Origin of the sequence: Pseudomonas sp. I8001 (genome assembly GCF_013385345.1) — a bacterium.
Taxonomy (GTDB): domain Bacteria; phylum Pseudomonadota; class Gammaproteobacteria; order Pseudomonadales; family Pseudomonadaceae; genus Aquipseudomonas.
On sequence record NZ_JACAQC010000033.1, the window covers coordinates 1 to 57,316 of the forward strand.

At 61.7% G+C, this 57,316-nt stretch carries 47 protein-coding genes and 1 other RNA gene; 25 read left to right on the top strand and 23 right to left on the bottom strand.

Going from position 1 to position 57,316, the window contains the following annotated elements; translation table 11 throughout:
* Positions 1 to 157: 157 nt before the first annotated feature.
* Both HX839_RS21815 and HX839_RS21820 read right to left on the bottom strand, forming a co-directional pair.
* Positions 158 to 733: an ANTAR domain-containing response regulator gene (locus HX839_RS21815; protein WP_003219125.1), complete on the bottom strand. Its 576-nt coding sequence runs from the start codon at positions 731 to 733 to the stop codon at positions 158 to 160.
* Between the two features lie 12 nt (positions 734 to 745).
* Entirely contained in the window at positions 746 to 1,945 is a 1,200-nt protein-coding gene (locus HX839_RS21820; protein WP_003219123.1) for a CmpA/NrtA family ABC transporter substrate-binding protein, read from the bottom strand.
* Between the two features lie 236 nt (positions 1,946 to 2,181).
* On the opposite strand from HX839_RS21820, the gene sctC reads away from it, so the two are divergent.
* The 4 genes from sctC (at position 2,182) to HX839_RS21840 (ending at position 5,768) form a co-directional block, all read left to right on the top strand.
* A complete protein-coding gene (gene sctC, locus HX839_RS21825) occupies positions 2,182 to 3,645 on the top strand; it encodes a type III secretion system outer membrane ring subunit SctC (RefSeq protein WP_177067677.1) in 1,464 nt (487 codons plus the stop codon).
* A 169-nt stretch (positions 3,646 to 3,814) separates the two neighbouring features.
* A complete protein-coding gene (locus HX839_RS21830; protein WP_023659087.1) occupies positions 3,815 to 4,192 on the top strand; it encodes a winged helix-turn-helix domain-containing protein in 378 nt (125 codons plus the stop codon).
* The gene (locus HX839_RS21835) at positions 4,189 to 4,656 is read left to right on the top strand and encodes a transglycosylase SLT domain-containing protein (protein ID WP_003219119.1); all 468 of its coding nucleotides are present in this window, start codon (positions 4,189 to 4,191) and stop codon (positions 4,654 to 4,656) included. Before HX839_RS21830 ends, HX839_RS21835 begins: the two co-directional genes overlap by 4 nt.
* Before the next feature lie 86 nt (positions 4,657 to 4,742).
* Positions 4,743 to 5,768: a quinone-dependent dihydroorotate dehydrogenase gene (locus tag HX839_RS21840; protein WP_003219118.1), complete on the top strand. Its 1,026-nt coding sequence runs from the start codon at positions 4,743 to 4,745 to the stop codon at positions 5,766 to 5,768.
* 120 nt (positions 5,769 to 5,888) lie between these two features.
* Here the strand turns inward: HX839_RS21840 and rmf are convergent, their stop codons facing one another.
* On the bottom strand, positions 5,889 to 6,104 hold the full coding sequence (gene rmf, locus HX839_RS21845) for a ribosome modulation factor (RefSeq protein ID WP_002553055.1): 216 nt from the start codon (positions 6,102 to 6,104) through the stop codon (positions 5,889 to 5,891).
* Between the two features lie 531 nt (positions 6,105 to 6,635).
* Here rmf and rlmKL point away from each other — a divergent pair.
* Together rlmKL and HX839_RS21855 are read left to right on the top strand one after the other, a co-directional pair.
* Positions 6,636 to 8,900 (top strand): bifunctional 23S rRNA (guanine(2069)-N(7))-methyltransferase RlmK/23S rRNA (guanine(2445)-N(2))-methyltransferase RlmL, encoded by a 2,265-nt coding sequence (rlmKL, locus tag HX839_RS21850; protein WP_003219107.1) that lies wholly within the window; start codon positions 6,636 to 6,638, stop codon positions 8,898 to 8,900.
* Between the two features lie 141 nt (positions 8,901 to 9,041).
* Positions 9,042 to 11,441 carry a diguanylate cyclase gene (locus HX839_RS21855; protein ID WP_177067678.1) on the top strand — a complete coding sequence of 800 codons (2,400 nt, stop codon included), beginning with the start codon at positions 9,042 to 9,044 and terminating at the stop codon, positions 11,439 to 11,441.
* Between the two features lie 136 nt (positions 11,442 to 11,577).
* Here HX839_RS21855 and dacB read toward each other — a convergent pair whose 3' ends face one another.
* Positions 11,578 to 13,038, bottom strand: coding sequence for a D-alanyl-D-alanine carboxypeptidase/D-alanyl-D-alanine-endopeptidase (gene dacB / locus HX839_RS21860; RefSeq protein ID WP_003219103.1), 1,461 nt, complete (start codon positions 13,036 to 13,038; stop codon positions 11,578 to 11,580).
* A gap of 236 nt (positions 13,039 to 13,274) precedes the next feature.
* Between dacB and HX839_RS21865 the strand changes: the two genes are divergently transcribed.
* Entirely contained in the window at positions 13,275 to 13,619 is a 345-nt protein-coding gene (locus tag HX839_RS21865; RefSeq protein WP_003219101.1) for a YggL family protein, read from the top strand.
* A gap of 54 nt (positions 13,620 to 13,673) precedes the next feature.
* On the opposite strand, the gene HX839_RS21870 is transcribed toward HX839_RS21865, so the two are convergent.
* Positions 13,674 to 14,864: a benzoate/H(+) symporter BenE family transporter gene (locus HX839_RS21870; protein ID WP_008437554.1), complete on the bottom strand. Its 1,191-nt coding sequence runs from the start codon at positions 14,862 to 14,864 to the stop codon at positions 13,674 to 13,676.
* Positions 14,865 to 15,195: 331 nt separating this feature from the next.
* On the opposite strand from HX839_RS21870, the gene HX839_RS21875 reads away from it, so the two are divergent.
* Positions 15,196 to 15,960 (top strand): GntR family transcriptional regulator, encoded by a 765-nt coding sequence (locus HX839_RS21875; RefSeq protein WP_003219095.1) that lies wholly within the window; start codon positions 15,196 to 15,198, stop codon positions 15,958 to 15,960.
* Between the two features lie 138 nt (positions 15,961 to 16,098).
* Here the strand turns inward: HX839_RS21875 and guaD are convergent, their stop codons facing one another.
* The 4 genes from guaD to xdhA all read right to left on the bottom strand — a co-directional run bounded on the left by guaD (position 16,099) and on the right by xdhA (position 22,217).
* Entirely contained in the window at positions 16,099 to 17,403 is a 1,305-nt protein-coding gene (gene guaD, locus HX839_RS21880) for a guanine deaminase (RefSeq protein ID WP_003219093.1), read from the bottom strand.
* Between the two features lie 7 nt (positions 17,404 to 17,410).
* On the bottom strand, positions 17,411 to 18,253 hold the full coding sequence (gene xdhC, locus HX839_RS21885; RefSeq protein WP_102368368.1) for a xanthine dehydrogenase accessory protein XdhC: 843 nt from the start codon (positions 18,251 to 18,253) through the stop codon (positions 17,411 to 17,413).
* Between the two features lie 123 nt (positions 18,254 to 18,376).
* Entirely contained in the window at positions 18,377 to 20,776 is a 2,400-nt protein-coding gene (xdhB, locus tag HX839_RS21890) for a xanthine dehydrogenase molybdopterin binding subunit (protein WP_003219089.1), read from the bottom strand.
* Positions 20,769 to 22,217, bottom strand: a complete 1,449-nt coding sequence (gene xdhA, locus HX839_RS21895; protein WP_177067679.1) for a xanthine dehydrogenase small subunit — start codon at positions 22,215 to 22,217, stop codon at positions 20,769 to 20,771. The genes xdhB and xdhA overlap by 8 nt, the downstream gene beginning before the upstream one ends.
* Before the next feature lie 280 nt (positions 22,218 to 22,497).
* On the opposite strand from xdhA, the gene HX839_RS21900 reads away from it, so the two are divergent.
* The 8 genes from HX839_RS21900 (at position 22,498) to HX839_RS21935 (ending at position 33,869) form a co-directional block, all read left to right on the top strand.
* Positions 22,498 to 23,157 carry a GntR family transcriptional regulator gene (locus HX839_RS21900; RefSeq protein ID WP_003219085.1) on the top strand — a complete coding sequence of 220 codons (660 nt, stop codon included), beginning with the start codon at positions 22,498 to 22,500 and terminating at the stop codon, positions 23,155 to 23,157.
* A 2-nt stretch (positions 23,158 to 23,159) separates the two neighbouring features.
* Positions 23,160 to 26,648 (top strand): chromosome segregation protein SMC, encoded by a 3,489-nt coding sequence (gene smc / locus HX839_RS21905; RefSeq protein WP_177067680.1) that lies wholly within the window; start codon positions 23,160 to 23,162, stop codon positions 26,646 to 26,648.
* Positions 26,649 to 26,907: 259 nt separating this feature from the next.
* Positions 26,908 to 27,759, top strand: coding sequence for a cell division protein ZipA (gene zipA / locus HX839_RS21910; RefSeq protein WP_003219080.1), 852 nt, complete (start codon positions 26,908 to 26,910; stop codon positions 27,757 to 27,759).
* 87 nt (positions 27,760 to 27,846) lie between these two features.
* The gene (gene ligA / locus HX839_RS21915) at positions 27,847 to 30,204 is read left to right on the top strand and encodes an NAD-dependent DNA ligase LigA (protein WP_008437559.1); all 2,358 of its coding nucleotides are present in this window, start codon (positions 27,847 to 27,849) and stop codon (positions 30,202 to 30,204) included.
* A gap of 300 nt (positions 30,205 to 30,504) precedes the next feature.
* Entirely contained in the window at positions 30,505 to 31,668 is a 1,164-nt protein-coding gene (locus tag HX839_RS21920; RefSeq protein ID WP_177067681.1) for a putative zinc-binding metallopeptidase, read from the top strand.
* Between the two features lie 132 nt (positions 31,669 to 31,800).
* Positions 31,801 to 31,897, top strand: an RNA gene (ffs, locus tag HX839_RS21925) — signal recognition particle sRNA small type.
* Between the two features lie 309 nt (positions 31,898 to 32,206).
* Positions 32,207 to 33,253, top strand: a complete 1,047-nt coding sequence (locus HX839_RS21930) for an N-acetylmuramidase family protein (protein ID WP_087694832.1) — start codon at positions 32,207 to 32,209, stop codon at positions 33,251 to 33,253.
* Position 33,254: 1 nt separating this feature from the next.
* The gene (locus tag HX839_RS21935) at positions 33,255 to 33,869 is read left to right on the top strand and encodes a hypothetical protein (protein WP_177067682.1); all 615 of its coding nucleotides are present in this window, start codon (positions 33,255 to 33,257) and stop codon (positions 33,867 to 33,869) included.
* Between the two features lie 39 nt (positions 33,870 to 33,908).
* Here the strand turns inward: HX839_RS21935 and HX839_RS21940 are convergent, their stop codons facing one another.
* Positions 33,909 to 34,772 (bottom strand): LysR family transcriptional regulator, encoded by an 864-nt coding sequence (locus HX839_RS21940; RefSeq protein WP_003219067.1) that lies wholly within the window; start codon positions 34,770 to 34,772, stop codon positions 33,909 to 33,911.
* 97 nt (positions 34,773 to 34,869) lie between these two features.
* Between HX839_RS21940 and HX839_RS21945 the strand changes: the two genes are divergently transcribed.
* On the top strand, positions 34,870 to 35,838 hold the full coding sequence (locus tag HX839_RS21945) for a DMT family transporter (protein ID WP_177049220.1): 969 nt from the start codon (positions 34,870 to 34,872) through the stop codon (positions 35,836 to 35,838).
* Here HX839_RS21945 and HX839_RS21950 read toward each other — a convergent pair.
* Both HX839_RS21950 and HX839_RS21955 read right to left on the bottom strand, forming a co-directional pair.
* Complete coding sequence (locus tag HX839_RS21950) at positions 35,752 to 36,123, bottom strand: VOC family protein (protein WP_177008132.1); 372 nt, start codon at positions 36,121 to 36,123, stop codon at positions 35,752 to 35,754. The two genes, HX839_RS21945 and HX839_RS21950, sit on opposite strands and share 87 nt — an antisense overlap.
* A gap of 151 nt (positions 36,124 to 36,274) precedes the next feature.
* Positions 36,275 to 36,589, bottom strand: coding sequence for a helix-turn-helix domain-containing protein (locus HX839_RS21955; RefSeq protein ID WP_003219061.1), 315 nt, complete (start codon positions 36,587 to 36,589; stop codon positions 36,275 to 36,277).
* A gap of 460 nt (positions 36,590 to 37,049) precedes the next feature.
* Between HX839_RS21955 and HX839_RS21960 the strand changes: the two genes are divergently transcribed.
* Positions 37,050 to 38,615 (top strand): PAS domain-containing methyl-accepting chemotaxis protein, encoded by a 1,566-nt coding sequence (locus tag HX839_RS21960; RefSeq protein WP_003219059.1) that lies wholly within the window; start codon positions 37,050 to 37,052, stop codon positions 38,613 to 38,615.
* A gap of 18 nt (positions 38,616 to 38,633) precedes the next feature.
* Positions 38,634 to 40,325, top strand: a complete 1,692-nt coding sequence (locus HX839_RS21965; RefSeq protein ID WP_087694836.1) for a bifunctional diguanylate cyclase/phosphodiesterase — start codon at positions 38,634 to 38,636, stop codon at positions 40,323 to 40,325.
* A 137-nt stretch (positions 40,326 to 40,462) separates the two neighbouring features.
* On the opposite strand, the gene HX839_RS21970 is transcribed toward HX839_RS21965, so the two are convergent.
* On the bottom strand, positions 40,463 to 41,212 hold the full coding sequence (locus HX839_RS21970; protein ID WP_087694838.1) for an ABC transporter substrate-binding protein: 750 nt from the start codon (positions 41,210 to 41,212) through the stop codon (positions 40,463 to 40,465).
* Positions 41,213 to 41,345: 133 nt separating this feature from the next.
* On the opposite strand from HX839_RS21970, the gene dnaX reads away from it, so the two are divergent.
* The 5 genes from dnaX (at position 41,346) to HX839_RS21995 (ending at position 47,130) form a co-directional block, all read left to right on the top strand.
* The gene (gene dnaX, locus HX839_RS21975; RefSeq protein ID WP_177067683.1) at positions 41,346 to 43,427 is read left to right on the top strand and encodes a DNA polymerase III subunit gamma/tau; all 2,082 of its coding nucleotides are present in this window, start codon (positions 41,346 to 41,348) and stop codon (positions 43,425 to 43,427) included.
* A 43-nt stretch (positions 43,428 to 43,470) separates the two neighbouring features.
* Entirely contained in the window at positions 43,471 to 43,809 is a 339-nt protein-coding gene (locus HX839_RS21980; protein WP_003193199.1) for a YbaB/EbfC family nucleoid-associated protein, read from the top strand.
* 269 nt (positions 43,810 to 44,078) lie between these two features.
* Complete coding sequence (locus HX839_RS21985) at positions 44,079 to 45,113, top strand: NADP-dependent oxidoreductase (RefSeq protein WP_003219050.1); 1,035 nt, start codon at positions 44,079 to 44,081, stop codon at positions 45,111 to 45,113.
* Between the two features lie 65 nt (positions 45,114 to 45,178).
* Positions 45,179 to 45,781, top strand: a complete 603-nt coding sequence (recR, locus tag HX839_RS21990) for a recombination mediator RecR (RefSeq protein ID WP_003219049.1) — start codon at positions 45,179 to 45,181, stop codon at positions 45,779 to 45,781.
* Between the two features lie 200 nt (positions 45,782 to 45,981).
* On the top strand, positions 45,982 to 47,130 hold the full coding sequence (locus HX839_RS21995) for an acyl-CoA dehydrogenase family protein (protein WP_003219047.1): 1,149 nt from the start codon (positions 45,982 to 45,984) through the stop codon (positions 47,128 to 47,130).
* 94 nt (positions 47,131 to 47,224) lie between these two features.
* Here HX839_RS21995 and HX839_RS22000 read toward each other — a convergent pair whose 3' ends face one another.
* A complete protein-coding gene (locus tag HX839_RS22000; RefSeq protein ID WP_003219046.1) occupies positions 47,225 to 47,773 on the bottom strand; it encodes an adenine phosphoribosyltransferase in 549 nt (182 codons plus the stop codon).
* 80 nt (positions 47,774 to 47,853) lie between these two features.
* Entirely contained in the window at positions 47,854 to 48,588 is a 735-nt protein-coding gene (gene fnr / locus HX839_RS22005; RefSeq protein ID WP_003219044.1) for a fumarate/nitrate reduction transcriptional regulator Fnr, read from the bottom strand.
* Between the two features lie 154 nt (positions 48,589 to 48,742).
* Between fnr and HX839_RS22010 the strand changes: the two genes are divergently transcribed.
* Positions 48,743 to 49,219, top strand: a complete 477-nt coding sequence (locus HX839_RS22010) for a hypothetical protein (RefSeq protein WP_102368378.1) — start codon at positions 48,743 to 48,745, stop codon at positions 49,217 to 49,219.
* 7 nt (positions 49,220 to 49,226) lie between these two features.
* Here the strand turns inward: HX839_RS22010 and hemN are convergent, their stop codons facing one another.
* From hemN to HX839_RS22050, 8 genes are all read right to left on the bottom strand, one after another.
* Positions 49,227 to 50,609 (bottom strand): oxygen-independent coproporphyrinogen III oxidase, encoded by a 1,383-nt coding sequence (hemN, locus tag HX839_RS22015; RefSeq protein ID WP_177067684.1) that lies wholly within the window; start codon positions 50,607 to 50,609, stop codon positions 49,227 to 49,229.
* A 103-nt stretch (positions 50,610 to 50,712) separates the two neighbouring features.
* Complete coding sequence (locus HX839_RS22020; RefSeq protein WP_003219035.1) at positions 50,713 to 51,396, bottom strand: sulfite exporter TauE/SafE family protein; 684 nt, start codon at positions 51,394 to 51,396, stop codon at positions 50,713 to 50,715.
* The gene (ccoS, locus tag HX839_RS22025) at positions 51,389 to 51,607 is read right to left on the bottom strand and encodes a cbb3-type cytochrome oxidase assembly protein CcoS (RefSeq protein ID WP_003219033.1); all 219 of its coding nucleotides are present in this window, start codon (positions 51,605 to 51,607) and stop codon (positions 51,389 to 51,391) included. The genes HX839_RS22020 and ccoS overlap by 8 nt, the downstream gene beginning before the upstream one ends.
* A 22-nt stretch (positions 51,608 to 51,629) precedes the next feature.
* Positions 51,630 to 54,080: a heavy metal translocating P-type ATPase gene (locus HX839_RS22030; protein WP_177067685.1), complete on the bottom strand. Its 2,451-nt coding sequence runs from the start codon at positions 54,078 to 54,080 to the stop codon at positions 51,630 to 51,632.
* A gap of 135 nt (positions 54,081 to 54,215) precedes the next feature.
* A complete protein-coding gene (locus HX839_RS22035; protein ID WP_008437568.1) occupies positions 54,216 to 54,755 on the bottom strand; it encodes a FixH family protein in 540 nt (179 codons plus the stop codon).
* A gap of 14 nt (positions 54,756 to 54,769) precedes the next feature.
* Positions 54,770 to 56,185: a cytochrome c oxidase accessory protein CcoG gene (ccoG, locus tag HX839_RS22040; protein WP_003219028.1), complete on the bottom strand. Its 1,416-nt coding sequence runs from the start codon at positions 56,183 to 56,185 to the stop codon at positions 54,770 to 54,772.
* A 207-nt stretch (positions 56,186 to 56,392) separates the two neighbouring features.
* Entirely contained in the window at positions 56,393 to 56,803 is a 411-nt protein-coding gene (locus HX839_RS22045; protein WP_087694843.1) for a type II toxin-antitoxin system VapC family toxin, read from the bottom strand.
* On the bottom strand, positions 56,803 to 57,057 hold the full coding sequence (locus HX839_RS22050; RefSeq protein ID WP_003219024.1) for a type II toxin-antitoxin system Phd/YefM family antitoxin: 255 nt from the start codon (positions 57,055 to 57,057) through the stop codon (positions 56,803 to 56,805). The genes HX839_RS22045 and HX839_RS22050 overlap by 1 nt, the downstream gene beginning before the upstream one ends.
* Positions 57,058 to 57,316: the final 259 nt, after the last annotated feature.

The window sequence follows — 57,316 nt, forward strand, 5'->3', positions numbered from 1 at the left end:
CAAAGCCGGAGTGAGGGCACACCGAGCCTAGGCGAGGTGCCGAGTGGTGGGGCAAGAGCGTTTTGCTTACTTTTGCGCTGTTCAAAAGTGAGCCGCTGTAAGAGCGGAACCAATAGCGGCCGTTACCTAAATAACGGATATACACCCCGCCCCCCTCTCACCCCAACAACTCACTCATCGCAATAATCTGCTCCGCCACCTGAATCAGCTTCTGCTGCCGACTCATCGCCTGGCGCCGCATCAGCGTGTAGGCCTCTTCCTCATTACACCCCTTCATTTTCATCAACAACCCCTTGGCCGTTTCGATCCGCTTGCGTTCGGCCAACTGCTGATCCCGCGCCTGCAACTGCGCGCGCAGCGCCTGGTCACTCTCGAACCGCGCCATCGCCACATCCAGAATCGGCTGCAACCGCTGCGCCTGAATCCCCTCGACAATGTAGGCACTCACCCCGGACTTGATCGCCTGACGCATCACCCCCGGATCATGCTCATCGGTAAACATCACAATCGGCCGTGGCTGGTCGCGACTCACCAGCACCACCTGCTCCATCACATCGCGTCCCGGCGACTCGGTATCGATCAAAATCACGTCCGGGCGCACCGCTTCGACCCGCGCCGGCAAGTCGATCGTCAACCCCGACTCATCGATCACCTCAAACCCGGCCTCGGTCAACGCAGCCTTGAGCCGCCCGACCTTGCGCGGTGTGTCATTGATCAACAGGATTCGTAGCATGGGTTCCTCCTGTCAGCGCAAGGCCTGGCGGCTGGCAACATCTGCCATGGCATGCAGGCGAAAGCTGCGGGCATACCCGGCCGGGTCCGAACCGTCCCAGATTTTTCCGTCGATCAACTGGCTGCTGCGCATGGCCTCGCCACCGGCAGGCACGCCCACGGCGCTGGCCGCCTGGCGATAGATGTCCAGTTGTTGCACACGCCGGGCAACGCCGAGGTAGTCCGGGTCCTCCCGCAGCAGGCCCCAGCGGCGGAACTGGGTCATGAACCACATGCCATCAGACAGGTAGGGCAGGTTCACCTCGCCGTCGCCATAAAAACGCAGCGCGTGGGGATCCTGCCAGTGGTTGCCGAGGCCGTCATCGTAGTCGCCGAGCAGGCGCGGTTCGATGCAATCGAGCGGGGCGTCGAGGTACTGCGGGGCGCTCAGCAACTGTGCAGTGGAGCGGCGGTTTTCCGTGCTCTGTTCGATAAAACGGCTGGCCTGCAGGATCGCCATCACCAGTACCCGGGCGGTATTGGGGTATTGCTCGACAAATGCCTGGGTGCAGCCGAGGACTTTTTCCGGATGGTCCGGCCACAGTGCCTGGGTGGTGGCCAGGGTAAAACCCTGGTTCTGCTTCACCGCACTGGCGCACCAGGGCTCGCCCACACAAAAGCCGTCGATGCGCCCGGCTTGCAGGTGCGCAACCATCTGCGGCGGCGGCACCACCACACTGTCCACATCCTGCAGGGGATGAATGCCCTGGCTGGCCAGCCAGTAATACAACCACATGGCGTGGGTACCTGTGGGAAAGGTCTGGGCGAAGGTGAGTTTTGTTCGGCTTTGGTGCACGTGGCGGTCCAGTGCCTCAGGACTGGTCACCCCCAGCTGTTGCAGGCCACGGGACAGGTTGATGCTCTGGCCGTTCTGGTTCAGGCCCATCAGCACCGCCATATCGGTGGGTGCCACGCCGCCGATGCCCAGGTGCACGGCGTAGATCAGGCCGTACAGGCTGTGGGCGGCGTCCAGTTCGCCGCTGACCAGGTTGTCCCGCAGGCTGGCCCATGATGACTGGCGCCTGAGATTCAAGGTCAGGCCATAGGGCTGGGCGAAGCCCTGGGTGGCGGCGACCACCACCGAGGCGCAATCGCTCAGGGCCATGAAACCCAGGTTGAGGCTGCTCTTTTCCGGGGCATCGCTGCCGTTGACCCAAGCCAGGGGATCACTCATCAATACGTACCTTTCATAAAAAAACGCCGTTCCGTCGGGTACTCAGAAGAAGAGCCCGGGGTAACGACGTCTGTGTCCTTGAGCCCGTTCCGCCGTTGGCGCGAGCTGCGATAGACAAGGCAAAGCAAGGCACATGCCACGATGCGCACAGGATGGGTTGGGCGTCAGCTTTCCATCAGGATTGAAATCGGCCTGCCTCGCAGTATGGCCGCTCTTTCAGCCCGGGCCATGCAGGCATGTTCAGCCACCTTCACCGTTTCTCGACGCTGCTTTTCGGCCTGCTGCTGCTGGGCAGCCCCGGCGCGTTCGGGGGCTCCTACCAGGCCCGTGATGAAAGCCTGCACACTTTTTTTACCGCGTTGTCCCTGCCGCTGGGGCAGCCGATCGTTGTCAGTCAGGCGGCAGCTCGCAAGCGCATCAGCGGGGCGTTCGATTTCGGCTCGCCCCAACCGCTGCTGGAGTCGGTCGCCCAGCAGCAAGGCCTGATCTGGTACACCGATGGGCAGGTGCTTTACCTCTATGACGCCGACGAGGCGAAAAGCTCGGTAGTGACCCTGCGGCATATCTCGGTCGACCTCCTGCGCGGGTTCATGCGCCGTTCGGGGCTCGAAGAGGCGCGCTACCCGCTGCGTGCGAGTGGGGCGCGGGTGTTCTACGTGTCCGGGCCGCCGAACTATGTCGACCATGTGCTGCGCCTGGCCCAACTGATGGACCGCCAGCGTGCGGAACTGCGCCTGGGGCCGCAGCGGATCGGGGTGGTGCAGGTGCTCAACACCCACGTTGCAGACCGCGAGTACAACATGGGCGACAGAACCGTCACGGTGCCGGGCATGGCATCCATGATCGAAAAACTGCTGGCCGTCGAGCAGGAGAGTGCGTCCCCGCGGCAACCCGGATTACTGGCCGACAAGAATATCTCGGTGCTGGCGTACCCGGACACCAACAGCCTGCTGATCAAGGGCAAGCCCGCGCAGGTGAGCTTTATCGAAGGTCTGGTGGCAGAACTGGACGTACCAAAGCGCGCGGTGGAGGTTTCGATGTGGCTGGTGGATGTGGACCGCGGTGAGCTCAAGAAGATCGGCGCGACCATGCACAAGGGGGCGGACAAGCCTTCAGCTACCCGGGTCATGGCACCCATCGAGGACGAAGCATTCATGAAGCGGATCACCGCCTTGGAGTTGCGCAGGCGAGCGAGGGTCACGACGTTGCCGGTGATTCTCACCCAGGAGAATGTGCCCGCGGTTTTCAACGACAACCAGACGTTCTATCTGCCCCGGCCGGGTGAAGACCACGACGAATGGCAACCGGTGGTCTTTGGTACGCAGGTCAGTGTTCTGCCGCGCTTCGCCGAGGCGAATGAAATCGAGATGCTGCTCACCGTCGAGGATGGCCGCCAGATGGGCAAGGCTGCCAGTCGCGACAAACCCTCGGCGGGGGTGGAGCGGATGGGGATCAACACGGTGGTGCGTGTGGCTCCGGGCAGGCGATTGCTGGTGGGGAATTTTCAGCGCGATACCGGCACAGCCTTGCTCGGACGCTACAACGGGCCCATGGCCAACAGTGTGCGATTGTTTGTGATTCAGGCGACGGCGGTCGCAAATGTGCTGCATACCGCTGCCGAGCCGGGGCAGGCGCCGCCGTTGACGCGCTCCCAGCATGAGCAGGTGAAGCGGGCATTTAACCGGGTGACCGAAGGATAAGAACGTTGGTGGCGCCCCTGGGCGGGCATCGCCGAAAGGTCCTACGTGCCCAGTCTGAAAAAATCAGTGCCTATGGGGTTTTTTCCTCTCCTATACAGCGAGTGGGCTTTTTATAGTCGCGACCTTCAGGAAACCAGTGTTGGAAGGTGAGTTGGGTGCGGAGGTACGAATGGCCGTGGTGAACGATGGGGTACTGGCTACCCCCATGGTCTTTGAGCGCTGGACGTTGCACGGTGACGGTAGATTGACCAGTGAAGACTCGGATATTCAACTCCCGCCCAAGGAGTGGCAGGTGTTGCGCCTGTTGCTGTCCTCGGCCGGAGTGCTGGTGACCAAGGACCATTTGCTGGAACAGGCATGGCCCCATAACGAGGCCACGGAAGAGTCCCTGACCCGTTGCATCTGTTCGCTGCGCAAATATTTGAAGGGCGGCAAGGGTCTGATCAAGACGGTATACGGCAAAGGGTACCGGGTGACCTGTGCGGTCAGGATGACCAGCCTGACGGTGGGCGCTGTCTGTTCCACCTGCGGTCGGGGGCAGGCATGAGCAGCGCCCGGTGCAAGGGGGCGCTGCTGCTGATGCTCACGCTCGGCTTCGGCAATGAAGCCCGGGCGTATTGCTGGGCCGAGGCTGCCAGCCGATACGGCATGGAGCCGGAATTGTTGCAGGCCATCGCCGCAGTGGAGTCGGGCTACCGCGCCAAGGCCATGAATTACGCCAACAACAACGGCACCCGTGATATCGGGCTGATGCAGATCAACAGCATTCACCTGCCGCGCCTGCTCAAGGAGGGCATTACCGAGCAGCGCTTGCTGGATGAGCCTTGCCTGTCGGTGGAGGTGGGGGCGTCGATCCTTGCCGACTTCGTCAAACAGTTCGGCTACAACTGGACAGCGATCGGTTCCTACAATGTGGGCGGCGGGCCCGGGCCTCAGCGTGAGGCCCTGCGTCTTCGCTATGCGCAAAAAATCTGGGCCCGCTATGAGGAACTGATGACGCACCGTAACTGACGATTGGACGGCACGCCTCGCATGCAGCCCGTCACCCCGGCTATAATCGCCGCCACCTTTCGCCGCCATCCGAGTCAAGCCCGCCCATGTATACCCTGGCCCGCCAGCTGTTGTTCAAACTCTCTCCGGAAACTTCCCACGATCTGTCCCTGGACTTGATCGGTGCCGGTGGCCGCCTGGGGCTCAATGGCCTGGTGTGCAAGGCCCCGGCGAAAATGCCGGTGTCGGTGATGGGGCTCGATTTCCCCAACCCGGTAGGCCTGGCTGCGGGTTTGGACAAAAACGGCGCGGCCATCGACGGTTTTGCGCAGCTGGGTTTTGGCTTTGTCGAAATCGGCACCGTGACCCCACGGCCGCAGCCGGGCAACCCGAAGCCGCGGATCTTCCGCCTGCCGGAAGCCGAGGCGATCATCAATCGCATGGGCTTCAACAACCTGGGTGTGGATAACCTGCTGTCACGGGTTCAGGCGGCGAAGTACACCGGTATCCTCGGGATCAATATCGGCAAGAACTTCGACACGCCGGTGGAGCGTGCGGTGGATGACTATCTGATTTGCCTGGACAAGGTCTACGCCCACGCCAGCTACGTCACGGTCAACGTCAGCTCGCCTAACACCCCGGGCCTGCGCAGCCTGCAGTTTGGCGACTCCCTCAAGCAACTGCTCGAAGCCTTGCGCCAGCGCCAGGAAGATTTGGCTGTGCGCCACGGCAAGCGTGTGCCCCTGGCAATCAAGATTGCCCCGGACATGAACGACGAAGAGACCGTACTGGTGGCCCAGGCCCTGGTGGATTCGGGCATGGATGCGGTGATCGCCACCAACACCACCCTGAGCCGCGTCGGTGTCGAAGGCCTGGCGTATGGTGACGAAGCGGGCGGCCTGTCCGGTGCGCCGGTACGCGACCAGAGTACCCACATCGTCAAGGTGCTGGCGGCCGAGTTGGCAGGGCGCTTGCCGATCATTGCCGTGGGCGGCATCACCGAGGGCAAGCACGCGGCCGAGAAAATCGCCGCCGGCGCGAGCCTGGTGCAGTTGTACTCCGGCTTTATCTACAAGGGCCCGGCGTTGATTCGCCAGGCGGTGGATGCGATTGCGGCATTGCCGCGCGGCTGACAACAGGCAATAAAAAGGGCTCCTTGAAGGAGCCCCTGGGCCGAAGCCCGCCGCCCGGATGGGGCGTGCGTGGTTAAGTGGTTGCGTATTCGTGCTGGTGTCGGAATTAAATGCCCTTGATTAGCCGACGGCGTGAAGTTCGTTGAGTCTGTGGATTCCCGCAGTGCCAGTCATACCGTCCCAGTTGTCGCCGCGTCCTTCTCGCCAGCCGTTGATCCAGGCTTGGCGTACCGACGGTAGAGTAAATGGGCAAAGCTCACGGGATTTGCCATGAACGCCATATTGATATCCGCGTAAAAATGCTCTTTCCAACGGATCACGCTTAAGTCTTCTCATAGGGTGTTTCCCTCACTTGTTGACTGTCTTGATATCCTTCGGCCTCGTCCGAGGCCGGGCAGAGTTTTTCTGCCGTTGGTGCGCTCGCTGCCGGCGTGGCGAGCTATGTGTCGGCGTCGTTACGGCGCCAACCTGTGTTGAGTTCTAACCAATAGGTCACATGGATTCAATGATCGTTTTGTCATAAGCACGTAACGATAACGATGCTATAGCCATAAGCTGGGATGGCTTTTCGCCCCTTTTATTGGGCAAACCCAGCTATGATGTGCCCTTCAAAGAGGATGGGTTTAATCCTTTAGTGAGAATGTCCGCCTGTTGCAGTCGGTTATTATTCGACGAAGGGTCGGAATGTTTCTTCTTGTTGCTCCAAATACTTGAACTGCCCCGTCGATAAAGGCCCGAAAGGCCGGTAGCCGGGGTGGAACGGCACATTCGTGCCACACGAGCGTTCTTCAAGAAAAGCGCTTGATTGAAAACCGAACGCGCGATGCGTCGCCCGTTCACTTATTGCTGAAAAGCCTGGAATGCCCCATGTCGGACCGTTTTGAACTCTTCCTCACTTGCCCCAAGGGCCTCGAAGGCCTGCTGATCGAGGAAGCCGTCGGGCTTGGCCTTGAGGAAGCCCGCGAGCACACCTCGGCCGTGCGCGGCATGGCCGACATGGAGACCGCCTACCGCCTGTGCCTCTGGTCGCGCCTGGCCAACCGCGTGTTGCTGGTGCTCAAGCGCTTCCCGATGAAGGACGCTGAAGACCTCTACCACGGGGTGCTGGACATCGAGTGGGAAGACCACATGCTCGCCGACGGCACCCTGGCCGTTGAATTCAGCGGCCATGGCTCGGGCATCGACAACACCCACTTCGGCGCGCTGAAGGTCAAGGATGCGATTGTCGACAAGCTGCGCACCCCGACCGGCGAACGTCCATCCATCGACAAGATCAACCCGGACCTGCGCATCCACCTGCGCCTGGACCGTGGCGAAGCGATCCTCTCTCTCGACCTGTCCGGCCACAGCCTGCACCAGCGCGGCTACCGCCTGCAGCAGGGCGCGGCACCGTTGAAAGAGAACCTGGCGGCGGCGATCCTGATTCGCTCCGGCTGGCCGCGCATCGCTGCCGAAGGCGGCGCGCTGACGGACCCGATGTGCGGCGTCGGTACCTTCCTGGTGGAAGGCGCGATGATCGCCGCCGACATGGCGCCCAACCTGAACCGTGAGCTGTGGGGTTTCACCGCCTGGCTTGGCCACGTTCCGGCGCTGTGGAAAAAACTTCACACAGAGGCCAGCGAACGTGCCGCCATCGGCATGGCCAAGCCACCGCTGTGGATTCGTGGTTACGAGGCGGATCCTCGGCTGATCCAACCCGCCCGCAATAACATCGAACGTGCAGGCCTCAGCCACTGGATCAAGATCTACCAGGGCGAAGTCGGTACCTTCGAGCCGCGTCCGGACCAGAACCAGAAAGGCCTGGTGATCTGCAACCCGCCGTATGGCGAGCGTCTGGGTGATGAAGCCAGCCTGTTGTACCTCTATCAGAACCTCGGCGAGCGTCTGCGCCAGGCGTGCCTGGGCTGGGAAGCGGCGGTGTTCACCGGTGCTCCGGACCTGGGCAAGCGCATGGGCATCCGCAGCCACAAACAGTATTCGTTCTGGAACGGCGCCTTGCCGTGCAAATTGCTGCTGATCAAGGTCACCCCGGACCAGTTCGTCACCGGCGAGCGTCGCACCCCGGAACAACGCCAGGCCGAGCGCGAGCAAGCGGCCTACGACCAGGCGCCGACCGAGCCGCAAGAGCGCCAGTACAACAAGAACGGGAACCCGATCAAACCCGCCCCGGCCCCAGTGGTCGAGCAGGCGCGCTTGAGCGAAGGCGGGCAGATGTTTGCCAACCGCCTGCAAAAGAACCTGAAACTGCTGGGCAAGTGGGCCAAGCGCGAAGGCGTCGATTGCTACCGTGTGTACGATGCCGACATGCCGGAATACTCCATGGCCATCGACCTGTACCACGACTGGGTCCACGTCCAGGAATACGTGGCGCCGAAGTCGATTGACCCGGAAAAAGCTTCGGCACGCATGTTCGATGCCCTGGCGGCCATTCCCCAGGCGCTGGGCATCGACAAGAACCGTGTGGTGGTCAAGCGTCGCGAACGCCAGAGCGGCACCAAGCAGTACGAGCGCCAGAGCGCCCAAGGCAAGTTCACCGAGGTCAGCGAAGGCGGCGTCAAGTTGCTGGTCAACCTGACCGATTACCTGGACACCGGCCTGTTCCTCGACCACCGCCCAATGCGCATGCGCATCCAGAAAGAGGCGGCCGGCAAGCGCTTCCTCAACCTGTATTGCTACACCGCCACCGCCAGTGTGCACGCCGCCAAGGGTGGCGCGCGCAGCACCACCAGCGTCGACCTGTCGAAGACCTACCTGGACTGGGCGCGCCGCAACTTCTCCCTCAACGGTTTCTCCGACAAGAACCGCCTGGAGCAGGGCGACGTGATGGCCTGGCTGGAAGCCAGCCGCGATGAGTTCGACATGATCTTCATCGACCCGCCGACCTTCTCCAACTCCAAGCGCATGGAAGGCATCTTCGACGTGCAACGCGACCACGTGCAGTTGCTGGACCTGGCCATGGCGCGCCTGGCACCGGGCGGCGTGTTGTACTTCTCGAACAACTTCCGCAAGTTCCAGCTGGAAGACAACCTCGTCGAGCGGTATGCCGTCGAAGAGATCAGCGACAAGACCATCGACCCGGATTTTGCGCGTAACGCCAAGATCCATCGGGCGTGGAAAATCACCGCGCGCTGATCACTGCGTTCTGAAGCCGCAGGCCCGGATCATTCCGGCCTTGCGGCTTTTTTTTGCGCTGGTCAAACGCAAGTCCTGTGGCTATAACTTAGGGCCTGGCCAAAGTGACGCACCCGCACGCTGGCGTTCTGAGTCTTGTCTATGCCGCTGCATGCCGTCCGCCCGAAAATCCTAGGCTTTATCAGTGAGCAGGTGTCGGCGTGGCTGGTGGCGGTGGTGGTGTTGCTGGGCGGTATCGCGCTGACGATTGTCGTCGCCTGGGCCGCGTCCGAGCTTTACCAGCAGCAGATGCGCCAGCGCTTTCAGCTGCTGGTCAACGAGCGTTACAGCCGCCTCCAGGAGCGTTTCGAGGACCAGGAACAACGCCTGGGCAGCCTGCGGCGGTTCTTCGTCAATTCAAATACAGTCTCGCGCAAAGAGTTCGAAGGGTTCGCGCAGCCCTTGCTGTTGCGTACCCGCGCCTATGCCTGGGCACCCCGGGTTTTGCGTGACCAGCGCGGTGCGTTCGAGCAGGCAATCACGGCGGAGCGCGGTGCGAATTTCTCCATTCGTGAATTGAATGCGGCGGGCGAACTGACCCCGGCGACTGATCGCGATGAGTATGTGCCGGTGCTGTACAGCCAGACCCAGAGCATTCTCGGCTCGCCGCTGGGTTTTGACCTGTTGGCCCAGCCACTGCGGCGCTCGACGGTGGAGCGTGCGCAACAGTCAGGGAAGATGGCGGTGTCCCAGCCCATGCAACTGGTGGGTGTGGAGCCGGCCTATGCCATGGGTGTATTGCTGGTGGCACCGGTTAGCCGGGCACCGACGACACAAGTGCCCAACAGTGAACCTTACGGCTACGTCATGGCGGTGATCAGCATGCGCCAGCTGGTGGCCGATGGCTTGCCCAAGGCCGCACGGGACAACCTGGTGATGCAGATTGTCGACACCTCCGATGCAGAGCAACGGGTGTTGTACGAATCCAGCAACCCCGTGGCAGACAGTGACCTGGTGGCAGCACGCCGGCTGACGCTCGGCGACCACGTCTACGCCTTGAGCCTGCGCCCCAGCCAAGTGTTCCAGCAGGGCAATCACTCGTCGCTGGTCAGTATCCTGGTCATGGGCAGCCTGCTGAGTGTGCTGCTCAGTGCGTTGCTCTACGTGGTGGTCAGCCAGCGCCAGCGCGCATTGAAGCTGGTGGAGCAGCGCACCGCCCAATTGCGTCAGCGGGAACAGGAACTGCGAGGCACCCACGGCCAACTGCGCAGCGTGCTTAATGCGGCCACCCAGGTGGCGATCATCGCGACGGACTTGCGCGGTGTGATCACCACCTTCAACGCCGGCGCCGAGCAGATGCTGGGCTTTGAAGCACAAGAGGTACTGGGCCACCTGACCCTCGAAAGCCTGCACCTGGCCCCCGAGCTGGAAGCCCGTGCCGCACAACTGAGCGCAATCCTCGGCAAGCGCATCGCGCCAGCCCAGGCGATGCTGGTGGACAGCGCCGATGCAGTGCATGAGGCCCGCGAGTGGACACTGGTGCGCAAGGACGGCAGCCAACTGACGGTGAACATGCTCGCCACTGTTCTGCTGGACGAGCATGGCCTGTGGGTCGGGCACCTGGCGATCTGCCTGGATGTCACCGAGCAGAAGCGCGCCTATGAGGCACTGGCCGCGCGGGACCGCCTGCTGAAGAAACTCAGCGCCCATGTGCCCGGCGGTATTTTCCAGTTCGTCCTGGAACCGAACAATGTCTCGCGGTTCATTTATGCCAGCGATGGCATCCGCGACATCTACGAAATCGAGCCTGGGGTGTTGCAGCAGGATGCGCGAAAGGTCTTCGAGCGGATTCATCCGCTGGATGTCGAGCGGGTACGGGAGTCCATTCGCCTGTCCACCCTGCAACTGAGCCATTGGCGTGAAGAATACCGGGTGCAGTTGCCCCATCGGGGGCTGCGCTGGGTTCGCGGTGAGGCGACGCCGGAAGAGCTGGCCGGTGGCGGTACGTTATGGCATGGCTATGTGTCGGATATTTCCGATCTCAAGCGGGTCGAGGAAGAGCTGCGGGCGCTGTCGATTACCGATTCCCTGACCGGCATTCATAACCGACGCTACTTCCAGGACCGGCTGAAGGCCGAGATGATCCGGGTCAAGCGTGCCTCGGGGGCGTTGTCGGTGATCATGTTCGACATCGATCACTTCAAGCGTATCAACGACCAGCATGGTCACGCGGTGGGTGATGAAGTGCTCAAGGAGTTATGCCGGCGCATCAGCCACCGGTTACGACGCACGGATGTGTTTTGCCGGCTGGGCGGCGAGGAGTTTGTGGTGCTGTGCGCCAATACCGACGGCAGCCAGGCGTTCAATGTTGCCCTGGAGTTGTGGCAGGCGTTGCGCGGTGAGCCGATGGAAGGTGTCGGCACGGTGACGGCGAGCTTCGGGGTCGCCAGTTGGCGGGTCGAGGAGGGCGTCGACAGCTTGTTGCTGCGGGCGGATTCGGGTGTCTATGCCGCCAAGCAGGCGGGCAGGGACAGGGTTGAGGCGGAGCGGGTGCTTGCCTGAAGTGCACGGCCATTCAAGCTATTAGAGATCAATGTGGGAGCTGGCTTGCCTGCGATAGCATCACCTCGGTATTCCTGATAGACCGAGGCGTCTGCATCGCAGGCAAGCCAGCTCCCACATTTGATATTTGCTGCTGTTAGAGGACCGGGGCCGCCGCCGCCAGTTTCGGCTGGCGATACAGGTCCAGCAGCACCTGGTCCAGTACCGAGGACGCGCCCCACGGTTTCGGATCGTTGAGAATCGCCACCACAGCCCAGGTATTGCCATTGTTGTCGCGGCTGAACCCGGCAATCGCCCGCACGGTGTTCAGGGTGCCGGTCTTGACGTGGGCTTCGCCGCGCATGGCCGTGGTCTTCAGGCGTTTACGCATGGTGCCGTCGGTGCCGGCAATCGGCAGCGAACTGATGTACTCCGCCGCGTACGGGCTTCTCCACGCCGCTTGCAGCATGGTCGCCATTTCGCGGGCGCTGACCCGTTCAGCACGGGACAGGCCGGAGCCGTTCTCCATCACCAGGTGCGGCGCGGTGATGCCTTTTTTCGCCAGCCACTGGCGCACCACGCGCTGGGCGGCCTTGGCGTCGTCGCCGTCGGCATCGGTGCGGTACTGCGCACCCAGGCTCAGGAACAACTGCTGGGCCATGGTGTTGTTACTGTATTTGTTGATGTCGCGGATGATCTCCGCCAGGTCCGGCGAGAACGCACGAGCCAGCACTTTGGCGTTCTTCGGTACCGGCGCCTGGATGTCGCGGCCCTGGATGCTGCCGCCCAGTTCCTTCCAGATCGCCCGAACGGCGCCGGCGGTGTAGGTGGCGTGGTCCAGCAACGACAGATACGTCTGCGAGCTGCAGCCGTCCGCCAACTGGCCGCTGACGGTCACGGTGACGCTGCCGTCGGCGGCGGTCATCGGGCTGTAGCGCACATCGCCGGTGCATTGCTTGGCGTTGGAGACCTTGACCTGGTTGTCGATGCGGATGCTCGCAATCGGCGGCTCGACCGACACCAGCACCTTGCCCGAATCATTGCGGGTGACGAAGCGCAGCGCCTTGAGGTTGACCATCAAGGCATCGGGCTTGACCAGGAACGGCTTGTTCTCGTCGTTGCCGTCGTCATTGAACTCCGGCAGTTGCGGCGGGATGAAGAAGCCACGGTCCAGCACCAGGTCGCCGGTCACTTGCTGCACGCCATTGGCCCGCAGGTCGCGCATCAGCAGCCAGAGTTTTTCCATGTTCAGCTTGGGGTCGCCGCCGCCCTTGAGGTACAGGTTGCCGTTCAGGATCCCGCCGCTCAGGGTGCCGTCGGTGTAGAACTCGGTTTTCCACTGATGGTTGGGACCGAGCATTTCCAGGGCCGCGTAGGTGGTGACCAGCTTCATGGTCGAGGCCGGGTTGACCGACACGTCGGCGTTGAACACGGTAGGTGTGCCCGGGCCATTGAGGGGAATCATCACCAGGGACAGGGCATTGTTTTGCAGCTTGGCTTTCTGGAGGGCTTCCTGGACCTTGGGCGGCAGGGAAGTGTTGATCGGGGCGGCGGTAACGGAAAAGGCCAGGGGCAGAAGAAAACTGGCGAGTAACAGTGGACGCAAAGATTTGATCATAAGAATTAAAACCCTACTGCTGAGGGGGTAAAAAGGTGAGGGGTATGTACGAAAAATCCCTCAATGGTCATGAAAGTGTCGGCATTATGCCCCAAGGCTGTCGCACTTGTGGCTGAACGATAGCTGCAATTGGCGGTTTTTTTTACTGGCACTCTGCCGCCTGTCCCAGAGAATCGGGCAAAGGCCTGCTTAAACTGCTAAAGTGCCGCCCGTTATTACTTAAGAGGATTGTTCCAATGGCGACTAACCGTTCCCGGCGTCTGCGCAAAAAACTGTGCGTTGATGAATTTCAAGAGCTGGGTTTCGAACTGAACCTGGACTTCAAAGAAGGTTTGGACGATGAAGCGGTTGACGCTTTCCTCGAAGCATTCCTGACTGAAGCGATGGACGGCAACGGCCTGGACTACGTCGGCGGTGATGACTTCGGTCTGGTTTGCAAAGCCACCCGTGGTTCGGTCAACGAAGAACAGCGCGCCGCTGTTGAAGCGTGGCTGAAGGCTCGTCCAGAGCTGACCCGCGTTGAAGTCAGCGCCCTGCTGGACGCTTGGCACCCAGAAAAGCCGATTAATCCGGCAGTCTGATGTCATGAAAAAGCGACCCGCCCGGGTCGCTTTTTCGTTACTGGGTCTAAAGAATCAGGCCTTGCGCCAGTTCAGAATCACCAGCGTCAACACCCCCGCGACAATTCCCCAGAACGCCGAACCGATGGAAAACAACGTCAACCCCGACGCTGTGACCATGAAGGTGATCAACGCAGCTTCCCGTTCCCTGGGTTCATTCATGGCGATGCTCAGGCCATTGATGATCGAGCCAAACAACGCCAGTGCCGCAATCGACAGCACCAGTTCCTTGGGCAGGGCGGCGAATAACGCGGCCAATGTCGCGCCAAACACCCCGGCGATCCCGTAGAAAATCCCGCACCAGACCGCGGCGGTGTAGCGCTTGTTGCGATCCTCATGGGCATGAGGGCCGGTGCAGATCGCCGCGCTGATGGCTGCCAGGTTGATGCCATGGGAGCCAAACGGCGCCAGCACCAGCGAGGCCAGGCCGGTGGTAGTGATCAATGGCGACGCCGGTACGTTATAGCCGTCGGCCCGCAGCACCGCGACACCCGGCATGTTCTGGGAGGTCATGGCCACCACGAACAGCGGGATGCCGATGCTGATGGTCGCGGCCAGGGAGAAGTGCGGCGTGGTCCACACCGGCGTTGCCACTTCCAGGTGAAAGCCACTGAAATCCAGCAGCCCCATCAGCCCGGACAGTGCCGTGCCGATCAGCAGTGCCGCGAGCACGGCATAACGCGGCGACAGGCGCTTGATGACCAGGTAAGTGAAGAACATCCCCAGTACCAGCCCGGTACGGTGCTGCGCGGCGACGAAAATCTCGCTGCCGATCTTGAACAGAATCCCCGCCAGCAAGGCCGCCGCCAGGGACGCCGGGATGCGCTTGACGAGTTTTTCGAAGCTGCCGGTGAGCCCGCAGATGGTCACCAGCACCGCGCAGGTGATGTAGGCGCCGATGGCCTCGCCGTAGCTGACGCCGCCCAGGCTGGTGATCAACAGCGCCGCGCCCGGTGTGGACCAGGCAATGGTGATCGGCGTGCGGTAGCGCAAGGACAGGCCAATGCTGCACACCGCCATGCCGATGGAGATCGCCCAGATCCACGAGGAAATTTGCGCGGTGGTCAGGCCGGCAGCCTGGCCAGCCTGGAACATCAGCACCAGGGAGCTGGTGTAGCCGGTCATCATGGCAATGAAACCGGCGACGATGGCCGAAGGCGAAGTGTCGGCCAGTGGGCGTAATCGCGCTTGGGGGACGTCGGACATGGGGCGGTGTTCCTTTTACCGGGTTGTTTTTGTAGGCGCGAGCTTGCTCGCGAAGGTCGCTAACGATGACGCTGGCACCCTGAATGAATGCGCTGCCTGGACGTTTTTCACGAGCAAGCTCGCTCCTGCAAAGGAGAAAACGTGGAATCAAGCCTAAACTCAAACGTAACGATTCATTGCAATACAGCCGGCGCCCCAAACAGCCGTACAGTGTGTTGGCGCACTGGGTTGTGTACAATGTGCGCTGATTTTACGCGATACTTGCCAGCGACCCTCTGTGCCGTATTACAGTCAACGTCAATTCGCCGCCGTTCTCCCGACCCGAGTGCCCATGAACGAACAGTTGCAGCCCCTCAAGAAACAACCGCGAGCCGGTAAGGCCGGTCGCAGTGGAACCCAGGACGATATCGTCTACGCGCATATCTTCGAGGCGATCCTCGAACAACGCCTGGCGCCCGGTACCAAATTGAGTGAAGAAGCGCTGGGCGAAATCTTCGGCGTCAGCCGCACCATCATTCGCCGCGCGCTGTCGCGCCTGGCCCATGAAGGCGTGGTACTGCTGCGGCCCAATCGTGGTGCGGTAGTGGCCAGCCCGAGCGTCGAGGAAGCCCGCCAGGTATTCCTCGCCCGGCGCCTGGTGGAGCGTGCGATCACTGAATTAGCGGTGCAGCATGCCACGGCCGAGCAACTGGCCGAGCTGCGGCAGATGGTCAACGACGAGCGCGACAGCTTCTCCCGGGGCGATCGCGGCGCGGGCATCCGGCTTTCCGGCGAGTTCCACCTGAAGCTGGCCGAGGCGGCGAAGAATGCGCCGCTGATCAGTTTCCAGCGCAGTCTGGTGTCCCAGACCTCGTTGATCATCGCCCAGTACGAAAGCGGCAACCGCTCGCACTGTTCCTACGATGAGCACACGCAGTTGATCGACGCGATCGAAGCGCGGGATGCGGATTTGGCGGTGAACCTGATGATGCATCACATGGATCACATCGACAGCAAGCTCAACCTCGATGAGGAAAGCGCTTCTGACGATCTGCATGCAGTGTTCTCGCATCTGTTGCAGACAAAGAAGCCGGGGCGCTCGTCTGTAAAACTGTAATTTTCCAGGCTCGCCACTAACTAAATGTGGGAGCGGGCTTGCTCGCGAAGGCGGTGGATCAGTCAGCACATCCAGCGACTGACACACCGCCTTCGCGAGCAAGCCCGCTCCCACATTTGTTTTGTTGTACCTGTTAAATCAGCGTTGGTGCACCAATTGCCCCGCCGCATACGTCTGCAACACCGCCCGGTCATCCCCCAGCGTCATCAACACGAACAACGTCTCGGCGATGTTATTGGCCTGCTTCAGGCGATAGCTGAGCAGCGGGGTGGCGTTGTAATCCAGTACCAGGAAGTCCGCGTCAGTGCCGGGTTGCAGCGTGCCGATCTTGTCTTCCAGACGCAGCGCCCGAGCACCACCCAGGGTCGCCAGGTACAACGACTTGAACGGACTCAAGCGCGCCCCTTGCAGTTGCATCACCTTGTACGCTTCGTTCAGGGTTTGCAGCAGCGAGAAGCTGGTGCCACCGCCGACGTCCGTACCCAGGCCGACATTCAGCTTGTGCTTCTCGGCCATCGGCAGGTTGAACAAACCGCTGCCCAGGAAGAAGTTCGATGTCGGGCAGAACGCGACTGCCGAACCGGCTTCTGCCAACCGCGCGCATTCGTCGTCGCACAGGTGCACACCGTGGGCGAACACCGAGCGTTCACCCAGCAGTTTGTAATGGTCGTACACGTCCAGGTAGCCCTTGCGCTCCGGGAACAGTTCTTTCACCCATTCCACTTCCTGCAGGTTTTCACTGATGTGAGTCTGCATGTAGAGGTCCGGGTATTCCCCCAGCAGCTGCCCGGCGAGGGTCAGTTGTTCAGGTGTACTGGTCGGTGCGAAACGTGGCGTCACCGCGTAGTGCAAACGGCCCTTGCCGTGCCAGCGCTCGATCAGCGCCTTGCTCTCCGCGTAGCCGGATTCGGCGGTGTCGGTCAAATAGTCCGGCGCGTTGCGGTCCATCATTACTTTGCCGGCGATCATCCGCAGGTCGAGCTTCTCGGCCGCTTCAAAAAACGAGTTCACTGACTGCGGGTGCACGCTGCCAAATACCAGCGCGGTGGTGGTGCCGTTGCGCAGCAGTTCCTTGATGAAAATATCCGCGACTTCTTCGGCGTGGGCCTTGTCGGCGAACTGGCTTTCACACGGGAAGGTGTAGGTGTTGAGCCAGTCCAGCAACTGCTCGCCATAGGCACCGACCATGCCGGTCTGCGGCAGGTGGATGTGGGTGTCGATCAGGCCGGGGGTGATCAGCGCGTCCTGGTAATGGGTGACTTCGATGTCGGCGGGCAGGCTGGCGAGCAAGTCGCTGGCGTGGCCAAGGGCACTGATCTGGCCGTTGTCGATCACCAGCAGGCCGTCCTCGAAATATTCGTAGGAGGCTTCGATCCCCACTTCGGCAGGGTCGGCGATGCTGTGCAAAATGGCGGCACGGTAGGCTTTGCGTGTCAAAGGCATGGTCGTCTCAGTTAGTCGCTTGGCTGCGGCGGGATACCGGCAGCAGTTTGGCAATGGGTTCGGCGCTCGCAGTGTGCTGGCCGAAGTTGGCGTTATAGGTGGCGATGATTTCGCCGGCGATGGAGATGGCGATTTCCACAGGCAGTTTGCCTTTGACCTCGGTCAGCCCCATCGGGCAATGCATGCGTTGCAGTTGCGCGGTGTCGAAACCGCGATCCCGCAGGCGGTGTTCAAACTTGACGCGTTTGGTCTTCGAGCCGATCAGGCCGAAGTAGGTGAAGTCATTGCGCTTGAGCAGGGCGGCGGTGAGTTCCAGGTCCAGCGCGTGGTTGTGGGTCATGACGATGCAGTAACTGCCCACAGGCAAGTGGTCGATTTCATCCACCGGCTCTTCGCTGACGATTTTACGCACGCCTTGGGGGATGTGTTCCGGGAATTCCTGTTCCCGCGAATCAATCCAGCGTACCCGGCATGGCAGGCTGGCCAGCAACGGCACCAGCGCGCGGCCCACGTGGCCGGCGCCGAACACCGCGATCTGCGCCTGCACCTGGCCCATGGGTTCGAACAACAGCACCGTCACGCCGCCGCAGCACTGGCCCAGGCTGGCGCCGAGGCTGAAGCGCTCCAGGTGGGTGTTTTGCTGGCCGCGCACAAGCATGTCCCGGGCGATCTGCATCGCCTTGTATTCCAGGTGCCCGCCACCGATGGTGTCGAAGGTGTGGGCGGCGCTGATCACCATCTTCGAACCGGCGTTGCGCGGCGTGGAGCCGAGCTCTTCGATGATGGTCACCAGCACGCAGGGTTCACCCTGGTTCTGCAGGTCGGCGAGGGCGCTGATCCAGTTGTTCATGTTTACCTCAACATCTCTGTTGTCAGTTCGACCGCTATCGCAGGCAAGCCAGCTCCCACATTTGATTGGGTTCACACATCAAAATGTGGGAGCCGGGCTTGCCCGCGATGGCAGCGCCTCGGTCTAAAGCGAAGCCAGCTCGGTTTCCGTTTCCACAGCTTTTGCAGCGGTCAGTTGGCGCATCTGCTCACAACCCCACAACACCCGCTCCGGCGTCGCCGGTGCATCGATCTTCGGCTGATGGCGATAGTCACCCAGGCTCGCCACGGCATCCTTGATCGCACACCACGAGGCAATACCGAGCATGAACGGCGGCTCACCCACGGCCTTGGAATGGAACACCGTGTCTTCCGGGTTCTTGCGGTTCTCCACCAGCTTCACCCGCAGGTCCAGCGGCATGTCGGCCACCGCCGGGATCTTGTAGCTGGCCGGGCCGTTGGTCATCAGCTTGCCCTTGTTATTCCACACCAGCTCTTCCATGGTCAGCCAACCCATGCCCTGGATGAAGCCGCCTTCGACCTGGCCGATGTCGATGGCCGGGTTCAGCGAGGCGCCCACGTCATGCAGGATGTCGGTGCGCAGCATCTTGTACTCGCCGGTCAGCGTGTCGACGATCACCTCGCAACAGGCCGCGCCGAACGCGAAGTAGTAGAACGGCCGCCCACGTGCCTGGCTGCGGTCGTAGAAGATTTTCGGGGTCTTGTAGAAGCCCGTGCTGGAGAGCGACACCTGGGCGAAATACGCCTGCTGGATCAGCGCTTCAAAGGTCAGGATGTGATCGCGGACCCGCACATGCCCGTTGTGGAATTCAACGTCGGCCTCGCTGACTTCATATTTGCGCGCGGCAAACTCCACCAGGCGCTGCTTGATGGTTTCGGCGGCATTCTGTGCGGCTTTGCCGTTCAGGTCGGCGCCGCTGGAAGCCGCCGTCGGCGAGGTGTTGGGCACCTTGTCGGTGTTGGTGGCGGTGATCTGCACGCGGTCGATTTCCACCTGGAAAATCTCGGCCACCACCTGCGCGACCTTGATGTTCAACCCCTGGCCCATCTCGGTGCCGCCGTGGTTCAGGTGGATGCTGCCGTCGGTGTAGATGTGGATCAGCGCACCGGCCTGGTTGAGGAAACTGGCGGTGAAGGAAATGCCGAATTTTACCGGTGTGAGTGCCAGGCCTTTTTTCAGGATCGGGCTGTTGGCGTTGTAGCGACGGATCGCTTCGCGGCGCTCGAAATACTGGCTGCTTTGTTCGAGTTCGGCGGTCATCTCTTCGAGCATGTTGTGCTCGACGGTCTGGTAGTAGTGGGTGACGTTGCGCTCGGTCTTGCCGTAGTAGTTGGCCTTGCGCACGGCCAGCGGGTCGAGGGCCAGGTGCCGGGCAATCGCGTCCATCACTTCCTCGATGGCGACCATGCCTTGGGGGCCGCCGAAGCCGCGGTAAGCGGTGTTGGAGGCGGTGTTGGTCTTGCAGCGGTGGCCGTTGACGGTGGCGTCGCCCAGGTAATACGAGTTGTCGGAGTGGAACATTGCGCGGTCGACAATCGAGTTCGACAGGTCCGGTGAGCAACCGCAGTTGCCCGCCAGGTCCAGGTTGATGCCGTGCAGCCGGCCACTGTCGTCGAAGCCTACGTCGTACTCGATATAGAACGGGTGGCGCTTTCCGGTCATCAGCATGTCTTCGACACGCGGCAGGCGCATTTTGGTCGGCTGGCCGGTGAGGCGTGCGACCACCGCACACAGGCATGCCGGGCTGGCGGCCTGGGTTTCCTTGCCGCCAAAACCACCGCCCATGCGGCGCATGTCGACCACGATTTTGTTCATCGATACGTCGAGTACTTCGGCCACCAGCTTCTGTACTTCGGTGGGGTTTTGCGTGGAGCAGTAGACGATCATGCCGCCGTCTTCGGTGGGCATCACCGAGGAGATCTGGGTTTCCAGGTAGAAGTGTTCCTGGCCGCCGATGTGCAGGGTGCCCTGGATACGGTTCTTCGCGGTCGCCAGTGCGCCCGCCGAATCACCGCGCTGGTGGGTGTGGCTGTCGAGCACGAAATGTTTTTTGCGAAACGCCTCGACCACGTCCAGCACCGGCTCCAGGTCTTCGTATTCGATCACAGCGGCCATCGCCGCCTTGCGTGCGGTTTCCAGGTCGCGGGCGGCAACGGCCAGCACCACCTGGCCGACGAACTGCACGGTGTCGATGGCCAGCAACGGATCGCCGGGCATCAACGGGCCGATGTCTTTCAGGCCCGGCACGTCTTCGTGGGTGATGACGATGCGCACGCCTTCAAAGGCGTAGCAGGGCGCGGTGTCGATGCTGAGGATCTTCGCGTGGGCGCGGTCCGACATGCGTGCGTAGAGGTGCAACTGGTTGGGAAATTCCAGGCGGTCATCGATGTACTGCGCTTCGCCCGAGACATGCTTGGCGGCGCTGTCGTGCTTGACGCTGCGACCGACGCCGCTGGTCAGGTCCTTGGCAAACAGTTCGGCGAGTTCGGCCTGGGATTTTTCCACGGCGTGATGGTTAGACATAAGCGGTCACCCGAGTCTCGATGTGCGGCGTTTGCAGTTCGATGAAGTATTTGCGCAGCAGGTTCTGTGCGCTGAGCAGGCGGTATTCCTTGCTGGCGCGGAAGTCCGACAGCGGGGTGAAATCCTCGGCCAGGGCCGCGCAGGCTTTTTCCACGGTGGCGGAATTCCAGGTGGCGCCGTTCAGTACGGCTTCGCAGTTCTTCGCGCGTTTCGGGGTGGCGGCCATGCCGCCGAACGCCACGCGGGCATCGTCGATCACACCGTTAGTGATCCTCAGGTTGAAGGCCGCGCAGACGGCAGAGATGTCATCGTCCAGGCGCTTGGAAACCTTGTAGGCACGGAACAGCGGCACGCCTTTGGGCACGATGATTTTCTCGATGAATTCGCTGTCCTGGCGGGCAGTGACGCGGTAGTCGATGAAATAGTCTTCCAGCGCCAGGGTACGGCGGGTGTTGCCCTTGCACAGCACGATCTGCGCGCCGAGGGCGATCAGCAGTGGCGGCGAATCACCGATGGGCGAGGCGTTGCCGATATTGCCGCCCAGGGTGCCCTGGTTGCGGATCTGCAACGAGGCGAAACGGTGGAGCAATTCGCCGAAATCCGGGTATTCGTGGTTGAGCGCGCTGTAGCAATCGGACAGGGGAGTGGCGGCGCCGATTTCCAGGCGGTCGTCGAAGCTTTCGATGCGCTTCATCTCTTCGATATTGCCGACGTAGATCATCACCGGCAGCGTGCGGTGGAACTGGGTGACTTCCAGCGCCAGGTCGGTGCCGCCGGCCAGCAGCCGGGCTTGTGGGTAAGCGTCGTAAAGGTCCGCCAGGTCGGCGACGGTCAGCGGCACCAGGCAGCGTTTGTCGCCGCTGTTCAACTCGCCGGTTTGCGTCGGGGCGATGGCTTTCAGGCGGGCGATGGTGTCGGCCTGGCGACTGTCGAACTGGTCCTGGGGCTTGTTGCAGCAGGCCTGTTCGGCGGCGGCAAGAATCGGGCGATAGCCGGTGCAGCGGCAGAGGTTGCCGGCCAGGGCTTCGTGGGCCTTTTGGCTGTCGGGTGCATCACTGTTCTTTTGCAGGGCGAACAGCGACATCACAAAGCCCGGGGTGCAGAAGCCGCATTGCGAACCGTGGCACTCCACCATGGCCTGTTGCACGCTGTGGAGTTGGCCCTGGTGCTTGAGGTCTTCGACGCTGATCAGTTGTTTGCCGTGCAGGGACGAGACAAACGTCAGGCACGAATTGAGGCTGCGATAGCGAATCTGCTCGGCGCCCTGATCGTCGGTGTGCAACTCGCCGACTACCACGGTGCAGGCGCCACAGTCGCCGCTGGCGCAGCCTTCCTTGGTGCCGGATTTGCCCAGGTGCTCACGCAAATAGTTGAGCACGGTCAGGTTCGGGTCCAGGGCGTGCTCGCTACGGAGCTCCTGGTTTAGTAAAAACTGGATCACGGAAGGCCTCGCAGACTCATTATTGTTGTTAACCGCTTTGCGCCGAATCTAGTCATGTCTGACTTTTCGGTCAACGATTTTCTGACCGAAAGGTCAAGAAAATGCGATATCAACATCCTTAATTATGGTCCAGTTCTCTGGAACCGCCGTTTTTGGGGGCTTCTGGACTTTAATGGCTGCTTATTTCATGCCAAATTCCGCTCTGTGGGCCGTACGCCATCAACCGGCAAGTGCGCTACACTGCCGCGCTTGTACCGATAGAAGATTTTGAAGGGAAAACATGACGTTCAAGGCGCCGGATAGTCTTGCCGAGCAAATCGCTCACCACCTCGCCGAACGTATCATTCGCGGCGATCTCAAGCCTGGGGAGCGGATCCAGGAGCAGAAGGTCACACTGGCGCTGAATGTCAGTCGTGGTTCCGTGCGCGAAGCCTTGCTGATCCTCGAGCGCCGGCACCTGATTGCGATCCTGCCGCGCCGTGGCGCCCACGTCACCGAGCTGACGGCCCACAAGGTGCAAAGCCTGTGCACGCTGATGGGCGAGCTGTACATCCTGCTGGGCAATGCGGTCGCCGCCGGCTGGCAGACCCAGGCCGACATGGCGCCGTTCGTGCAAATCCAGCAGCGCCTGATCGCCAGCTTCGAACGCCAGGACATCCGCGCCTTCGTCGAAGAGAGCTTCAACGTGATGCGTGCCGCCTATCCGTTCGCCAACAACCCGTACCTGCAGGAAACCGTCGAGAACCTGCAGCCGGCGATGAACCGCGCCTATTACCTGGCGCTGGATCAGCGCAAGGCGTCCATGAGCGAGTACCTGGTGCTGTTCGAGCAATTGCTCGCCGCCGTGCTGGCCCGTGACCTGCCGCAGATTCGCCTGGTGCTCTCGGCCTACGGCGAGCGCAGTTGCTCGCTGGTCATTGCTGCGTTGGCGGAAGCCTAAGCGTGCGGCTCAAGTGCATCAAACTGGCGGGGTTCAAATCCTTCGTCGACCCGACCACGGTGAACTTCCCCAGTAACATGGCGGCAGTGGTCGGGCCCAATGGCTGCGGCAAGTCGAACATCATCGACGCCGTACGCTGGGTGATGGGCGAGAGCTCCGCAAAAAACCTGCGTGGCGAGTCGATGACCGACGTCATCTTCAACGGCTCCACCAGCCGCAAGCCGGTGAGCCAGGCCAGCATCGAACTGGTGTTCGACAATTCCGACGGCACCCTGGTGGGCGAGTACGCGGCCTATGCGGAAATCTCCATTCGCCGCAAAGTGACCCGCGACAGCCAGAACAGCTACTTCCTCAACGGCACCAAGTGTCGCCGCCGGGACATCACCGACATCTTCCTCGGTACCGGCCTGGGCCCGCGCAGCTATTCGATCATCGAACAGGGGATGATCTCCAAGCTGATCGAAGCCAAGCCCGAAGACCTGCGTAACTTTATCGAGGAAGCGGCCGGCATCTCCAAGTACAAGGAGCGCCGGCGCGAGACCGAAAACCGTATCCGCCGTACCCATGAAAACCTTGCCCGCCTGACTGATCTGCGTGAAGAGCTGGAGCGCCAGCTGGAGCGCCTGCACCGCCAGGCCCAGGCCGCCGAGAAGTATCAGGAATACAAGGGCGAGGAGCGTCAGCTCAAGGCGCAACTGTCGGCCCTGCGCTGGCAGGCGTTGAATGACCAGGTGGGCCAGCGCGAAGCAATCATCGGCATCCAGGAAATCAGCTTCGAAGCCCTGGTGGCCGAGCAGCGCAATGCCGACGCCAGCATCGAACGCCTGCGGGACGGTCACCATGACCTGTCCGAGCGCTTCAATCTGGTGCAGGGGCGCTTCTATTCGGTGGGCGGCGATATCGCCCGGGTCGAGCAGAGCATCCAGCACGGCCAGCAGCGTTTGCGCCAGTTGCAGGACGACTTGAAAGAAGCCGAGCGTGCGCGCCTGGAAACCGAATCGCACCTGGGCCACGACCGCACCTTGCTGCTGACCCTTGGGGAGGAGCTGGACATGCTCACTCCCGAGCAGGAAGTCACCAGCGCCGCTGCCGAGGAAGCCGCTGCGGCCCTGGAAGAATCCGAAACCACCATGCACGCCTGGCAGGAGCAGTGGGACACGTTCAACCTGCAATCTGCCGAGCCGCGCCGCCAGGCTGAGGTGCAGCAGTCACGCATCCAGCAACTGGAAACCAGCATGGAGCGCCTGGCCGAGCGTCAGCGGCGCCTGGTGGAAGAGCGCGTGCTGCTCGCTGCCGACCCGGAAGATGCAGCGATCCTCGAACTGAGCGAGAAACTCGCCGAAAGCGAAATGACGCTGGAAGAGCTGGAAGCCAGCGAAGAACAACAAGTGGAGCGCCTCGAGCAATTGCGTCAGCAACTGCAGCAGGCGACCCAGGCACAGCAGCAGGCCCAGGGCGATTTGCAGCGGCTCAACGGCCGGTTGGCTTCCCTGGAAGCCTTGCAGCAAGCGGCGCTTGACCCGGGCACCGGCACGGCTGAATGGCTGCGTGACCAACACCTGGCCGAGCGCCCGCGTCTGGCCGAAGGTCTGAAGGTTGAAGCCGGTTGGGAGCTGGCGGTGGAAACCGTGCTCGGCGCTGACCTGCAAGCGGTGCTGGTGGATGATTTTGGCGGGTTTGACCTGGCGGGTTTTGCCCAGGGCGATCTGCGTTTGCTCAGCCCGGCGGCGGACGGCACTCGCGTGCCGGGCAGCCTGCTGGATAAAGTGGAGGCGGCGATTGACCTGTCGCCCTGGCTCGGCCAGGTCAAGCCGGTCGACAGCCTTGAGCAGGCCCTGGCCCAGCGCGGCCAGTTGGCCGCCGGGCAAAGCCTGATCAGCCGTGACGGCTTTTGGGTCGGCCGGCACTTTTTGCGGGTACGGCGCGCCAGCGAAGCGGAAAGCGGCGTATTGGCCCGTGGCCAGGAAATCGTCAACCTGACCGCCGAGCGCGAAGAGCGCGAAGCCACACTCGAGTCCCTGGAAAACCAGCTGCAAACCCTGCGCGCCACCCAGCGCCAGCAAGAGACCGGCCGCGAACACCTGCGCCGGCTGTTGCAGGACGAAGCGCGCCAGCAGGGCGAATTGAAAGCCCAGCTCTCGGCGAGCAAGGCCAAGGTCGAGCAACTGACCCTGCGCCGCACCCGGCTCGACGAAGAAGTGGCGGAGATGGGCGAGCAACGCGCCCTCGAACACGAACAAGTCGGCGAAGCACGCCTGCAACTGCAGGAAGCCCTCGACAGCATGGCCCTGGACACCGAGCAACGCGAGCTGCTGCTGGCCCAGCGCGACAGCTTGCGCGAGCGCCTCGATCGGGTGCGCCAGGAAGCTCGCCAGCACAAGGATCACGCCCATCAATTGGCCGTGCGCCTCGGCTCCCTGCGGGCGCAGCACGACTCCACGCGCCAGGCCCTTGAGCGCCTGGAAATGCAGTCCGAACGCCTGACCGAAAAACGCGAGCAACTGAGCCTCAACCTGGAGGAGGGCGAGGCCCCGTTGGAAGAGCTGCGCCTGAAGCTTGAAGAGTTGCTCGACAAGCGCATGACCGTCGACGAAGAGCTCAAGACCGCCCAGATCGCCCTGGAAGACGCCGACCGCGAACTGCGCGACGCAGAAAAACGCCGGACCCAGGCCGAGCAACAGTCGCAACTGATCCGAGGCCAGCTCGAACAGCAGCGCATGGAATGGCAGGCCCTGACGGTGCGCCGCAAAACCCTGCAAGACCAGTTGCTGGAAGACGGCTACGACCTGCACGGCGTGCTCAATACCCTGACCGCCGAGGCCAACGAGAAAGAAGCCGAAGAAGAACTTGAGCGGATTGCCGCGCGCATTCAACGACTCGGCGCGATCAACCTCGCGGCCATCGACGAGTACCAGCAGCAGTCCGAGCGCAAGCGTTATCTGGACGCGCAGAACGCCGATCTTGTCGAAGCGCTGGACACCCTTGAAAACGTGATCCGCAAGATCGACAAGGAAACCCGTAATCGCTTCAAAGATACCTTTGATCAGATTAATGGCGGTTTACAGGCGTTATTCCCGAAAGTTTTCGGTGGTGGCAGCGCTTACTTGGAACTGACGGGCGAAGATCTACTCGATACAGGGGTAACGATCATGGCGCGGCCTCCGGGCAAGAAGAACAGCACCATCCATTTGTTGTCTGGTGGCGAGAAGGCACTGACCGCATTGGCCCTGGTATTTGCGATCTTCAAGTTGAACCCGGCGCCGTTTTGCATGCTCGACGAAGTTGACGCCCCGCTGGATGACGCTAACGTTGGACGGTACGCCCGACTGGTTAAAGAGATGTCCCAGACGGTGCAGTTCATCTATATCACCCACAACAAGATCGCCATGGAAATGGCCGATCAATTGATGGGCGTGACGATGCACGAGCCGGGCTGTTCGCGATTGGTGGCGGTGGATGTCGAAGAGGCGATGGCGCTGGTGGAATCCTGAGCCGCAGGTCGAAGGAGGATTTTCAGCAGGACGTAAGGTGATTTACCGGTCTGGGAAAAGTGGCAAATGGACATATTTGTTCAAGGCATTTTGACAGACGGTGTAAAGTTATCTTTGGTCGTGCTAGTTTAATGTCAAATTTTCGTATGCGTGGGCAAAACGTCATTCAGAACATAGAGTTGGCGCCACGTTTTAAAGCGGTTTGCACGGTGCTAAACCCCTTATTTTTCAGCATTTTTTATTAGAGGCACGGGATTACATGGAAATCGGTCTGCGCGAGTGGCTGATCGTCATCGGCATTATTGTCATTGCCGGTATTCTTTTTGATGGCTGGCGCCGGATGCGTGGCGGCAAGGGCAAGTTGAAATTTCGCCTGGACCGCAACCTGTCCAATTTGCCGGACGACGACGGCAGCGCCGAGCTGCTGGGGCCACCGCGTGTCCTGGACAACCATAAAGAACCGCACCTGGACGAACACGACCTGCCGTCGATGAGCGCACCGGTGCGTGAAGCCCGTGAACCCAAGCGCGGCAAGCGCAGCGCGGCCAGCGAGCCATCCCAGGGCGACCTGAACCTGGACCTGGAAGAAGGCCCGAGCTTCAGCAGCCGTGATGACGACTTCCCGGATGAGTCCCCGGCCAAGAGCGCCCATAAAGAATCCGTCAAGGACCAGCCGGCTGCCGAAGAGGTGCTGGTGATCAGCGTGATCTGCCGTGACGCCGCCGGCTTCAAGGGCCCGGCCCTGCTGCAGAATATTCTGGAAAGTGGTCTGCGCTTTGGCGAGATGGACATTTTCCATCGCCACGAAAGCATGGCCGGCAACGGCGAAGTCCTGTTCTCCATGGCCAATGCGGTCAAGCCGGGCATCTTCGATCTGGACGACATCGACCATTTCAGCACTCCGGCGGTGAGTTTCTTCCTCGGCTTGCCGGGCCCGCGTCACCCGAAACAAGCGTTCGACGTGATGGTGGCGGCAGCTCGCAAGCTGTCCCAGGAACTCAACGGCGAACTCAAGGACGATCAACGCAGTGTCCTGACCGCCCAGACCATCGAGCATTACCGTCAGCGCATCGTCGAGTTCGAGCGTCGTGCCCTGACACAGAAGCGCTAAGGTCCAAGCTTAAGCGTTGCCTGTAGAATCCATGCACTAACATATTGAGCAGCTTCGGCTGCTCTTTTGCTTTATGAGAGAACACCCATGACCGCCGCCCACACCCGCATCCTCGAACTGCGCGCTGAACTGGATCAGCACAACTACCGTTACCACGTCCTCGACGAGCCGAGCATTCCGGACGCCGAGTACGACCGTTTGTTCCACGAGCTCAAGGCGCTTGAAGCCGAGCACCCGGAGCTGGTAACCCGTGATTCACCGACGCAGCGGGTCGGCAGTGCGGCATTGTCTGCGTTCACTCAGGTACGCCACGAAATCCCGATGCTCAGCCTCGGCAACGCCTTTGATGAAAGCACCATGCTGGAATTCGATCGCCGGGTCACTGAAGGCCTGGACCTGCCCGTGGGCGACCTGTTTGGCGGTGGCGCAGCGGTGGAGTACAGCTGCGAGCCGAAGCTCGATGGCCTGGCGGTCAGCCTGCTGTATCAGGACGGTGAGCTGGTGCGTGGCGCCACCCGTGGCGATGGCACCACTGGCGAAGACATCAGCGTCAACGTGCGTACCGTGCGCAACATTCCTTTGAAACTGCACGGCACCGGCTGGCCGGCGACCCTCGAAGTGCGCGGCGAAGTATTCATGTCCAAGGCCGGTTTCGAGCGGCTGAACGCCACCCAGCTGGAAGTTGGCGGCAAGACTTTCGCCAACCCGCGCAACGCGGCGGCGGGTAGCCTGCGTCAGCTGGACTCGAAGATCACCGCCAGCCGTCCGCTGGAATTCTGCTGCTATGGCGTGACCACGGATATCAGCGACACCCACATCGGCAACCTGCAACAGCTGAAGAAGTGGGGCATGCCCATCAGCCATGAGCTGAAGCTGGCAAAAGGGATTCAGGATTGCCTCGACTACTACCGCGATATCGGTGAGCGCCGCAACGCCTTGCCCTATGAAATCGACGGCGTGGTGTTCAAGGTCAACAGCATTGCCTACCAGCGGGAGCTGGGCTTCCGTGCCCGCGAGCCGCGCTGGGCAATTGCCCATAAATTCCCGGCCATGGAAGAGCTGACCGAGCTGCTTGACGTTGAATTCCAGGTCGGCCGCACCGGCGCTGTGACACCCGTGGCACGCTTGAAACCGGTCAAGGTCGCGGGTGTGACCGTGTCCAACGCCACACTGCACAACATGGACGAGGTGGCACGCCTGGGCCTGATGATCGGCGACACGGTGATCATCCGCCGTGCCGGTGATGTGATTCCCCAAGTGGTATCGGTGGTGACCGAGCGCCGCCCGGAAAACGCCCGTGCGGTGCAGATCCCCGAGAGCTGCCCGGTGTGCGGCTCCCACGTTGAGCGTACGCAACTGGTCAAGCGCAGCAAGGGCAAGGAAACCGTCAGTGAAGGCGCGGTGTACCGCTGCGTCGGGCGCCTGGCCTGTGGTGCGCAGCTCAAGCAGGCGATCATCCATTTCGTTTCGCGCCGGGCCATGGACATCGATGGCCTGGGCGACAAGACCATCGAGCAACTGGTGGACGAAAAACTCATCGGCTCGCCGGCGGATCTCTACAAGCTCAAGTACGAACAGATCATCGACCTGGAAGGTTTTGCCGACGTTTCCAGCAAGAAGCTGATTGCCTCTATTGAAAACAGCAAGACGCCAACCCTCGCACGGTTTATCTACGCTCTGGGCATTCCCGATGTGGGCGAGGAGACGGCCAAGGTGCTGGCGCGCTCGCTGGCATCCCTGGAGCGCGTGCAGCAGGCCTTGCCGGAAGTGCTGACGTACTTGCCGGACGTTGGCCTGGAAGTGGCCCACGAGATTCACAGCTTCTTTGAAGACAGCCATAACCAGGATGTGATTGGCGCCCTGATCTCGAAGGACGAGTGCGGCCTGGAGTTGCAGGAGCAGGGCGACCTGAGCGCCGAGTTTGCGGCCAGCACCACGTTGGGCGGCTTGCTCGACAAGCTGCACGTACCGTCCGTAGGGCCGGGCGCCGCGCAGAAGCTGGCGGACAAGTTTGGCTCCCTCGAAGGCGTGATCAAGGCCGACTGGCTCGACATGCGCCAGGCGTTGCCGGAGAAGCAGGCCAAGGCCGTCCGGGACTTTTTTGATATTGAAGAAAACGCCCGGCGTGCGCTGGCCATCGAGCAACAGCTCAAGGACTTCGGCATGCACTGGCAGAGTGAGAAGAAAGTCGTCGAAGGCTTGCCCGAGGCCGGTCACACATGGGTGCTCACCGGCTCCCTGGAACTGATGAGCCGCGATGTTGCCAAGGAAAAACTCGAAAGCCTGGGCGCCAAGGTGGCGGGCTCGGTGTCGGCGAAAACCCATTGCGTGGTCGCCGGGCCGGGCGCGGGTTCGAAGCTCGCCAAGGCCACTGAGCTGGGCTTGAAAGTGCTGGATGAAGAGGCGTTCGTGGCGTTTTTGGCCAAGCACAACATCACGGTCTGATGATCGTTCCCACGCTCTGCGTGGGAACGGCGCCCTGGACGCTCTGCGTCCGCTCTAAAGTTGCGACGCGGAGCGTCAATGGATGCATTCCCACGCGGAGCGTGGGAACGATCTCTCCCGGGCAATGCTCTAGTCTGATGATCGTTCCCACGCTCTGCGTGGGAACGCCGCCCTGGACGCTCTGCGTCCGCTCTGAAAGGTGCGACGCGGAGCGTCACTGGATGCATTCCCACGCAGAGCGTGGGAACGATCTCTCTCGGGCAATGCTCTAGTATTGGCAAGCCTCCCGGAGAGATCGCCATGTACCGCTTCTTCGAACAACTCAGTTCGCGCATCGCCGCACCGTTCATGGCCGAGACCTCGCGCAACAGCAAGGTCTGGCAGTGCCGCTGTGGGCAATCGCTGTTCTTTCGCAACAGCCAGTGCCTGGCCTGCTCGGCGCTGCTGGGCTATCAGCCGGAGCAGAGTCGCCTGTCCTCCCTGCAGCCCGGCCCGTATGCCGATACCTGGCTGCTGGACGCCGACCCTGAAGCCGGTGCCTTTCGCCGCTGCGCCAACCTCGACACGCCGGCCGCCTGCAACTGGCTGCTGCCCGCCGACAACGGCCAGGTCTTGTGCGTGGCCTGCAGCCTGAACCGCACCATTCCCGACCTGTCGATCCCCGAAAACCCCGAACGCTGGCGCAAGGTCGAAACCGCCAAGCGTCGTCTGGTGGCCCAACTCATCAGCCTGGGCTTGCAGGTGATTCCCAAGGCGGTGGATGAAGACACCGGCCTGGCCTTCGATTTTGTCGGCATCGACCTGGAAGGCAACGCGCCCACCACCGGCCACGCCAATGGCCTGATCACCCTCGACATCAAGGAAGCCGACGACGCCCACCGTGAGAAAATTCGCGTACAGATGCGCGAGCCTTACCGCACCTTGCTCGGTCACTTCCGTCACGAGGTCGGCCATTACTACTGGGACCGCCTGATCGCCAACAGCCATTGGCTGGAGCCGTTCCGCACGCTGTTCGGTGACGAGCGCGCCAGCTACGCCGACGCCCTGGAGCAGCACTACCAGAACGGCCCGCGCCCGGACTGGCAGCAAACCTGCGTCAGCGCCTACGCCACCATGCACCCGTGGGAAGACTGGGCGGAAACCTGGGCGCATTACCTGCACATGATGGACGCCGTCGACACCGCGCTGGGCTTCGGCATGAGCGCCCGGGAGATGGACCTGGATTACCAGCCGTTCCCCCTCAGCACCCTCTACGACCCCGGGCATCCCGGCGGCACGGCGTTCCTGTCATTCGTCAATGCGTGGATCGAACTGGCCGGCATGCTCAACGAACTGTCCCGCAGCATGGGCCAGCCGGATTTCTATCCGTTCGTCCTGCCGCCGGCGGTGATTGCCAAGCTGCACTTCATTCACCTGGTGATCCAGCAAGAGGGCGGTCGGGCGGATGAGGTCGTGCTTTTGTAGGAGCAAGCTTGCTCCTGCAGCCAAGTACTTGAACCATCAGATATTTTTAATCCCGCGCCAACGGTTGTAACTTCCGATGAGATCGGTACAATGGCGCGGCTTGCCGAGAGGCGAGCGTCGTTATGGTGACCCCATCGGTCCCCCCGCAACGATTACCCGTGAACCTGGTCAGAGCCGGAAGGCAGCAGCCACAGCGGGAACATTGTGTGCCGGGGTGTGGCTGGTGGGGTTGCCTCCATAACGCCACCCCTCCTTGATTCAAAAAAATACGCGTATGAAACCCTTCGCTGACAATCGTCAACTGCGAAGCGATTTCTGCTGTTCGTCTTTCGGAAAATCCTTCACGCCCGACAGCAATCGCGCTGCCAAACGACCGTGAGGACTCTTTCACAACTTCAAGCATCCCTTCTGGACAGCGTCTACAGGCCTTGCTAGTTTGCGTCAGTCACATATTTCAAGATATGTCGTCAATGCATGGATGATATTAAAGTGATGGCGCTTTATTGCTCATTCACCCCAACTAACAAGGATGTCGGTAATGAAAAGCCTGCAAGGGTTGCCCACTCTCATCAGCGCTTCCGTCGGTGCGCCGGGCAAAGCCCGCAACTTGCCCGCCGATGTTCAATGCATCCAGTATTTATTCAACTTGATCATTCCCAAGTTGGGTTTCCCTCTGGCGGAAAATGGCAAATGCGACGGCCAGTTGGTGCAGTGCATCAGCCAGTATCAGTTCCGCCACCTCAAATACGCGCATCCCGATGGTGTCATCGACCCTACCGGGCGCACCTTCAATAGCCTGATCGAAGAAGCGGTGAAGGTGCCGGTCAAGCCGAACCCGACCCTGCGTATTCCGACGTTCCTCAATGTGTTCGGCAACACCGGCGCGGACATGGTCCAGGCCACGGTCGACCACTATCTGGACCGCATGCGGGCAATGATCGAGGCCGAGCGGCGCAACCGGCAGATGATGCTCCAGGCCACGTGCGACGGCGGTACGACGCTGACGGATACGGACTTCCAGAACGCTGCCACGCAGTTGGGTAACGGCATTTCCGTCAATATCATCAAGGCCTTTGCCACGGTGGAGTCGGGCGGGCGCTCCGGGTTCGGCCCGGCCAAGTTGCCGGTGATCGCCTTTGAAGGGCACCATTTTCGCAAGTACACCAAGAGTAAATACGACCAGACCCACCCGCTGTTGTCTTACCCCTACGTGAAGAAGGCCGGGCCCCAGTGGAAGGCCAATAACAAGGACCAGACCAAGGCCTGGGAAACCATGGCCACCGCCTTTGCGCTGGATCAGGAAGCGGCCTTGAAGTCGGCCTCCTGGGGCATGTTTCAGATAATGGGCTCCAACTTCACGGCATGCGGTTATAAAACGGTGTTTGAATTTGTGGTGGCCATGAAGATTAATGCCGGGCATCAACTAAAGGCCTTCCTCGGTTTTTGCAGCCAGAGCCCGGCCCTGGTCAAGGCCATGAAGAACAAGGATTACGCCGCCATGGCGCTGAACTATAACGGCAAGGATTATGGCGACTATGACCAACGCATCAAAAAAGCCTACGAAGCACTTGAAGGGAAAAAATAGAATGCCGTTCAAACGTTGCGTGTCCCGATTGCTGGTTGCCTCTTTCGTGTGTGTTGCTGCAGGTGCGCCGGCGTTTGCCGCTACGCTGCACTCGGGCAAGTACGAAGGGCTGATGCTGGCCGTGACGCCCGAGCATCAGGTGGAGGGGTTTTATGCCGAGGAAATGGGCGAGGGCGTGACCCGCTCGTGCACGTTCTTCCTGCAGGGCAAGGTCGACGGTGCGAAGGCATCGGTGTCGACATGGCTGGATGAGGCCTATCCGGGTACCGTCGCGGCTTCCTCGGACGGTGTGACGCTGACCGTGGAGAAGGGCCGCGAACATCCCGGCTGCATCAACGTGTTGATGCCGGAAGTTGCCACCGGCCTGGACCTGACCCAGACCGCTGCCAAGAAGTGGATTGGCCTGGTGACCGTTTCGTCCGACAAGGCCTTCCTGCAGAAGGCCCCGGACGCCAAGGCCAGCCATCGTGCCTACGTGGTCAAGGACGATGTGGTCGCGGTACTGGCGTTCAAGGATGGCTGGGCCCAGGTCGAGTTCATCAATGGCGAAGGCCGCTCTTCCAAGGGCTGGATCAGCCAGGACCAGTACGCCAGGCTGGTCCCCGCAAAAGGCTGAAGATGCTGCTGCGCCCGCGCGTAGCGGGGCGAGAACCGGTTAGCCGAAAGTCTCCCGCAACAGCCCCGCAAAGGCATCCCGCGCCAGGTGGCGTTGGGTGTCCTTGTGCCAGAACAGCAGGTTATCCACCGCCGCCAATTCGTCGAAGCGGTAGGACGTCAATTGGTTGGCCTGCTCGTAGCGCGCCAGGATGCCTTCCGGCGCCAGTGCCACGCCAATCCCCGCGCTGACGCAGCCAATGATCGTGCCCCAACTGGCATAACTTGCGATGGCAGGCTTGATGTCGTGGGGCTTGAGCCAGTTCTCCAGGGCTGCGCGATACGGGCAGCCTGGCGGCCACACCAGCAGCGTGCGGCCGGCCAGGTCCCGGGCGTCCTCGATGGGTGCGCTGGAGGCGCTGGTAATCAGCACCAGGCGCTCGCTGTAGACCACGCTTTGTTCGAGCTTCGGGCGTTTGCCGCCGGCGGCCACCAGCGCGGCGTCGATGCGGTGATGTTGCAGGTCATCGAGTAACTGCGCCCAGGCACCGGTCACCAGTTCCAGCTCCACTTGTGGATAACGTCGATGGTATTCGGCCAGCAGCGGCGGCAGGCGGCCACTGGCGCTGGATTCCACTGCGCCGATGCGCAGCTTGCCGCGGGGAATCGCGTTGCTGTCGACGGCACGCTTGGACTCTTCCACCAGCGCGAGGATGCGCTCGCAGTAGTCGAGAAACACTTCCCCTGCGGCACTGATCGCCAACCCGCGCCCGGCGCGAATGAACAGCGGGGTACCCAACTCGCTTTCCAGTTGCTTGATGCGTGTGGTGATGTTGGACGGCACGCAGTGCAGTTGCAGGGCGGCCTGGGCCACGCTGCCGGTTTGTGCCACGGCTTTCACCATTTTCAGTTGGGCCAGTTCCATCGCTCAGTTCCAGTGATTACAGAAGTCAGAAACGGTTAATTGTCCTGCGCCTTGCCGGGGCCAAGACTGACGGCATTCCCACTGCTGGACGCCGTTCATGAAAGCCCCGTCACCTGTAAAGCTTACGCTAGTCACTGCCAGCGTCATCCTCTGTTGGGCGTATTCGCCGATTGGCGTGCATCTGGCCTTGCACAGCTACAGCCCTGGCCAGTTGGCCTTGGGACGGTTCCTGATTGCTTCGGTATTGATGGCCGGCGTGGCGTTGGTCATGAGGATCGAGCGGCCACGTCTGCGGGACCTGCCGTGGTTGCTGGTGCTGGGCTTCTTCGGGATTTTCCTGCATCACCTGACGATCAATTTCGGCCAGCAATTTGTCACGGCTGCGGCCTCCAGTGTGCTGGCGCAGTCGGTTCCGCTGTTTACGGTGCTGGTGGCGTTTTTCGGCTTGAAGGAGCGAGTTACCGGCTGGCGCTGGGGTTGCGTGCTGCTGGGCTTGAGCGGGGTGCTGGTGGTGATCTGGGGCGAGCATGGCCTGGGGCAGATTGATCCTCGTGGACTGATGATCCTGCTGGCGGCGTTGTCGTGGAGCCTTTATTTCACCATCCAGAAACACTATTCCCGGCGCTACAGCCCGCTGACCACGGTGTGCTACACCGTGTGGTCGGGCACCTTGCTGTTGTGTGTCTATTTGCCGGGTTTGCCGGCGGTGGTGTCGCAATCATCGACGCAAGCCAATTGGGCGGTGTTGTTGCTCGGCGCCTTTCCCAGCGCCCTGGCATACCTGGCCTGGGCCTATGTGTTGCGGCATGTCGAGGTCAGCCGCGCGTCAGTGGCGTTGTACCTGGTGCCGCCGGTGGCGATGGTGATGGCCGCCACGCTGCTGGGCGAGCAGGTTTCGCTGCGCGTGGTGCTGGGTGGCCTGATCGTGCTGGCCAGTGTCGGCGCCATCAGCCTCGAAGGGCGCTGGCGCCGCAAGCCGTTACGGGTTCACGGTGAACACCCGCAGGCGGTGGCCGTCGGGGTCCTGGGCGACAAAGGTGTAGCCGAAGTCCGCCTCGACCGGTGACTGGATGATGCTCATCCCGAGTTGCGCCCAGCGCGTGTGCAAATCGTCGACCGCTGCGATATCAGCGACGCAGAAACCCGCCTCGCTACCGCCAACCGAGGCTTGGGCCGCAGGCTCCACGGTATGGCGCGACCACAGGCCGAGTTTCACCCCGTTGTCGAGGATGAACAGCGCAAAGGTCGGCCCCAGCTCCACCGGCGGCTTGTCCAGCAGTCGGCTGTAGAGGTTGGCGCTGGTGGCCGGGCTGTCGACGTACAACAAAAAGTAATGGGCAATGCTATTCATGATGACTCCGTGGAATGACGCAGCAATGGCGCGGCTCAGTCCCTAGTCTAAGGGGCTGTCCTGTCAGTTCATGTCAGGAGTCATCAAGCAAAGAGCAGACAGTCAATCTGGCTGTCTGCTCTTTTTATTACGTGCACGTGTGTTGCGAGCTCTAAGGCTTGGACAAGGCCTGGTCTACCGCTGCGATCAGCTTTCCCAGATCCTTCGGGGTGGCTTTGTGAATGACACCGAACAGATAAGCGCGCTGTTCCTCCTCGTCGACCAGGTCTGCGAAAAAGACTTTCAGCTTCACTCCCAGCGCCTCTGCGAACAAGAACAGTGCCTCGACGCTGGGTGTATAGGTGCCGGTTTCGAAGCGGCTGATGGTTTTAGGGTCAAAACCGGTTTTTTCACCTAGTTCAGCCTGAGTAAGCCCTGCGACCTTGCGGTAACGTCTGATGGCTGGACCCAAACTTGAAATGTGCATCGCTCAATTCCCATTTAGAATCAAGAACTTAACGATAAATCTTAAAATTAGACAACCGCATGTACCATCACCTTTTCTTGCAAAATGTGATGTAATTCGTAGAATCGGCATCTAGGACAAGTATTTGGTGGTCTCGTTTCAGAAGGCAGGTTTATGAAACAGGAAATCATTGCTCTCTCCTTACTCTCATAAATGTGCCCTTAAAACGGACGCCTGGCAGGGACTGAAATGTCGCTCGTCAGTGCCACGCTTCATTGCGCCTCACGTGCCGGATACCCGAATTCAAGCCTAGTTGATCATCACTGAATGGATGATGAATTGCTGTGCAAAATCGTGGGTTTGCGTACCTTTGCGGCCAATCAGCCGATCGACGGCGCAGCCCGACTGGAAATACGAATCCGCCTGTCCTGCCTACCCGGTGGTCGAGAGGGCGATCGAATGCTGTCCATGGAGCTTTAACGTGCGTCTCAATTTGCCGGTCACTGCTGTTGAACAGACTTTTGGGGAGCAGCAACGGCTAATTTCCGCAACTGACGTCAACAGCCATATTACCTACTGCAACGCCGAGTTTGCCGCCATGAGCGGTTTTACCCAGGCCGAGCTGATCGGCAGCACCCACAACCTGGTGCGCCATCCGGACATGCCGCCCGCCGTGTTCCAGCTGATGTGGAGCTACCTCAAGGCCGGGCAGAGCTGGATGGGCGTGGTGAAGAACCGCTGCAAGAACGGCAACTATTATTGGGTCAGCGCCTATGTGACGCCGATTCTCGAAGACGGGCGGCTGACGGGCTATGAGTCGGTGCGGGTCAAGCCCACCCGCGAACAGGTGCGCCGCGCAGAAGCGCTGTACGCGCGGTTGCAGGCAGGTGGTGCGGCGGTCTCGCCGGTGCGGCGTGTGGCGTCTGTGTCCCGGGCCATGGCGTTGCCACTGGCGGCTGCCGTTGCCAGTGTCGCCGCCTTCCAATGGGTTCCGGGTGTATGGGCCCAGGCGTTGACTGTCGGCTTGTTTCTCGGCCTGGGCGTCTGGGGGCATCAACGCTTGGGGCTGCAGCTCAAGCAGATTGTGCAGAACACGCCCAATACCTTTTCCGACCCCATCAGCGCCATGACCTACAGCGACGCGCTGGGGCCGACCGCGCAGCTCGAAATGATCCTGATCAGCGAAGAGGCGCGACTTAAAACCGCCCTGACGCGCCTCAGCGACCTGGCCAACCAGATGGCCGAAGCAGCCGCCCATTCCAGCGTGTTGTCGAGCACCACCGAATCGGCGTTGCTGGAACAGCGCGCCGAGACCGACATGACCGCCGCCGCCATGACCGAGATGGCTGCGTCCATCGCCGAAGTGGCGGTGCACGTGCAGCAAACCGCCAGCGAAGCTCACACCGCCAACACCCTCGCCGAGCAGGGCAGCCAGGTGGCCGGCACGTCCCGCGAGGCGATCCAGCTGCTGGCCGGCACCGTCACCCAGATCAACCAGGCGGTGGGCAACCTGGCCGGGCAGACCCAGCAAATCCAGGTGGCCGCGAGCATGATCCAGGCAATCGCCGACCAGACCAACCTGCTGGCCCTCAACGCGGCCATTGAAGCGGCCCGCGCCGGCGAGCAGGGCCGTGGCTTTGCCGTGGTGGCCGACGAGGTGCGCGCCCTGGCGGGCAAGACGCGGGAGTCGACCCAGCAGATCCAGGGCATCATCCAGAACCTGCGGGCCGGCGCCGATGAGGCGGTCGAGATCGCGAGCCTGGGCATTCACGAGGCCGAGCAGGGCGTGCAGCAAGTACTTGAGGCGCAGCAGGCGCTGCAAGGTATTCGCCACGCGGTGGAGCGTATTACCGGTATGAGTCAGCAAATGGCTGCTGCCTCACAGGAACAATCCCACGTCGCCGAGGAAGTTTCACAGCAGATCAATAACGTTGCCGCCACGGTGCAAAAGACAGCGGGCAATGCCAACGCTGCAGTCACCCGTGGCCGGGAACTCGAAAGCATCTCTTCCGGGTTGCGCGCCCTGGTCGAGCGGTTCAACCGCTAGCCACAGTGAGCCTGACTCATGGACGAGAAATACCGCAGGGCCGTGGATGCAGCCGCCATTTTCTCCGAGACTGACCTGGCGGGCTGCATCACTTACGTCAATGACCAGTTCTGCGGCATGTCCGGCTACGGGCGTGACGAGTTGCTGGGGCAAAATCACCGCATTCTGAGCTCGGGACTGCACCCTGCGGGGTTCTTCCAGGGCATGTGGCAAGCCATCAGCGAAGGCCGGGTGTGGCGTGGGGAAATCTGCAACCGGGCCAAGGATGGGACGTTGTATTGGGTGGACAGCACCATGGTGCCGCTGCTCGATGAGAAGACCGGGCGCGTGCAGAAGTACGTGTCGATCCGCTTTGATGTCAGCGAAAAGCGCCAGCTGTTGCACACCCTGCAATGGCGGGTCGGCCACGATGTGCTGACCGGCTTGCCGAACCGCGCCTATCTGTCCGAGTTGCTTAACCAGTCCCTGGAGTTCTCCCGCAGCGAAGACATCCCGTTGGCGTTGTGCATGCTCGACCTGGACGGCTTCAAGGCGGTCAACGACGGGTATGGGCATGCCTGTGGGGATCTGTTGTTGGTGGAAGTGGCCACTCGGTTGCGGGAGATCATCCGCGGCGAGGACGTGGTCGCCCGGCTCGCCGGTGACGAATTTGTACTGATCCTGCGTTATGTGCGCGATATCGACGAGCTGAACGGCGCCTTGCTGCGCATCCTTAAGGCGATTTCCGAGCCGTACTCGATCCAGGGGGCGGAGCTGAATGTGTTCGCCAGCATCGGCGTCACGCTGTTCCCCCTGGACGACGAGGACGCCGACACCTTGCTGCGCCATGCCGACCAGGCGATGTATGTGGCCAAGCAGAGCGGGCGCAACCGCTACCAGTTGTTTGATGTATCCCTGGAACAGGAGGTCAAGGCCAGCCACCAGACCGTGGAGCAGATCCGCCAGGCCCTGGCGGCGGGCCAGTTGTGCCTGCATTACCAGCCCAAGGTCAACTTGCGCTGCGGCACGGTGGTGGGGTTCGAAGCATTGTTACGCTGGCAGCACCCCGAGCGTGGCCTGGTGAAGCCGGGGGATTTCCTGCCACTGATCGAGCAGACCGACCTGATTGTCGATATCGGCGAATGGGTGATCGCCCAGGTGTTGGGCCAGATGCATCGCTGGCAGGTGCATGGGCATTGGTGGTCGGTGAGCGTGAACATCGCGGCGCGGCACTTCCAGCGCGAGGATTTTGTCGAGCGCCTGCAAGACTTGCTGGCGCAATACCCGCAGGTGGAGCCGCACCGGCTGGACCTGGAGATCGCCGAGTCGGTGGCCATCGACAATATCCAGCGTGTCACCCAGCACCTGGAGGCCTGCCAGGCCTTGGGCGTGCAGTTCTCCCTGGATGATTTTGGCACCGGCTATTCCTCCCTGAGCTACCTCAAGCGCCTGCCGACCCAGACCATCAAGATCGACAAGTCGTTCGTGCGCGACATCCTGCACGACAAGGACGACCTGGCGCTGACCAAGGCCGTGATCGGCCTGGCCCGTGCGTTTGGCCGCGAAGTGATTGCCGAAGGCCTGGAAACCCTGGAGCACGGCCAGCTGTTGATGCGCATGGGCTGCGAAGTGGCCCAAGGCTATTTCATCGCCCGGCCGATGCCTGCAGAAGACGTGCCGGGTTGGGTCGAGGAATTTGCACCGCCGCCGCAGTGGCAAAAGCTTGAGTGATGTTTATTGTGGCGAGGGAGCTTGCTCCCGCTGGGCTGCGTAGCGGCCCCAAGATCTTTGGGAGCGCTGCGCACTCCAGCGGGAGCAAGCTCCCTCGCCACAGCAAGCTCCCTGGCCACAAGGACAATCAGGTGATCTTAAGGGGCGGGGGCGCTGTTCCCGATATACAGCTGGATGATTTCGTCAATCTCCCCGGACATTTTCATCCGCAGCAACGTGCGCAGGATCTGCTGCCCCGGCACCTGCGGGTCGTTGCGCACATAGCAGCCCAGGCGTTGCTCCTCGATCACGGCCACCGTATGCAGGCGCTGTGTGGGCGGTAATTGCTGATTGAAGCGGTCAAGGATCCATTCGTTGATCACTGCATAGTTGAAGCGTCCGGCCACCAGTTTTTGCAGCACTTGCTCTTCACTGCGGCTGTCGTCGCGGCTGAACTGGCCGCTGGCGAAGCGCGCCTCCAGGGTCGGGTAGCTGTAGCCGAGTACCGTGCCGATGTGTTGCGGCGCAAGGCTGTCCAGTGCCACCGACGTTGATGGCACGCGCCCGGCGGCCAGCACATTGCGCTGGACCAGCAGCGGGATGCTCCAGGTGTAGTCCCCCGACAGGTTGTTCAGCCACGCCGGTGTCACGTAGCAGCGCACGTCCACATCCCCGCGCTCCATGGCGGTGTCGATACGCGCACGCGGCAGCACATGGAATTTCGCAGGACGGCCGACCTGGGTGGCCAGGCTCAACATCAGGTCATACAAAATCCCCTGGGTCGGCTGGCCCTGGTCAAGTTGCACCATGGGCATGGTCCAGCTGTCGGAAATGGAGAATCGCAGAGGTGCGGGTGCCGCCAGGCTGACCGTGGCAATCATCCACAAGGCGCCCAGGACTGCGCGCATAAATTCTCCGGGTTCAGCCTTTTACAGGCTTGGTCAGACCAGCTTAGTCAGATTAGACGAGCGTGCCGGATGCAATTTCCCCCTTGCTCCGCTAGCATTACCCGCTTCCGCTTCCCAGTTGCGACGGTTTTCGATGAGTTATCAGGTTCTTGCACGTAAATGGCGTCCGCGCTCGTTCCGCGAAATGGTCGGCCAGACCCATGTGCTCAAGGCTCTGATCAATGCCTTGGACAGCCAGCGGCTGCACCACGCCTACCTGTTCACCGGTACCCGCGGGGTGGGCAAGACCACCATTGCCCGCATCATTGCCAAGTGCCTGAACTGTGAAACCGGCATCACCTCGACGCCGTGTGGTACCTGCTCGGTGTGCCGGGAAATCGACGAAGGGCGTTTTGTCGACCTGATCGAGATCGACGCCGCGAGCCGCACCAAGGTCGAAGACACCCGCGAGCTGCTCGACAACGTGCAGTACGCACCGAGCCGTGGCCGCTTCAAGGTCTACCTGATCGACGAAGTGCACATGCTGTCCAGCCACTCCTTCAACGCCTTGTTGAAGACCCTGGAAGAGCCGCCGCCCTACGTCAAATTCATCCTGGCCACCACCGACCCGCAGAAACTTCCTGCAACGATTTTGTCGCGGTGCCTGCAGTTCTCCCTGAAAAACATGACCCCGGAGCGTGTGGTCGAGCATTTGACCCACGTGCTGGGTGTCGAGAACGTACCGTTCGAAGACGACGCCCTGTGGTTGCTGGGTCGTGCCGCCGACGGCTCGATGCGTGATGCCATGAGCCTTACCGACCAGGCCATCGCCTTCGGTGAAGGTAAGGTGCTGGCCGCCGACGTGCGGGCGATGCTCGGCACCCTGGACCACGGCCAGGTGTTCGACGTGCTGCACGCGTTGATCGAAGGCGACGCCAAGGCGTTGCTCGAAGCCGTGCGCCATCTGTCCGAGCAAGGCCCGGACTGGAATGGCGTGCTGTCGGAAATCCTCAATGTGCTGCACCGCGTCGCCATCGCCCAGGCCCTGCCCGAAGGTGTCGACAACGGCCACGGCGACCGCGACCGCGTGTTGGCCCTGGCCCAGGCGTTACCGGCCGAAGACGTACAGTTCTACTACCAGATGGGCCTGATTGGGCGACGTGACCTGCCGTTGGCACCCGATCCGCGAGGCGGCTTCGAAATGGTCCTGCTGCGGATGCTGGCCTTCAGGCCCGCCGACACGGCGGATGCGCCGAGACAGCCGCTAAAGCCAGTGGGGATCAGCCAGGCCACAGTTGATTCCGCCAAACCAGTGGCTGGCCCGGCTGTTGTCGCGCCAGTGGTTGCGCCGCCTGCGCCGGTTGCACAGGCCGCCGCCCCGGTTGTCGCCGAGCCCGTGGCGCCTGTGGTGGTGCCGGAGCCGGTGGTTGAGCCTGCGCCCGTGCCTGAAGTCGATCTGCCGTGGAACGACCCGGTAGAGGCCGAAGCCGAGGTCGAGGTCGAGGTCGAGGTCGAGCTGCAGCCTGCCGTCGAGCCGGTGCTGGAAACCACCAGCGAGCAGCCTGAACTGACACCCATGCCCGCGCCGACCCCGGACAGCGTGGTGCCGGACGCCCCCGAGTGGGTTTCGGCCCCGGTGCCGGAGCCGACCGTTGCGCAAGTGGACGCCGCCACCCCGGGCACCGACCTCGACGACGAGCCGCCGCTGGACGAAGATTACATCGAGCCGGACATGGATTCGGCCTACAGCTACCTGGACGACCTGGCCAGCGAACACACCGCCGAGCCTGCCCCGGAGCCTGAACCCGAACCTGCCGCGATGCCGGCCACCGGCCTGGCGTTGCAATGGCTGGAGCTGTTCCCGAAACTGCCGATCTCCGGCATGACCGGCAGCATCGCCGCCAACTGCACCCTGATTGCCGTTGATGGCGACCACTGGCTGCTGCACCTGGACCCGGCCCACAGCGCCCTGTTCAACGCGACCCAGCAGCGCCGGCTCAACGATGCCCTGAACCAGTTCCACGGGCGCACGCTGACCATCAGCATCGAGCTGATCAAGCCCGAGCAGGAAACCCCGGCCCAGGCGGCGTCTCGTCGCCGGGTCAACCGCCAGCGTGAGGCTGAAGAGTCGATCCATGGTGATCCGCTCATCCAGCAGATGATGCAGCAGTTTGGCGCGGTGGTGCGGCACGATACTATTGAACCTGTAGAAGCCCCGGTACCCCAAGCGTCATAACCCGGGGCCAATAATTGATCCACGTACTTTTGAGGTGATTCCCATGATGAAAGGTGGCATGGCCGGCCTGATGAAGCAGGCGCAGCAGATGCAGGAAAAGATGGCCAAGATGCAGGAAGAACTGGCCAACGCCGAAGTCACCGGTAAAGCCGGTGGCGATATGGTCAGCGTGGTGATGACCGGTCGTCACGACATCAAGCGCGTGAGCATCGACCCAAGCGTATTGCCGGGCGTCGGCGAAGACGACCTGGAAATGCTCGAGGCGCTGTTTGCCGCGGCCGTCAACGACGCCGTGCGCAAGATCGAAGCCAACAGCCAGGACAAGATGTCCGGCGTGACCGCTGGCATGCAACTGCCACCGGGCATGAAACTGCCGTTCTGATCGGCAAGCAGCACCGAAAATGCCAGGCCCCGCGCCTGGCATTTTTTTGGCCGGCTATTTTCCATACCCGTAGCAGCTGTCGAGCGCCAGCGAGGCTGCGTCGGCAGCGACTCGGTCCCACGTCTGGCATGAAAGCAGCGGTGCGGCTAACGTAGCCTCGCTGGCGCTCGACAACGGCTACTGCGAGAGTTTTGTCGAACCCTGGGCCCTGTGTTGGGGTCTGCACCCTATACCGTTGAATTCAATCACCGATAGAAGGAGCCTCGCTGATGTCCGAAGCATTGACCCTCAACCAGCGCATTGTGCTGGTCTCACGCCCCCACGGCGCACCGGTGCCGGAAAACTTTCGCCTGGAGCGCGTCGCGCTGCCGGAACTGGCCGACGGCCAGGTTTTGCTGAAGACCCTTTACCTGTCCCTGGATCCCTACATGCGCGGGCGCATGAGTGATGCGCCGTCCTATGCTGCGCCGGTAGAAATCGACGAAGTGATGACCGGTGGCGCTGTCAGCCGCATCGAACAGTCCCGCAATCCCAAGTTCGAGGTGGGTGACCTGGTGGTCGGTTCCACCGGCTGGCAGAGCCACAGCATCTCCGATGGGCGCAACCTGATCCCGGTACCGAAGGGACTGGCCAGCCCGTCCATGGCCCTGGGTGTGCTGGGTATGCCCGGCATGACCGCCTATATGGGCCTCACCGATATCGGCCAGCCCAAGTCCGGGGAAACCCTGGTGGTGGCGGCCGCTTCCGGTGCGGTGGGCTCGGTGGTGGGCCAGGTGGCGAAGATCAAGGGGCTGCGGGTGGTCGGTGTGGCGGGCGGCGCCGACAAGTGCCGCTATGTGGTGGACGAGCTGGGCTTTGATGCCTGTGTCGATCACAAGAGCGACAACTTTGCCGAGGAGCTTGCCCAGGCCTGCCCCAAGGGCATCGATATCTACTTTGAAAACGTCGGCGGCAAGGTATTCGACGCGGTCGTGCCGCTGCTGAATGCCAAGGCGCGCATTCCCTTGTGTGGCCTGATCGCCGGCTATAACGCCCACGAAGCGCCCAGCGGTCCCGACCGGCTGCCGGCGTTGCAACGTACCTTGCTGACCAAGCGTGTGCGGATCCAGGGCTTTATCGTGTTCGACGACTATGGCGACCGCCAACCGGAATTCCTCAGTGCCATGGCGCCGTGGGTGCGGGACGGCAAGATCAAGTTCCGCGAGGACGTGGTGGAAGGCCTGGAGCAGGCACCTGAAGCCTTTATCGGTTTGCTGGAGGGGCGCAACTTCGGCAAGTTGGTGGTGCGGGTCGCACAAGATTGAGCATTTGACGCTAATCCGAGGCGCGGGTATAAACCGCGTCTCGTTGTTTTGTCGGACCTTTCCCCATGAGCTTCAGCCCCCTGATTCGTCAACTGATCGACGCCCTGCGCACTTTGCCGGGCGTGGGCCAGAAAACCGCCCAGCGCATGGCGCTGCAACTGCTGGAGCGTGATCGCAGCGGCGGCTCCCGACTGGCCCAGGCCCTGAGCCAGGCGATGGAAGGGGTCGGCCACTGCCGCCAGTGCCGCACCCTGACCGAGGAAGAGCTGTGCCCGCAATGCGCCGACCCGCGTCGCGACGACACGCTGCTGTGCGTGGTCGAAGGGCCGATGGATGTCTACGCGGTGGAGCAGACCGGTTACCGCGGGCGCTACTTTGTGCTCAAGGGCCACCTGTCGCCGCTGGACGGGCTGGGGCCGGAGGCGATTGGTATTCCGCAACTGGTGACGCGGATCGAGGAGCAGGGCACGTTCGTCGAGGTGATCCTGGCCACCAACCCTACGGTGGAAGGCGAAGCGACGGCCCATTACATCGCCCAGCTGCTGACCAACAAAGGCCTGATTACCTCGCGCATCGCCCACGGCGTGCCGCTGGGTGGCGAGCTGGAACTGGTGGATGGCGGGACCCTGGCGCATTCGTTTGCCGGACGTAAGCCGATCGCCCTATAACAAACACCGCAGAACAAAATGTGGGAGCGGGCTTGCTCGCGAATGCGGTGGTTCAGTCAATGCATCTGGCGACTGATACACCGCATTCGCGAGCAAGCCCGCTCCCACATTTGTTTTGTGGCGTTCACGAGTCTTTCCTCTTGCTTGATAACCAAGCAAGCGCTTGGTAAGTTCGCTCTACCGTCCCGTGGAGCTTGCCGATGTCTGCCTATCAGGAATACTTCGACCCCAGCCACCAATTGGTCCGCGACAGCGTGCGTCGTTTCGTCGAGCGCGAGATGTTGCCGGGCATCGAGCAGTGGGAGGAAGCGGAAAGCTTCCCCCGGGAGCTGTACCTCAAGGCCGGTGCGGCGGGGATCCTGGGCATCGGTTACCCCGAAGCCCTTGGAGGCAGCCACGAAGGTGACCTGTTCGCCAAGGTCGCGGCCAGCGAAGAACTGATGCGCTGCGGCTCCGGCGGAGTAGTGGCAGGGTTGGGCTCGCTGGATATCGGCTTGCCGCCCATCGTCAAATGGGCCCGGCCCGAGGTGCGAGATCGTGTGGCGCCGCAGGTGTTATCCGGCGAGAAGATCGCCGCCCTGGCGGTCACCGAGCCCGGTGGCGGCTCCGATGTCGCCAGCCTGCAGACCCGTGCTGTGCGCGACGGCGACCATTACCGTGTCAGCGGCAGCAAAACCTTTATCACCAGCGGCCAGCGTGCCGACTTCTACACCGTCGCCGTGCGTACCGGTGGGCCGGGCTTTGCCGGCATCAGCCTGTTGTTGATCGAAAAGGGCACGCCTGGTTTCACCACCGGTACACCGCTGAAGAAAATGGGCTGGTGGGCGTCGGACACTGCCGAATTATTCTTCGATGATTGCCGCGTACCCGTAGGCAATCTGATCGGCGCCGAGAACATGGGTTTCGCCTGCATCATGGGCAACTTCCAGAGCGAGCGCCTGGCCCTGGCCCTGATGGCCAATATGACTGCGCAGATGGCCCTGGAGGAAAGCCTGAAGTGGGCGGCCCAGCGCGAGGCCTTCGGCAAACCCATCGGCAAGTTCCAGGTGCTCAAGCATCGCCTTGCGGAAATGGCCACGGCGGTGGAGGTCTCGCGGGAATTCACCTACCGCCAGGCCGCCAAGATGGCCGCGGGCAAGAGTGTGATCAAGGAGATCTCGATGGCCAAGAACCTCGCCACCGACACCGCCGACCGCGTGACCTTTGATGCCGTGCAGATCCTCGGCGGCCAGGGCTACATGCGCGGAAACCTGGTGGAGCGGCTGTATCGCGACAACCGCATCCTGTCCATCGGTGGCGGGACTCGGGAAGTGATGAACGAAATCATCAGCAAGCAGATGGGCTTGTAGAAAGCGCTTTTGTGGCGAGGGAGCTGTGGCGAGGGAGCTCCCTCGCCACACAAGCTCCCTGCCACACAAGCTCACTCGCCACACGAATCCCGGGTTATTGGTCTGTCAGGGCAAACTGCGTCAGGCAGAACGTCGCAATGCCCATGTCTTCCAGGCGCTGGGACCCACCCAGCTCCGGCAGGTCAATGATCGCCGCCGCTTCGAAAATCCGTGCGCCCATGCGCCGCGCCAGGTTGGCCGCTGCGATCAGCGTGCCGCCGGTGGCGATCAGGTCATCGAACATCAGTACCGAATCACCTTCACACAGGCTGTCGGCGTGCACTTCCAGGAAGGCTTCGCCGTATTCGGTCTGGTAACTCTCGGCCAGCACGTCAGCCGGCAATTTGCCTTGCTTGCGGAACAGGATCAGCGGTTTGTTCAACTGATAGGCAATGATCGAACCGATCAAGAAGCCTCGGGCATCCATCGCGCCGATGTGGGTGAAGTCGGCTTCGACGTAGCGGTGTACGAAGGTGTCGGCCACCAGGCGCAAGGCCTTGGGCGACTGGAACAGCGGCGTGATATCGCGAAAGATCACCCCAGGCTTGGGGAAGTCGATGACTGGGCGAATCAGGGATTTGATGTCGAACGAATCGAAGACCATCGTCGAGGAGTCCTGGGGAGGAAAGCGGACTCGAAGTATACCTGCGGCCCAGCCGATTGGCTCGGCCGCAAGCGTCTGGATCAACCGTCGAGCGAACCGCCAGCCAATGCGCAGAGCTGGATCGGGTCGAGGATATGCACTTCCTTGCCTTCGGCCGCAATCAACTCGTTCTGCTGGAAGCGGGTGAATACCCGGGACACGGTTTCCACCGCCAGGCCCAGGTAGTTGCCGATTTCGTTGCGCGACATGCTCAGGCGGAACTGGTTGGCCGAGAAACCCCGCGCGCGGAAACGTGCGGAGAGGTTGACCAGGAAAGTGGCAATACGCTCGTCGGCGGTTTTCTTCGACAACAGCAGCATCATCTGTTGGTCGTCGCGGATTTCCCGGCTCATCACGCGCATCAACTGGCGACGCAATTGCGGCAGCTGCAGGGCCAGTTCATCCAGGCGTTCGAACGGGATTTCACACACCGATGTGGTTTCCAGGGCCTGGGCCGACACGGGGTGAATCTCAGTGTCCATGCCCGACAGTCCGACCAGTTCGCTCGGCAGGTGGAAGCCGGTGATCTGTTCTTCGCCGCCATCGCTCAGGCTGAAGGTTTTCAGCGCGCCAGAACGTACTGCATAAACGGAGTCAAACTTGTCGCCCTGGCGAAACAGGAACTCGCCTTTTTTCAGTGGGCGACCGCGTTTAACGATCTCGTCCAGCGCTTCCATGTCTTCCAGATTCAACGAAAGTGGCAGGCACAGGGGGGCCAGGCTGCAATCCTTGCAATGAGCCTGGCTATGAGCGCGCAGTTTAACTGGCTCGGACATTTCTTAAATCCTTGTGGGAAAACACACATAAGACGTAAGGGTACCGCACTGGGGGACGATCAGGCCAGCGTGTACAAAAAAGCAGCAGCGGTATAAAGAATTTTGTATCGAGGTCGATACAAGATTGTCACTCCTAGAGCTGGAGGCTCAGATCATGCTTTCCATTGGCGCAACCAACCCTGCCATTGTTTCTTCGCTAACCGTGCCTGATGCGAAAAAAGACCCCGCTGCAGACGATAAAGACCAAGCGTCTTCGACCAATCGGGCCACTGACACCAAGCCCCAAGGACTGGTGGTGGATATCTCGGGGGCGGGGCTGAAAGCCTCCAAGGCCAGCACCAACTCCAACAAGGACATTGACGACAGCAACCTGAAAGACAACATCAAGCAGCTGTTGAAAATGATTCGCGAGATGAGAAAACAGCTCGCCGAGAAGATGGCTCAGCTCTCAGCTGCCATGTCCGACGCCTCAAAGACCCCGCAGGCAAGGCAGGCCAGAGTGGCCGCCTTGCAGAGTGATATCGCGACATTGCAGGCCGGCTTGATGACGGCCCAATCGCAGTTGACCAAGGCCTTGAAGGACGAGTCTCCCGAGTCGCAGCTGGAAGCGATGGCCCTGCTGGCGAAGTAGGACAGGTTCAGATTACCCGCGAAAATCGTTGCCGATTCTGGTGCTCCAGATAGGCATCGAACACCATGCACACCGAGCGTACCAGCAGGCGTCCCGCCGGCAATACGCGGGTGCCCTGTGGGTCGAGTTCGATCAGTCCGTCCTCGGTCATCGCCTCCAGTTGCGGCCAGAGCTCGTCGAAATAGCCGCGAAAATCGATGTTGAAGGCCTGTTCGATCTTCTCGAAATTCAGGCTGAACGTGCAGATCAACTGCTGGATCACTTCCCGGCGCAACCGGTCATCCGTGGTGCATAACAATCCACGGCTGGTGGCCAGTTGCGCGCCGGCGAGGGCGTTCTGGTAGTGGTTCAGGTCGCTGCTGTTCTGGCAGTACAGGTCGCCGATCTGGCTGATCGCCGACACCCCAAGCCCGATCAAATCGCAATGCCCGTGGGTGGTGTAGCCCTGGAAGTTGCGTTGCAGCGTGCCTTCTTCCTGGGCGACGGCCAATTCGTCGTCCGGCAGGGCAAAGTGGTCCATGCCGATGTAGCGGTAGCCCGCCCGGGTCAACTGCTCGATGGTGGTTTGCAGCATCAGCAGTTTTTCCGCCGGGGAGGGCAGGTCGTCGGTGTTGATCCGTCGCTGGGGCATGAACCGTTCCGGCAGGTGTGCGTAGTTGAACACCGAGAGGCGGTCCGGTTGCAGGCTGATGACTTCTTCCACGGTGCGTGCGAAATTCAGCGGTGTCTGCTTGGGCAAACCGTAGATCAGGTCGATATTGATCGAACGAAACTGCAGGGTGCGCGCTGCGTCGATCACTGCGCGGGTTTCTTCCAGGCTTTGCAGGCGGTTCACCGCACGCTGCACTTCGGGGTCCAGGTCCTGCAGGCCGATACTGACGCGGTTGAACCCCAGTTCACGCAGCAGGCCCATGGTCGCCCAGTCGGCTTCCCGTGGGTCGATTTCAATCCCGTAGTCGCCGGAGTCATCGTCCAGCAGGTTGAAGTGCTGGCGCAGGCGGCCCATGACCTGACGCAGCTCGTCATGGCTGAGAAAGGTCGGGGTGCCGCCGCCGAAGTGCAGCTGCTCCACCGGCTGTTTGGGGTCGAGGTGGCACGCCACCAACTGGATTTCCTGCTCCAGGCGTTGCAGATAGGCGTGAGCCCGGCCGCGATCCTTGGTGATGACCTTGTTGCAGGCGCAGTAGTAGCAAATGTTGGCGCAAAACGGCACATGCACATACAGCGACAGGGGCCGTACGGCCTTGCGGCTGTCGCGCAGGGCGTGGAGCAGGTCGAAGGTGCCGACCTGGCTGTCGAATTGTACGGCGGTGGGGTACGAGGTATAGCGTGGCCCCGCCAGGTCGTAGCGGTGAATCAGATCAGTGTCCCAACGAATGGCGTCGAGCATGCGGGCGTTCCCCCGGATAGGCTAGTGGGCCGAGTCTAGGGGCTGGGTGGGGAAGCCATCTTGATTTGCATCAACGGGGAGCGGCGCTATGCCACATGGCGATCTAGTGGCCCATCAGCCAGTGCTGGTGCGGCCCGGGCAAGGTCCAGATGCCGAACAGCATGACCAGCAGGCCACCGGCCATCCGCACGCTGCGTTTGCGCAATAACGCGGTGACTCGATCAGCGGCTAAGCCCGTGGCCAGCAGTACCGGCCAGGTGCCAAGGCCAAACGCGAGCATCAGCACCGCACTGTCCAGCGCATTGCCCTGGCTGGCCGCCCACAGCAACGTGCTGTAGACCAACCCGCACGGCAACCAGCCCCAGAGCGCACCCAGCAGCAACGCCCGGGGCAGGCTGGACACCGGCAGCAAACGGTTGGCAACCGGCTGGATATGCCGCCACAGGCCGCGCCCGAGGCTTTCGATACGGGTCAGGCCGCTCCACCAGCCGGCCAGGTACAAGCCCATGCAGATCAGCAACAGCCCGGCGAGGATGCGCATGAACATCGCTGCCGGACTGTTGGCCACGGCCCAGCCGGCCAGGCCGATCAGCAAGCCGGCGGTGGCGTAGCTGAGGATGCGCCCCAGGTTGTAGGCCAGCAGCAGGCGAAAGCGCCGACTGCGTTGCTCCTTGGGAATCGCCAGGGTCAGCGCGCCCATCAGGCCGCCACACATACCCAGGCAATGGCCGCCGCCCAGCAGGCCGAGGATCACCGCCGAGACCAGCAGGGGCGCCAGTTCAAGCATGGGGCGGATCTTTCGGCTTGGGCGGTTGTTCAGGGCCGTTGGCTTCATCGACGGCCGCCAGGTGGTTCGGGTCCTGGTCATCGAACAGCACGCTGTGGGCCGGGCCATCGAGGTCGTCGTACTGGCCGCTGTCCACCGCCCAGAAGAAGATGTAAATGGCGATGGCCACGATCAACAGCGCCGCCGGGATCATCACGTAAAGAGCTGGCATCTGCACTCCATGCCCGCGCGGCTCATGCCGGCAGCGGGCGGGTTACGGGGGCGGGGCTCACGGCTGGCGTGCTCGGCATGCGAGTCAGGCGCAGGGCATTGAGCACCACGGTCAACGAACTGAGGGACATGCCGATCGCCGCCCAGATGGGAGTGATCCAGCCGAGGGCGGCAAACGGCAACATCAGGCCATTGTACAGCCCGGCCCACAGCAGGTTTTCAATGATTACCCGGCGGGTGCGCCGGGCCAGGGTAAAGGCTTGCACCAGGGCGTCGAGGCGGTTCGACAGCAACACCGCGTCGGCGCTGGTCTTGGCCAGGTCGGTGGCCGAGCCCATGGCCACGCTGATATCGGCGGCGGCCAGCACCGGCACATCGTTGACGCCATCGCCGAGCATCAGCACCTTGCGGCCTTCCTTGTGCAACTGTTGCAGCATTTGCAGCTTGTCATCGGGGCGCAGGCCGCCATGGGCTTCGTCGATGCCCAGCTCGGCGGCGACACTGGCAACCATCGGCGAGCTGTCTCCCGACAGCAGCAACGTGCGCCAGCCGCGTGCCTTGCAGGCGGCGAGCAAGGCGGGCGCGTCGCTGCGCAGGCGGTCATCCAGGACAAACCAGGCCAGGGCGCCGTCGGTGTCGCCCAGCAGCAGCCATTGGCCGGCTTCCTTCGGCGAGGCGGGGAGGGCGCAGCCGCTCAGTTCGCAGACAAAACCCGGCTGGCCAATGCGCAACCGGCGGTCACCGACGCGGCCTTCCAGGCCCAGGCCCGGCGTGCTGAGCACTTCATCCGCCGCCAACGGCGCGCGGCCGAATGCGCGGGCGATCGGATGTTCCGAACGTTGCTCCAGCGCCGCCGCAAGGCTCAGGCACTCGTCGCTGCCCAGCAGGCTCAACGGGCGGATCGCGCGCAACGCCAGGCGACCTTCGGTAAGGGTGCCGGTCTTGTCGAAAATCACCGTGTCGATCTGGTTCAGGCCTTCCAGCACGTGGCCGCGGGTCAGCAGCAGGCCGAGTTTGTGCAGGGTGCCGGTGGCTGCCGTCAGGGCGGTGGGTGTTGCCAGTGAGAGGGCGCAAGGGCAGGTCGCAACCAGCATCGCCAGGACGATCCAGAACGCCCGTGACGAATCCAGCTCCCACCACACCAGGCCGATGACCGCAGCGGCGACCAATGAGCACAACAGGAACCATTGGGCGGCGCGGTCGGCGATCTCCGCCAGCCGGGGTTTCTCCGCCTGGGCCCGCTCCAGCAGGCGCACGATGGCCGACAGGCGCGTGTCGTGGCCCAGGGCGCGGACTTCGACGGTCAGCGCACCTTCGACGTTGAGGGTGCCGGCAGTGACGGCATCGCCGACCTGGCGTGGTTGCGGCAGGTACTCGCCGGTCAGCAGCGATTCGTCGATGCTCGACTGGCCGTCGAGGATGATGCCGTCTGCCGGCAGCACCGCCCCCGGATGCGCCAGTACCCGGTCGCCCAGGGCCAGTTCGCTGAGCAGGATCCGTTCACTTTGCCCGTCGGCACTCATGCGCAGGCACGAGGCTGGCAACAGGTTGACCAACTGCGCGGTGGCTGCCGCCGTACGTTCCCGGGCGCGACGCTCTAGGTAGCGCCCAGCCAGCAGGAACAGGGCAAACATGCCGACTGCATCGAAATACAGTTCGCCGGTGCCGGTGATGGCGGTCCAGATTCCGGCCAGGTAGGCACCGCCAATGGCCAGGGACACCGAAACATCCATGGTCAGGTGGCGGGTGCGCAGGTCGCGCATCGCCCCCTTGAAAAACGGTGCGCAGCTGTAGAACACGATGGGCGTTGTCAGAAACATCGCGACCCAGCGCAGGATCACGTGCAGCTCCGGGCTCAGGTCGATATTGAATTCCGGCCAGGTGGCCATCGTCGCCATCATCGCCTGGAACCACAGCAGCCCGGCCACCCCCAGTTGACGCAGGGCCAGGCGGTTTTCGCTGGCCAGTTGTTCAGCGGCACGGTCGGCTTGATACGGGTGGGCGGCGTAGCCGATGTAGCGCAACTCGCCGAGCAGTTGGCTCAGTGGCAGTTGCCCATCGGCCCAACGCACGTGCAGGCGGTGGTTGGACAGGTTCAGCCGCGCCTCGGCCACGGCGGGCAGGCTGCGCAGGTGTTTTTCGATCAGCCAGCCACAGGCGGCGCAACTGATGCCTTCCATCAACAGTGTGGCTTGCGACAGGTCACCGTCGTGGCGCACGAAAGGCTTTTGCACATCGGCACGGTCATACAGCGCCAGCTCGTCCACCAGTTGCACCGGCAGCGCCTCGGGGTTGGCCGAGGCTTCGCTGCGGTGCTGGTAATAGCTTTCCAGGCCACCGGCGACAATCGCCTCGGCCACCGCCTGGCAGCCCGGGCAGCACAGCTCGCGGGGCTCGCCGAGGATCACGGCAGTGAACCGGCTGCCGGGCGGCACGGGCAGGGCGCAGTGGTAGCAGGGGATCGGGGTGGTCATGGCTCAGTTCCGATGATCGTTCCCACGCTCTGCGTGGGAACGCTTCGCTGGACGCTCCGCGTCCGCTCTTGTGACGCGGAGCGTCACGGGATGCATTCCCACGCAGAGCGTGGGAACGATCAAACAGGTGACGCTCTATTTTTTCAGGTCTTCAGCACCCTGCAGCGGCTCGTCGCCCAGCAGCAAGTCCTTGTCATGGCTGACCTGTTCTTCTTCAAACATACGCCAGGTCCGGTCGCCTTCCACCCCTAGCAGCTCGACGAAGCGGCGGCCTTCGACCTTGTCGGTCACCTGGCCGATGTAGCGGCCGGGCTCGCTGTCGCTGCGGGTCAGGATGATCTTGCGATCCTTCTCCGGCTGGGTCGGCGAAATCAGGTTCAGCTCCAGGGTGCCGGGCCCGCTGTTGCCGGTCAGGTGCAATTCGACTTCGCCGGTCAACTCGTCCAGGTGCACCTTGGCCCGCAGTTGCAGAGTCTGGGCCAGCAGTTCGCGGTCCAGGGAACGGTTGATGCCTTTGCCGGCCTCGTAATAGTTGTCGTTGACCAGGTTGTCGGGGTTGTTCACCGCGATGGTCACCATGGACAAGGTCAACGTCACCGAGCAGGTCAGGATCCCAATGATGATCCAGGGCCAAAGGTGCTTGTACCAGGGGCTTGCGGCAGTAGCTGCGGGCATTGTTCGGCTCTCTATTAACGGACTTGTGGGCCGATGAATCGGCTCTTGGCTTCAATGTGGACGCTGTCGTCATCGGCATCCCTGAGGATGAATTTCACCTCGTTGGTGCTCGACGGCAGTTGTTCCGGTGCGCTCGACAACTCCACCGGCATGCTGAAGATTTCCCCGGCCGCTACCTTGATCTCGCGCCGGCCTTGCAGCTTGAGGTCTGGCAGGCCTGCGGCGTCAAGCACGTAGGTGTGGTCGCGCTGGTCCTTGTTCATGATCTTCAGGCTGTAGACGTTTTCGATCCGGCCCTCGGCGTTTTCGCGGTACAGCACGCGGTCCTTGCTGACGTCGAAACCCACCAGCGAGCGCACGAAGAAGGCGGCCACCAACAGGCTGATCATCGCCAGCAGCACCAGGGCATAACCGATCAGGCGCGGGCGCAGCTTATGGGTTTTCTGCCCGGACAGGTTGTGCTCGGTGGTGTAGCTGATCAGCCCGCGCGGGTATTCCATCTTGTCCATGATGTTGTCGCAGGCGTCGATGCAGGCCGCGCAGCCGATGCATTCAATCTGCAGGCCGTCACGGATGTCGATGCCGGTAGGGCACACCTGCACGCACATCGTGCAATCGATGCAGTCCCCCAAGCCCTGGGCCTTGTAGTCGATACCTTTTTTGCGCGGCCCACGGACTTCGCCACGGCGCGGGTCGTAGGAAACGATCATCGTGTCCTTGTCGAACATCACGCTCTGGAAACGCGCATACGGGCACATGTAGATGCACACCTGCTCGCGCAGCCAGCCGGCGTTGCCGTAGGTGGCGAGGGTGAAGAAGCCGACCCAGAAATACGACCAGCCATCCGCCTGGCCGGTGAAGAAATCGAACACCAGTTCACGGATCGGCGAGAAGTAGCCGACAAAGGTCATGCCGGTGACGAAGCCGATGATCAGCCACAGGCTGTGCTTGCCGAACTTGCGCAGGAACTTGTTGGCGCTCATCGGCGCCTTGTCCAGCTTGATGCGCTGGTTGCGGTCGCCTTCGGTGACCTTTTCGCACCACATGAAGATCCAGGTCCACACGCTTTGCGGGCAGGTGTAGCCGCACCAGACGCGGCCGGCATACACGGTGATGAAGAACAGGCCAAACGCCGCCACGATCAGGATGCCCGACAGCAGGATGAAATCCTGGGGCCAGAAAGTCGCGCCAAAAATGAAGAATTTACGCTCCGGCAGGTTCCACCAGACAGCCTGGTGGCCACCCCAGTTCAGCCACACGGTGCCGAAGTAGAGCAGGAACAAACCGGCCCCCCCGAGCATCCGCAGATTGCGGAACAAACCGGTGAAGGCACGGGTGTAGATTTTCTCCCGCGATGCGTAGAGATCGACGGTGTTATTCGAATTTTTGGCAGGCGGAGTAACGTCATGTACCGGAATCTGGTTGCTCATCATTGCATCCCACGGCAGTGGAGATTTGCCTCGGCCAGTACGTGCCAGCCGGGGTCAAAATAGGGGTGTTGCAGTGGCCTAATGATACGCCCCTGATACCCTTCGACGGGTGCGACCTTTGGTCGCGTTGGGGGAAATCAATTGATGGTGTACGTGATCTGGGTCAATTGACTTGTGAAGTATGGACGGTTTTTTCAGCCTTACCGGTCATTCGTCCCATGGATTGATCAGCGCGACGCCGCTGGATTGAAAGTCGCCAGTGTTGCGCGTGACCACTGTCAGCCCATGAACCAGCGCGGTTGCAGCGATCAGCGCGTCACTTTCGTTGGCTTGGTCTGGCACATGCAAGCTGGCACAGCGCAGGGCAACTGCTGCATCAATCGGCAGGATTCTGGCATCAAACGCCGGCATGACATGGCGCTTGAGCCATGTGCGCAAAACCTTCCCCTGGGCGGGATCACGCCGCTCCATTCGCAGGACTCCTGTTTCCAGTTCCTTCAAGGTAATGGCCGAAATATACATCCGTGGCGCGATGACACTTTTGGCCCAGGCGACGACCTTGGCATCGGCCTGGGGTTTGCGCAGTTCAGAGATGACGTTGGTGTCGAGTAGATACATCAAGTGAAGTCCACGGGTCGATGAGTGATCACGGCGCGTTCGGTTTCGAACTCGATATCTGCCGCTTCTGGCATCACCAACAGGTCAACGATGTCGGCATTGAGGCCTGTCAGTTTTTGGTAGTCCTCAATGCTTAGCAGTACATGGGCAGGCTTGCCCCGGTCAGTGATAAAAACCGGGCCTTGGCGGGCGGCTTTTTTGGCACCGCTTGTGTCTTGATTGAATTCACGGCTGGAAATGGTGGTGATGGTCATGGGGGCTAACCTCCGTATGGAGTACGAATGTAGTCACGTTACTACCTGCGGTTTTCTTGATCAATCTCAAATGTAGATGCGTTGCTGGCGGTGACGACTTTTTCGACTTGAAAACAAAACGGCCCCGCCAATCTCCACTGGCGGGGCCGTTTTTTTTCACCGCTTTTCCTCACACGGCGTCTGGCGGCTTGTTCCCATGGGACAGTCCGAAACATACGCCGCCAGCAAGTGCACCTTGCCGTTTCCCTTGCGACTTCCT

Excerpts from the sequence above, each read along its gene's own strand:
- HX839_RS21815 (WP_003219125.1), bottom strand. The coding sequence starts at position 733 with ATGCTACGAATCCTGTTGATCAATGACACACCGCGCAAGGTCGGGCGG.
- zipA (WP_003219080.1), top strand. The coding sequence starts at position 26,908 with ATGGAAATCGGTCTGCGCGAGTGGCTGATCGTCATCGGCATTATTGTC.
- ligA (WP_008437559.1), top strand. The coding sequence starts at position 27,847 with ATGACCGCCGCCCACACCCGCATCCTCGAACTGCGCGCTGAACTGGAT.
- HX839_RS21945 (WP_177049220.1), top strand. The coding sequence starts at position 34,870 with ATGAAAGCCCCGTCACCTGTAAAGCTTACGCTAGTCACTGCCAGCGTC.
- HX839_RS22010 (WP_102368378.1), top strand. The coding sequence starts at position 48,743 with ATGCTTTCCATTGGCGCAACCAACCCTGCCATTGTTTCTTCGCTAACC.
- HX839_RS21935 (WP_177067682.1), top strand. The coding sequence starts at position 33,255 with ATGCCGTTCAAACGTTGCGTGTCCCGATTGCTGGTTGCCTCTTTCGTG.
- HX839_RS21870 (WP_008437554.1), bottom strand. The coding sequence starts at position 14,864 with ATGTCCGACGTCCCCCAAGCGCGATTACGCCCACTGGCCGACACTTCG.
- rlmKL (WP_003219107.1), top strand. The coding sequence starts at position 6,636 with ATGTCGGACCGTTTTGAACTCTTCCTCACTTGCCCCAAGGGCCTCGAA.
- HX839_RS21995 (WP_003219047.1), top strand. The coding sequence starts at position 45,982 with ATGTCTGCCTATCAGGAATACTTCGACCCCAGCCACCAATTGGTCCGC.
- dacB (WP_003219103.1), bottom strand. The coding sequence starts at position 13,038 with ATGATCAAATCTTTGCGTCCACTGTTACTCGCCAGTTTTCTTCTGCCC.
- rmf (WP_002553055.1), bottom strand. The coding sequence starts at position 6,104 with ATGAGAAGACTTAAGCGTGATCCGTTGGAAAGAGCATTTTTACGCGGA.
- HX839_RS21820 (WP_003219123.1), bottom strand. The coding sequence starts at position 1,945 with ATGAGTGATCCCCTGGCTTGGGTCAACGGCAGCGATGCCCCGGAAAAG.
- xdhC (WP_102368368.1), bottom strand. The coding sequence starts at position 18,253 with ATGAACAACTGGATCAGCGCCCTCGCCGACCTGCAGAACCAGGGTGAA.
- HX839_RS21865 (WP_003219101.1), top strand. The coding sequence starts at position 13,275 with ATGGCGACTAACCGTTCCCGGCGTCTGCGCAAAAAACTGTGCGTTGAT.
- ccoG (WP_003219028.1), bottom strand. The coding sequence starts at position 56,185 with ATGAGCAACCAGATTCCGGTACATGACGTTACTCCGCCTGCCAAAAAT.
- HX839_RS22045 (WP_087694843.1), bottom strand. The coding sequence starts at position 56,803 with ATGTATCTACTCGACACCAACGTCATCTCTGAACTGCGCAAACCCCAG.
- HX839_RS22050 (WP_003219024.1), bottom strand. The coding sequence starts at position 57,057 with ATGACCATCACCACCATTTCCAGCCGTGAATTCAATCAAGACACAAGC.
- HX839_RS21940 (WP_003219067.1), bottom strand. The coding sequence starts at position 34,772 with ATGGAACTGGCCCAACTGAAAATGGTGAAAGCCGTGGCACAAACCGGC.
- HX839_RS21930 (WP_087694832.1), top strand. The coding sequence starts at position 32,207 with ATGAAAAGCCTGCAAGGGTTGCCCACTCTCATCAGCGCTTCCGTCGGT.
- HX839_RS21830 (WP_023659087.1), top strand. The coding sequence starts at position 3,815 with ATGGCCGTGGTGAACGATGGGGTACTGGCTACCCCCATGGTCTTTGAG.
- sctC (WP_177067677.1), top strand. The coding sequence starts at position 2,182 with ATGTTCAGCCACCTTCACCGTTTCTCGACGCTGCTTTTCGGCCTGCTG.
- ccoS (WP_003219033.1), bottom strand. The coding sequence starts at position 51,607 with ATGCCAGCTCTTTACGTGATGATCCCGGCGGCGCTGTTGATCGTGGCC.
- HX839_RS21985 (WP_003219050.1), top strand. The coding sequence starts at position 44,079 with ATGTCCGAAGCATTGACCCTCAACCAGCGCATTGTGCTGGTCTCACGC.
- xdhB (WP_003219089.1), bottom strand. The coding sequence starts at position 20,776 with ATGTCTAACCATCACGCCGTGGAAAAATCCCAGGCCGAACTCGCCGAA.
- HX839_RS21835 (WP_003219119.1), top strand. The coding sequence starts at position 4,189 with ATGAGCAGCGCCCGGTGCAAGGGGGCGCTGCTGCTGATGCTCACGCTC.
- dnaX (WP_177067683.1), top strand. The coding sequence starts at position 41,346 with ATGAGTTATCAGGTTCTTGCACGTAAATGGCGTCCGCGCTCGTTCCGC.
- HX839_RS21970 (WP_087694838.1), bottom strand. The coding sequence starts at position 41,212 with ATGCGCGCAGTCCTGGGCGCCTTGTGGATGATTGCCACGGTCAGCCTG.
- HX839_RS21920 (WP_177067681.1), top strand. The coding sequence starts at position 30,505 with ATGTACCGCTTCTTCGAACAACTCAGTTCGCGCATCGCCGCACCGTTC.
- HX839_RS21955 (WP_003219061.1), bottom strand. The coding sequence starts at position 36,589 with ATGCACATTTCAAGTTTGGGTCCAGCCATCAGACGTTACCGCAAGGTC.
- HX839_RS21855 (WP_177067678.1), top strand. The coding sequence starts at position 9,042 with ATGCCGCTGCATGCCGTCCGCCCGAAAATCCTAGGCTTTATCAGTGAG.
- HX839_RS22020 (WP_003219035.1), bottom strand. The coding sequence starts at position 51,396 with ATGCTTGAACTGGCGCCCCTGCTGGTCTCGGCGGTGATCCTCGGCCTG.
- HX839_RS22000 (WP_003219046.1), bottom strand. The coding sequence starts at position 47,773 with ATGGTCTTCGATTCGTTCGACATCAAATCCCTGATTCGCCCAGTCATC.
- HX839_RS22030 (WP_177067685.1), bottom strand. The coding sequence starts at position 54,080 with ATGACCACCCCGATCCCCTGCTACCACTGCGCCCTGCCCGTGCCGCCC.
- fnr (WP_003219044.1), bottom strand. The coding sequence starts at position 48,588 with ATGTCCGAGCCAGTTAAACTGCGCGCTCATAGCCAGGCTCATTGCAAG.
- guaD (WP_003219093.1), bottom strand. The coding sequence starts at position 17,403 with ATGCCTTTGACACGCAAAGCCTACCGTGCCGCCATTTTGCACAGCATC.
- HX839_RS21965 (WP_087694836.1), top strand. The coding sequence starts at position 38,634 with ATGGACGAGAAATACCGCAGGGCCGTGGATGCAGCCGCCATTTTCTCC.
- hemN (WP_177067684.1), bottom strand. The coding sequence starts at position 50,609 with ATGCTCGACGCCATTCGTTGGGACACTGATCTGATTCACCGCTACGAC.
- recR (WP_003219049.1), top strand. The coding sequence starts at position 45,179 with ATGAGCTTCAGCCCCCTGATTCGTCAACTGATCGACGCCCTGCGCACT.
- HX839_RS21900 (WP_003219085.1), top strand. The coding sequence starts at position 22,498 with ATGACGTTCAAGGCGCCGGATAGTCTTGCCGAGCAAATCGCTCACCAC.
- HX839_RS22035 (WP_008437568.1), bottom strand. The coding sequence starts at position 54,755 with ATGCCCGCAGCTACTGCCGCAAGCCCCTGGTACAAGCACCTTTGGCCC.
- HX839_RS21950 (WP_177008132.1), bottom strand. The coding sequence starts at position 36,123 with ATGAATAGCATTGCCCATTACTTTTTGTTGTACGTCGACAGCCCGGCC.
- HX839_RS21875 (WP_003219095.1), top strand. The coding sequence starts at position 15,196 with ATGAACGAACAGTTGCAGCCCCTCAAGAAACAACCGCGAGCCGGTAAG.
- HX839_RS21980 (WP_003193199.1), top strand. The coding sequence starts at position 43,471 with ATGATGAAAGGTGGCATGGCCGGCCTGATGAAGCAGGCGCAGCAGATG.
- HX839_RS21840 (WP_003219118.1), top strand. The coding sequence starts at position 4,743 with ATGTATACCCTGGCCCGCCAGCTGTTGTTCAAACTCTCTCCGGAAACT.